This window comes from Bowmanella yangjiangensis (assembly GCF_017255015.1).
GTDB classification, from domain to species: domain Bacteria; phylum Pseudomonadota; class Gammaproteobacteria; order Enterobacterales; family Alteromonadaceae; genus Bowmanella; species Bowmanella yangjiangensis.
Window position 1 is genome coordinate 20,092 of sequence record NZ_JAFKCS010000016.1, and the last position, 57,332, is coordinate 77,423.

At 50.7% G+C, this 57,332-nt stretch carries 56 protein-coding genes (1 of these 56 running past the window's edge); 40 read left to right on the top strand and 16 right to left on the bottom strand.

Annotated features, from left to right (window positions below):
• Positions 1–70: 70 nt before the first annotated feature.
• The 6 genes from J0A65_RS15170 (at position 71) to J0A65_RS15195 (ending at position 4,213) form a co-directional block, all read left to right on the top strand.
• On the top strand, positions 71–1,297 hold the full coding sequence (locus tag J0A65_RS15170; protein ID WP_206595165.1) for an AAA family ATPase: 1,227 nt from the start codon (positions 71–73) through the stop codon (positions 1,295–1,297).
• A gap of 4 nt (positions 1,298–1,301) precedes the next feature.
• On the top strand, positions 1,302–1,976 hold the full coding sequence (locus tag J0A65_RS15175) for an HNH endonuclease (protein WP_206595166.1): 675 nt from the start codon (positions 1,302–1,304) through the stop codon (positions 1,974–1,976).
• A 30-nt stretch (positions 1,977–2,006) separates the two neighbouring features.
• Positions 2,007–2,288 (top strand): hypothetical protein, encoded by a 282-nt coding sequence (locus J0A65_RS15180; RefSeq protein ID WP_206595167.1) that lies wholly within the window; start codon positions 2,007–2,009, stop codon positions 2,286–2,288.
• Positions 2,289–2,886: 598 nt separating this feature from the next.
• Entirely contained in the window at positions 2,887–3,519 is a 633-nt protein-coding gene (locus J0A65_RS15185) for a LysE family translocator (protein ID WP_206595168.1), read from the top strand.
• Between the two features lie 91 nt (positions 3,520–3,610).
• Positions 3,611–3,946, top strand: a complete 336-nt coding sequence (locus tag J0A65_RS15190; RefSeq protein ID WP_232849983.1) for a hypothetical protein — start codon at positions 3,611–3,613, stop codon at positions 3,944–3,946.
• Positions 3,947–3,994: 48 nt separating this feature from the next.
• Positions 3,995–4,213: a DUF6500 family protein gene (locus J0A65_RS15195; protein ID WP_206595169.1), complete on the top strand. Its 219-nt coding sequence runs from the start codon at positions 3,995–3,997 to the stop codon at positions 4,211–4,213.
• Between the two features lie 28 nt (positions 4,214–4,241).
• Here the strand turns inward: J0A65_RS15195 and J0A65_RS15200 are convergent, their stop codons facing one another.
• The gene (locus J0A65_RS15200) at positions 4,242–5,141 is read right to left on the bottom strand and encodes a dienelactone hydrolase family protein (RefSeq protein WP_206595170.1); all 900 of its coding nucleotides are present in this window, start codon (positions 5,139–5,141) and stop codon (positions 4,242–4,244) included.
• 177 nt (positions 5,142–5,318) lie between these two features.
• On the opposite strand from J0A65_RS15200, the gene yghU reads away from it, so the two are divergent.
• A complete protein-coding gene (gene yghU, locus J0A65_RS15205; RefSeq protein WP_206595171.1) occupies positions 5,319–6,161 on the top strand; it encodes a glutathione-dependent disulfide-bond oxidoreductase in 843 nt (280 codons plus the stop codon).
• A 14-nt stretch (positions 6,162–6,175) separates the two neighbouring features.
• Here yghU and J0A65_RS15210 read toward each other — a convergent pair whose 3' ends face one another.
• The gene (locus J0A65_RS15210; protein ID WP_206595172.1) at positions 6,176–6,634 is read right to left on the bottom strand and encodes a hypothetical protein; all 459 of its coding nucleotides are present in this window, start codon (positions 6,632–6,634) and stop codon (positions 6,176–6,178) included.
• A 22-nt stretch (positions 6,635–6,656) separates the two neighbouring features.
• Entirely contained in the window at positions 6,657–7,460 is an 804-nt protein-coding gene (locus tag J0A65_RS15215) for an NlpC/P60 family protein (protein ID WP_206595173.1), read from the bottom strand.
• A 168-nt stretch (positions 7,461–7,628) separates the two neighbouring features.
• On the opposite strand from J0A65_RS15215, the gene J0A65_RS15220 reads away from it, so the two are divergent.
• Positions 7,629–8,501 (top strand): AraC family transcriptional regulator, encoded by an 873-nt coding sequence (locus J0A65_RS15220; RefSeq protein WP_206595174.1) that lies wholly within the window; start codon positions 7,629–7,631, stop codon positions 8,499–8,501.
• A gap of 153 nt (positions 8,502–8,654) precedes the next feature.
• On the opposite strand, the gene J0A65_RS15225 is transcribed toward J0A65_RS15220, so the two are convergent.
• Positions 8,655–9,893: a multifunctional CCA addition/repair protein gene (locus J0A65_RS15225; RefSeq protein WP_206595175.1), complete on the bottom strand. Its 1,239-nt coding sequence runs from the start codon at positions 9,891–9,893 to the stop codon at positions 8,655–8,657.
• Between the two features lie 162 nt (positions 9,894–10,055).
• Between J0A65_RS15225 and J0A65_RS15230 the strand changes: the two genes are divergently transcribed.
• From J0A65_RS15230 to J0A65_RS15245, 4 genes are all read left to right on the top strand, one after another.
• Positions 10,056–11,210 carry an esterase gene (locus J0A65_RS15230; RefSeq protein WP_206595176.1) on the top strand — a complete coding sequence of 385 codons (1,155 nt, stop codon included), beginning with the start codon at positions 10,056–10,058 and terminating at the stop codon, positions 11,208–11,210.
• A gap of 173 nt (positions 11,211–11,383) precedes the next feature.
• Complete coding sequence (locus tag J0A65_RS15235) at positions 11,384–12,295, top strand: ExeA family protein (RefSeq protein WP_206595177.1); 912 nt, start codon at positions 11,384–11,386, stop codon at positions 12,293–12,295.
• Entirely contained in the window at positions 12,288–13,274 is a 987-nt protein-coding gene (locus J0A65_RS15240) for a general secretion pathway protein GspB (protein ID WP_206595178.1), read from the top strand. Before J0A65_RS15235 ends, J0A65_RS15240 begins: the two co-directional genes overlap by 8 nt.
• A gap of 66 nt (positions 13,275–13,340) precedes the next feature.
• On the top strand, positions 13,341–13,745 hold the full coding sequence (locus tag J0A65_RS15245) for a GFA family protein (RefSeq protein WP_206595179.1): 405 nt from the start codon (positions 13,341–13,343) through the stop codon (positions 13,743–13,745).
• Positions 13,746–13,764: 19 nt separating this feature from the next.
• Here the strand turns inward: J0A65_RS15245 and J0A65_RS15250 are convergent, their stop codons facing one another.
• The 5 genes from J0A65_RS15250 to leuA all read right to left on the bottom strand — a co-directional run bounded on the left by J0A65_RS15250 (position 13,765) and on the right by leuA (position 19,843).
• Positions 13,765–14,958, bottom strand: a complete 1,194-nt coding sequence (locus tag J0A65_RS15250; protein ID WP_206595180.1) for an HD-GYP domain-containing protein — start codon at positions 14,956–14,958, stop codon at positions 13,765–13,767.
• Between the two features lie 237 nt (positions 14,959–15,195).
• Complete coding sequence (gene leuD / locus J0A65_RS15255; protein ID WP_206595181.1) at positions 15,196–15,795, bottom strand: 3-isopropylmalate dehydratase small subunit; 600 nt, start codon at positions 15,793–15,795, stop codon at positions 15,196–15,198.
• Positions 15,792–17,192, bottom strand: coding sequence for a 3-isopropylmalate dehydratase large subunit (gene leuC / locus J0A65_RS15260; protein WP_206595182.1), 1,401 nt, complete (start codon positions 17,190–17,192; stop codon positions 15,792–15,794). Before leuC ends, leuD begins: the two co-directional genes overlap by 4 nt.
• The gene (gene leuB / locus J0A65_RS15265) at positions 17,192–18,289 is read right to left on the bottom strand and encodes a 3-isopropylmalate dehydrogenase (RefSeq protein WP_206595183.1); all 1,098 of its coding nucleotides are present in this window, start codon (positions 18,287–18,289) and stop codon (positions 17,192–17,194) included. The genes leuC and leuB overlap by 1 nt, the downstream gene beginning before the upstream one ends.
• Complete coding sequence (leuA, locus tag J0A65_RS15270) at positions 18,290–19,843, bottom strand: 2-isopropylmalate synthase (RefSeq protein ID WP_206595184.1); 1,554 nt, start codon at positions 19,841–19,843, stop codon at positions 18,290–18,292. It lies immediately after the preceding gene.
• Between the two features lie 455 nt (positions 19,844–20,298).
• Between leuA and flhA the strand changes: the two genes are divergently transcribed.
• The 12 genes from flhA to J0A65_RS15330 all read left to right on the top strand — a co-directional run bounded on the left by flhA (position 20,299) and on the right by J0A65_RS15330 (position 32,339).
• Complete coding sequence (gene flhA, locus J0A65_RS15275) at positions 20,299–22,398, top strand: flagellar biosynthesis protein FlhA (RefSeq protein WP_206595185.1); 2,100 nt, start codon at positions 20,299–20,301, stop codon at positions 22,396–22,398.
• A gap of 19 nt (positions 22,399–22,417) precedes the next feature.
• Complete coding sequence (gene flhF / locus J0A65_RS15280; RefSeq protein ID WP_206595186.1) at positions 22,418–23,719, top strand: flagellar biosynthesis protein FlhF; 1,302 nt, start codon at positions 22,418–22,420, stop codon at positions 23,717–23,719.
• The gene (locus tag J0A65_RS15285; protein ID WP_206595187.1) at positions 23,716–24,588 is read left to right on the top strand and encodes a MinD/ParA family protein; all 873 of its coding nucleotides are present in this window, start codon (positions 23,716–23,718) and stop codon (positions 24,586–24,588) included. Before flhF ends, J0A65_RS15285 begins: the two co-directional genes overlap by 4 nt.
• A complete protein-coding gene (locus J0A65_RS15290) occupies positions 24,585–25,310 on the top strand; it encodes an RNA polymerase sigma factor FliA (RefSeq protein WP_206595188.1) in 726 nt (241 codons plus the stop codon). The genes J0A65_RS15285 and J0A65_RS15290 overlap by 4 nt, the downstream gene beginning before the upstream one ends.
• Positions 25,311–25,356: 46 nt before the next feature.
• The gene (gene cheY, locus J0A65_RS15295; RefSeq protein WP_206595189.1) at positions 25,357–25,740 is read left to right on the top strand and encodes a chemotaxis response regulator CheY; all 384 of its coding nucleotides are present in this window, start codon (positions 25,357–25,359) and stop codon (positions 25,738–25,740) included.
• Between the two features lie 35 nt (positions 25,741–25,775).
• Complete coding sequence (locus tag J0A65_RS15300) at positions 25,776–26,522, top strand: protein phosphatase CheZ (RefSeq protein ID WP_206595190.1); 747 nt, start codon at positions 25,776–25,778, stop codon at positions 26,520–26,522.
• A 13-nt stretch (positions 26,523–26,535) separates the two neighbouring features.
• Positions 26,536–28,737 carry a chemotaxis protein CheA gene (locus tag J0A65_RS15305; RefSeq protein WP_206595191.1) on the top strand — a complete coding sequence of 734 codons (2,202 nt, stop codon included), beginning with the start codon at positions 26,536–26,538 and terminating at the stop codon, positions 28,735–28,737.
• Positions 28,737–29,843 (top strand): protein-glutamate methylesterase/protein-glutamine glutaminase, encoded by a 1,107-nt coding sequence (locus tag J0A65_RS15310; protein WP_206595192.1) that lies wholly within the window; start codon positions 28,737–28,739, stop codon positions 29,841–29,843. Before J0A65_RS15305 ends, J0A65_RS15310 begins: the two co-directional genes overlap by 1 nt.
• 35 nt (positions 29,844–29,878) lie before the next feature.
• Positions 29,879–30,655 carry a ParA family protein gene (locus J0A65_RS15315; RefSeq protein WP_206595193.1) on the top strand — a complete coding sequence of 259 codons (777 nt, stop codon included), beginning with the start codon at positions 29,879–29,881 and terminating at the stop codon, positions 30,653–30,655.
• Positions 30,655–31,332 carry a chemotaxis protein CheW gene (locus tag J0A65_RS15320; protein WP_206595194.1) on the top strand — a complete coding sequence of 226 codons (678 nt, stop codon included), beginning with the start codon at positions 30,655–30,657 and terminating at the stop codon, positions 31,330–31,332. The genes J0A65_RS15315 and J0A65_RS15320 overlap by 1 nt, the downstream gene beginning before the upstream one ends.
• 23 nt (positions 31,333–31,355) lie before the next feature.
• Positions 31,356–31,844, top strand: coding sequence for a chemotaxis protein CheW (locus J0A65_RS15325; RefSeq protein WP_206595195.1), 489 nt, complete (start codon positions 31,356–31,358; stop codon positions 31,842–31,844).
• Between the two features lie 90 nt (positions 31,845–31,934).
• Entirely contained in the window at positions 31,935–32,339 is a 405-nt protein-coding gene (locus J0A65_RS15330) for a DUF2802 domain-containing protein (RefSeq protein ID WP_232849984.1), read from the top strand.
• A 136-nt stretch (positions 32,340–32,475) separates the two neighbouring features.
• Here J0A65_RS15330 and J0A65_RS15335 read toward each other — a convergent pair whose 3' ends face one another.
• Positions 32,476–32,787 (bottom strand): EscU/YscU/HrcU family type III secretion system export apparatus switch protein, encoded by a 312-nt coding sequence (locus J0A65_RS15335; RefSeq protein ID WP_206595196.1) that lies wholly within the window; start codon positions 32,785–32,787, stop codon positions 32,476–32,478.
• A gap of 4 nt (positions 32,788–32,791) precedes the next feature.
• Complete coding sequence (gene fliK / locus J0A65_RS15340) at positions 32,792–34,945, bottom strand: flagellar hook-length control protein FliK (RefSeq protein WP_206595197.1); 2,154 nt, start codon at positions 34,943–34,945, stop codon at positions 32,792–32,794.
• Positions 34,946–35,132: 187 nt separating this feature from the next.
• On the opposite strand from fliK, the gene ccmA reads away from it, so the two are divergent.
• The 12 genes from ccmA to J0A65_RS15400 all read left to right on the top strand — a co-directional run bounded on the left by ccmA (position 35,133) and on the right by J0A65_RS15400 (position 45,456).
• A complete protein-coding gene (ccmA, locus tag J0A65_RS15345; protein ID WP_206595198.1) occupies positions 35,133–35,756 on the top strand; it encodes a cytochrome c biogenesis heme-transporting ATPase CcmA in 624 nt (207 codons plus the stop codon).
• Complete coding sequence (gene ccmB, locus J0A65_RS15350; RefSeq protein WP_206595199.1) at positions 35,753–36,421, top strand: heme exporter protein CcmB; 669 nt, start codon at positions 35,753–35,755, stop codon at positions 36,419–36,421. Before ccmA ends, ccmB begins: the two co-directional genes overlap by 4 nt.
• 23 nt (positions 36,422–36,444) lie before the next feature.
• Positions 36,445–37,191 (top strand): heme ABC transporter permease, encoded by a 747-nt coding sequence (locus J0A65_RS15355; RefSeq protein ID WP_206595200.1) that lies wholly within the window; start codon positions 36,445–36,447, stop codon positions 37,189–37,191.
• 2 nt (positions 37,192–37,193) lie between these two features.
• Positions 37,194–37,424, top strand: a complete 231-nt coding sequence (ccmD, locus tag J0A65_RS15360; protein WP_206595201.1) for a heme exporter protein CcmD — start codon at positions 37,194–37,196, stop codon at positions 37,422–37,424.
• Entirely contained in the window at positions 37,424–37,900 is a 477-nt protein-coding gene (gene ccmE, locus J0A65_RS15365; RefSeq protein ID WP_206595202.1) for a cytochrome c maturation protein CcmE, read from the top strand. Before ccmD ends, ccmE begins: the two co-directional genes overlap by 1 nt.
• Positions 37,901–37,903: 3 nt before the next feature.
• Positions 37,904–39,883 (top strand): heme lyase CcmF/NrfE family subunit, encoded by a 1,980-nt coding sequence (locus J0A65_RS15370; RefSeq protein ID WP_206595203.1) that lies wholly within the window; start codon positions 37,904–37,906, stop codon positions 39,881–39,883.
• On the top strand, positions 39,880–40,449 hold the full coding sequence (locus J0A65_RS15375; RefSeq protein WP_206595204.1) for a DsbE family thiol:disulfide interchange protein: 570 nt from the start codon (positions 39,880–39,882) through the stop codon (positions 40,447–40,449). The genes J0A65_RS15370 and J0A65_RS15375 overlap by 4 nt, the downstream gene beginning before the upstream one ends.
• The gene (locus J0A65_RS15380) at positions 40,446–40,904 is read left to right on the top strand and encodes a cytochrome c-type biogenesis protein (RefSeq protein WP_206595205.1); all 459 of its coding nucleotides are present in this window, start codon (positions 40,446–40,448) and stop codon (positions 40,902–40,904) included. Before J0A65_RS15375 ends, J0A65_RS15380 begins: the two co-directional genes overlap by 4 nt.
• A gap of 2 nt (positions 40,905–40,906) precedes the next feature.
• Positions 40,907–42,115, top strand: a complete 1,209-nt coding sequence (gene ccmI, locus J0A65_RS15385) for a c-type cytochrome biogenesis protein CcmI (RefSeq protein WP_232849991.1) — start codon at positions 40,907–40,909, stop codon at positions 42,113–42,115.
• Positions 42,115–42,921: an MlaA family lipoprotein gene (locus J0A65_RS15390; RefSeq protein WP_416135312.1), complete on the top strand. Its 807-nt coding sequence runs from the start codon at positions 42,115–42,117 to the stop codon at positions 42,919–42,921. The genes ccmI and J0A65_RS15390 overlap by 1 nt, the downstream gene beginning before the upstream one ends.
• Before the next feature lie 222 nt (positions 42,922–43,143).
• Positions 43,144–44,433, top strand: a complete 1,290-nt coding sequence (tviB, locus tag J0A65_RS15395; RefSeq protein WP_206595207.1) for a Vi polysaccharide biosynthesis UDP-N-acetylglucosamine C-6 dehydrogenase TviB — start codon at positions 43,144–43,146, stop codon at positions 44,431–44,433.
• Positions 44,434–44,436: 3 nt separating this feature from the next.
• Positions 44,437–45,456 carry an SDR family oxidoreductase gene (locus J0A65_RS15400; RefSeq protein ID WP_206595208.1) on the top strand — a complete coding sequence of 340 codons (1,020 nt, stop codon included), beginning with the start codon at positions 44,437–44,439 and terminating at the stop codon, positions 45,454–45,456.
• 150 nt (positions 45,457–45,606) lie between these two features.
• Here J0A65_RS15400 and J0A65_RS15405 read toward each other — a convergent pair whose 3' ends face one another.
• The gene (locus J0A65_RS15405; RefSeq protein ID WP_206595209.1) at positions 45,607–46,341 is read right to left on the bottom strand and encodes a L,D-transpeptidase family protein; all 735 of its coding nucleotides are present in this window, start codon (positions 46,339–46,341) and stop codon (positions 45,607–45,609) included.
• A gap of 130 nt (positions 46,342–46,471) precedes the next feature.
• Between J0A65_RS15405 and alr the strand changes: the two genes are divergently transcribed.
• Together alr and J0A65_RS15415 are read left to right on the top strand one after the other, a co-directional pair.
• A complete protein-coding gene (gene alr, locus J0A65_RS15410) occupies positions 46,472–47,554 on the top strand; it encodes an alanine racemase (RefSeq protein ID WP_206595210.1) in 1,083 nt (360 codons plus the stop codon).
• Positions 47,555–47,831: 277 nt separating this feature from the next.
• Positions 47,832–48,065: a hypothetical protein gene (locus tag J0A65_RS15415; RefSeq protein WP_206595211.1), complete on the top strand. Its 234-nt coding sequence runs from the start codon at positions 47,832–47,834 to the stop codon at positions 48,063–48,065.
• 61 nt (positions 48,066–48,126) lie between these two features.
• Here J0A65_RS15415 and J0A65_RS15420 read toward each other — a convergent pair whose 3' ends face one another.
• The 4 genes from J0A65_RS15420 to J0A65_RS15435 form a co-directional block, all read right to left on the bottom strand.
• Positions 48,127–49,569: a DUF3300 domain-containing protein gene (locus J0A65_RS15420; protein WP_206595212.1), complete on the bottom strand. Its 1,443-nt coding sequence runs from the start codon at positions 49,567–49,569 to the stop codon at positions 48,127–48,129.
• Between the two features lie 199 nt (positions 49,570–49,768).
• Entirely contained in the window at positions 49,769–51,190 is a 1,422-nt protein-coding gene (locus tag J0A65_RS15425; RefSeq protein WP_206595213.1) for an efflux transporter outer membrane subunit, read from the bottom strand.
• Complete coding sequence (locus tag J0A65_RS15430) at positions 51,183–54,356, bottom strand: efflux RND transporter permease subunit (RefSeq protein WP_206595214.1); 3,174 nt, start codon at positions 54,354–54,356, stop codon at positions 51,183–51,185. The genes J0A65_RS15425 and J0A65_RS15430 overlap by 8 nt, the downstream gene beginning before the upstream one ends.
• A 1-nt stretch (position 54,357) precedes the next feature.
• The gene (locus tag J0A65_RS15435) at positions 54,358–55,599 is read right to left on the bottom strand and encodes an efflux RND transporter periplasmic adaptor subunit (protein ID WP_206595215.1); all 1,242 of its coding nucleotides are present in this window, start codon (positions 55,597–55,599) and stop codon (positions 54,358–54,360) included.
• 134 nt (positions 55,600–55,733) lie between these two features.
• Between J0A65_RS15435 and J0A65_RS15440 the strand changes: the two genes are divergently transcribed.
• On the top strand, positions 55,734–56,756 hold the full coding sequence (locus tag J0A65_RS15440) for a LysR family transcriptional regulator (protein ID WP_206595216.1): 1,023 nt from the start codon (positions 55,734–55,736) through the stop codon (positions 56,754–56,756).
• 135 nt (positions 56,757–56,891) lie between these two features.
• Positions 56,892–57,332: the 5' portion of a hypothetical protein gene (locus tag J0A65_RS27395; protein ID WP_232849985.1), read on the top strand. It continues 348 nt past the right edge of the window; 441 of the gene's 789 nt are visible here — the first part of the coding sequence; it begins with the start codon at positions 56,892–56,894; its stop codon lies off the right edge, out of view.

Here is a 57,332-nt window from a genome sequence, read left to right on the forward strand (position 1 = left end):
CAACACGTTGCTCGCGTTTGTGGCGGGCGTTATACCTCATACTAATATCTTTCCAAATAGGCAATGAAAGATGATTAATTTTAGCAAAGTCACGTTAAATGACTGGCGACAATTCGAACACATAGATATTGACTTCAACAGTCAAACGACTGTATTGACCGGGGCGAATGGATGCGGGAAAACTACAATATTGAATGTTTTGAGCCGCCACTTTGGATGGAATATTAACTTCAGTGCTACTCCATTCATCGGCAAAAAGAAGAAGAAAAAAATATTTAGTGATTTGAGAAGGATTCGAGATCGGGAGGAATCGAACCATCAAGCCGAAATTGTGGGAAATATTAGGTACTCGAATGGAGGAGTGTGCCAGCTACATGTTCCAGCCAATAGTGCGACAAATCCACAATACCAGCTGCAATATGCCAATCAACAGCCAGTTATTGGTCTACATATTCCGTCTCATCGACCAGCAATCTCATTCCAAAATATAGACAATCTCCCAGTAAACCCCAAGTCAAATCAGCAGCAATATCAAGAATTTCAACAGCTACTGTTACAAACATATGGATCGGCAAATGTAAGGAATCCTGGAGTTGTTTTAAAACAATCATTGATATCACTAGCATTGTTTGGTTATGGGAACGAAGCCGTTGAAGAAAACGAGGAATATAAAAGGCTATTTTTGAGGTTTCAGGAAATATTGCGGATAGTTTTACCTAAATCTCTCGGCTTCGAAAAATTGGAAATACGAATGCCCGATGTGGTTGTGATTACAAAAACCGGCGATTTTCCTCTTTCTTCAATGTCAGGAGGTGTAAACTCTTTGTTTGGTATTGCGTGGCAAATACACATGTATGGTGCTGACAAAAATGGATGCACTGTTATACTCGACGAACCTGAAAATCATCTCCATCCAAGCATGCAGAGAAGCCTGCTACCCAATCTTGAGAAAGCATTCCCTAATTATAAATTTATTATTGCGACACACAGCCCCTTTATTGTTACATCAAATCCCAATGCGAATGTTTATGGCCTGCTTTACAGTGGTGAAAGAAAAATTATTTCAGAGCATCTAGGTAAGGCAGATTTGTCCGGATCACCCGACAAGATACTTCGCGAAATATTAGATGTTCCTACCACCCTACCAATATGGGTCGAGGAAAAAATAAGCGAGATATTAAAGAAATATGAAGGGCAACCAGATACCGAAGAAAAAATATCGAAGATGTTTAATGAGCTTAAAGAATCAGGCTTGAATGACTCATTATCAATGTATGATTTTAAGAGAGAGGGGTGAACTCTTGAGGAATCTACAAAAACTGGCCGAGCCAGATATATTAGCGACTAATCACGTAGTTTGGCTTGAGCAATACAGAGCAGACAAAACAAATAGCACCAAAAAAAATCGTTATCGACATAAGGAAATAAAGCAGCAACTAAAAGATGAAACTGGGCATAAATGCGTATATTGCGAAAGTAAAATAGGTCATAACACACCTGGTGACATCGAGCATAAAATTCCTTCGTCGAAAGACGAAAACCAACATTTCGTTTGGTTTAATCTCACAATTGCGTGTACTGAGTGTAATCGACGAAAGAATGATTACTACGTTGTAGGCAACGAATTCCTAGATCCTTATTCTGATGACGTTGAAGGAATGCTGGAACATCATGGTCCGTTGGTTTACTGGAAGAGTGCCAATGTACGGGCGGAAACTACAATTCGCACACTAGAGCTTAATGGGTATAGCAGGCAACAACTTATTGAAAGGAAAATCAATAAAATTGAGGAGTTCAATAATCTAATTGAGCGATTTCTTTCCAATAGTGGTGCGCTGAAAATGCTGCTATGGCGTCAGATTGAAGAAATGATTGATAAGAAGTCTGAGTACTCAGCAATGCTATTAGAGACCGTTGAGAAAAAAGGTATAACAAGTCAAAGCACGCGGACGTCGCTACGCTCCGCCGGTGTTTGAGTCGTTGAATTGGAGAAAGTTGAGACTAATATGGATATTTTGAGCACTGCGATTCAAGTTAACCTTTCTACAATCATATTTTCCTGCATTGCTGTAATTGTTGTCTGGCGATTCCAACACGCGGGAAAGCTTCGTTTTGCTTTGGGTTTATCCGTTGTCTGTCTAAGTGGTTTGCTGGCAATTCCAGCGGCTGAATATTTTGCAGGTTCATCTATTTCAATAATTACCCTAAGTAACATAATCGGTATGTTTCATGGTGCTGGTTTGCTAATTTGTGCGACAGCTTTTAAGCCAAATAAAAAACGCGTGTAACAAGTTAAAGCATATGGAAACCAACCACTGTGCTCGCGTTTTCCGCTGTTAAACCGTAACAGTCCGTAATTGGTGCAAAGCAAACATTAACCGACAAAACATCATAAGTTGTAACCCCTAAGCGGCCCGAGCCGCCTTAATTCCCCTTTAACGCCACGCCCGAGCTGGATGCCAGGTAAACGCCTGACGATTATCAAGGATGAGAATCGAGCCGATACGAACAGGGAGTGAGTGGAGGCGACAGGCGTTTTCCCAATCCAGTTTGGGTGTTGTGTGGCGTCAGGGGCGCGTTTTCTTTGCGTCTCGTTTCTTTGCCGCGCAGCAAAGAAATGGGACTGGCGCTCCAAGGATGGAGTGTCATATCAGGCATGGATGCCGATGAAGTTTAGATTGTCACCTTTTGTACTTTCTAACGCTAAGCCAGGCAATCCATGCCGCAAGTAATAACCAAAACACCACTATGACCGTGTAAGCCAGAGGAGATTGGGGCGTTGCGCCAAACTCCGCGACCTCAAAATGGCACTACTAGTGCAAGGAACCTATTACCCTGCCAAGATCGCAAGTACAATCCGTTGCCTGCCGAAAAAAGGAGATGGGGATGGATCTGATTAATTTACTGGCCTTTGTCGTTGTTGTGGCGTTACTGGTTATCTCGCCTGGTCCCAACGGGCTGTTGATTGCCAAGACTGTGCCTGCCTCCGGTCGGGCGGCTGGCTTTGCCAATATTTGGGGATTTGTGGCGGCTTTCTATGTGCACGGTACCTTATCGGTATTTGGTATCTCGGTGTTATTGGTGCAGTCCGCTCAGGCATTTTTTATCTTTAAAATCCTCGGCGCCATGTATTTATGTTGGATTGGCGTGAAGTCTCTGCTGGCGGCCTGGAAAGCACAAACTGTGGTTGTGTCGGCCGATGTAAAAAAGGCTAAGGCGGTCAACTTTAAGGGAGCCTTTGCTGAGGGCTTTTTTACCAACGTGCTCAATCCCAAAGTGTCGATGTTCTATCTGGCTGCTTTTCCTCAGTTCCTATCTATGGACGCATCCGCCAGCCAGGCCTACTTGCTGGTATCAGCACATGCGCTTATTAACCTCATTTGGTTCTCTTGTATGGTGATGCTGTTGTCCCGGCTTAAAGGGCTGGCCGGTAGTCCAACCTTCAGCCGCTGGCTTAAGTCGGTCACTGGGGTGGTGTTTATTGGTTTTGGTGCCAAGCTCGCTTATCTCAAGCCCTAAGCCGGTTTGCTTTTTTGTGAAACGGCGCTGTGTTTAAACGGACGGCTAAAGGTTACGCCGCTCTCCCTTGCCCATTTATCAGGAGAAGTTGATGTTTTTAAGGATGGCCCCGTTTTTATTGTTATTGATGCTATTAAGTGGTTGCAGTAAACCGCTGCCCGACGACAAGCTGATGTATGCCGGTGAGTGGCAAAGCAAGGAAATGTATCTGCTGATTTTGCCTGATGGTACTGTGGCTTATGAGCGGCTTAAAAATGGCGGCACCACCTCGATAAACGGGCCACTAAAAGAATTCAACGGCGATAATTTTGTGGTGGGGTTTGGCCCGCTAAGCTCCACTTTTGAAGTATCAGAGCCGCCGCATTTGGTGGACGGGCACTGGCAAATGGTGGTGGATGGCGTGCGACTCACCCGCAGCCCCGATTAAGCCTATTTGGCTGTTTAGGAACGATTTAGTTAAACAAAAGGATTGGCAGTGAGAGCCGAGCTAAGAGCGAAAATTATTCAAGTATGCGATAAAAAGATGGCCAGTAAGGGCGAGAACGTTGGGCTGTCATTTTATGCGTTTTTTGCCAATAAGAATGACAACCCGGCACTGCTGATGGAAGCCGCTACCTGGTGGATACAAACCCATCAACTGGATCACTTCGTTAAGGCTAAAACCATTAAGCAGATGGTGGAGCAGGGCCTGTAAAGCAGGCCTGCATCTGCCATTGTTAAATTTACCCAGCACTCGCCAGGTGCTGATTGAAAAAGGCTAGGGTGCGCTGCCAGGCCAGTTCGGCGGCATCCTTGGCATAGCGCGGCGTGGAATCATTATGAAAACCATGCTGCGTGCCGGGGTAAAAGTGCACTTGATGGGCTTTGTTGTGTTGATTCAGGGTTTGCTGGTAGGCTGGCCACTGGCTGTTTACCCGTTCGTCATTTTCTGCATATTGGATCAGTAGTGGTGCCTGAATTTGTTCAACCAGCTCCAGCGGTGCGGCTGAGCCGTAAAAGGGCACTGCGGCGTTAACCAGTTCCGGCAGCTCTGCGGCCATGCGGTTGGTCATGGCACCGCCAAAACAAAAACCTACCACCCCCAGTTTGCCATTGCCTTGGGTTAGTGCTTTGGCATAGCGGGCAGCGGCGAACAAATCTTCTCGTAACTTGTTAGCATCCAGGCTGCGTTGCATGGCGCGACCGTCGTCGTCATTGCCAGGATAACCGCCAAGCGGCGCTAAACCGTCTGGTGCCAGGGCGATAAAACCGGCCTTGGCAAAGCGCCTGGCCACATCCTTAATATAAGGATTGAGCCCGCGGTTCTCGTGGATAACCAAAACCACAGGGCGCGGTGTTTCCAATGGCTGGGGCAGCACCAGGTAGCCCTTGCCTTCGCCATGGCCGTCAGGGGAGGGGTAGGTGACATAAGTGGCTTTTAGGCCAGGATCATTAAAGGATACCTGTTCGGCAGCCGCATAATCCGGGCTGAGATACTGATACAGAGTTAACGCGGTAATGCCGCCAACCGCCAGGCGGCTCAAGCCTTGCAAGAATGCACGCCTGTCCATCTGACCGTGGGCATACCGGTCGTAAAGATGGAACATTTCATCGGTCAGGGCGGGGTGGCGTGGTTTGCTCATGTTTATTCCCTAAAATGTCAGTTGTACGCTGAAACCTGATCAACAGGTTGTATAGCCTCAAGCAACTTATCGTACTTTACAAAGTCATTGGTCGCAAAACAGGCAATGCAATGACTTGAATCTGGTTCCTTTCGTGCGCATTAATTGCCTGACGCATTTTCCAATCAAGGACTCGTGATGACCGACAACAATGACTATACCCCACCAAAAATCTGGACCTGGGACGCCGAAAGTGGCGGTAAGTGGGCCAGTATTAACCGTCCTATTGCCGGGGCAACCCATGATAAAAGCCTGCCGGTGGGCAAGCATCCGATGCAGCTTTATTCGCTGGCTACCCCCAATGGCCAGAAGGCGGCCATTATGCTCGAAGAGCTGCTGGCGCTGGGTATCAAAGAGGCTGAGTATGATGCCTGGCTGATTGATATAGGTGAGGGTACGCAGTTTTCCTCTGGCTTTGTAGAGGTAAACCCCAACTCCAAGATCCCCGCCTTACTGGATACCAGTTCACTGCCGCCTATCCGGGTGTTTGAGTCAGGGGCGATTTTGCAGTACCTGGCTGACAAGTTCGGTGTGTTGGTGCCAAGCGATGCGAAAGGCAAAGCCGAATGCCGCAACTGGTTGTTCTGGCAGATGGGGGCTGCGCCGTACTTAGGTGGCGGCTTCGGGCATTTCTACGCTTATGCGCCGTTTAAGATGGAGTACCCCATCAATCGTTTCACTATGGAAGTGAAGCGCCAATTGGATGTGCTCGACCGCCATCTGGCGGAGCATCAATATATGGCAGGTGATGAATATTCCATTGCTGATATTGCGATCTGGCCCTGGTATGGCGATCTGGTACTAGGCAATATTTATGACGCCGCCGAGTTTTTGCAGGTTCAGGAATATGCCCATGTGCAGAGATGGGCGAAACAGATTGCCCAGCGCCCGGCTGTACAACGAGGTAGGCGGGTCAACCGTACCTGGGGTGAAGAGCATGAGCAATTAGCCGAACGTCATAGTGCGGCTGATTTGGACTAAGACGCTAGCAGGCGCTAATCACACTGAGCGAAATGCACTTGTGCCTGGTCAGCCTCGCTGGCTGCCGATATGGCAACCTGCTTGAGCTGGGCACTGGCGTCAAACTGCGCGCCGGTGCCAGGCCAATAGTAATGGGTGCCTAACTGCGGATTTGGGCCTTGGCATAGGGTAAGCAGCACGGGATAGTCAGGGATAAGTGCATCTTCGCCTTGCTCAACGGCCATGGCAAAGCGCAGCGAGCGGGTGGGGGTTCCACGGATCATCTGTTGCACTTCGGCTGTATAAATATGCCACTGCATCTCTGGCTCGTGATGATCATGCTGAGTTTGCACCTGCGTGATCTTTACCACAGCGCTAAAGGGCGTTTGCCGCACGGCAATGTAAAGAGCCTGTTGCTGGGCCTCGTCCAGAGCAACATGTTCAAGCTGGTTTCTCTGACTACATGCACACAGGCCAGCTGTCAGCGCGGTCAAAATCAGCCATCCTCGCCGTGCATTATGCTTCGCTGCCTGCGGCTGTGGCGTGCTGCGAATAAAGGGGTAAGTCCACCCTGGTTTCATCAAAGCCTTCCGGTACCACAAAGCTGTCCCATACGTCACGACTATAGCGGGCGATGTTGACGCTGTCGCGCTGATTACCACCCAGCATATAAAGTGATTTTCTATCCGCGCTTGTGCCTGCCACAAAGGCCACGTGCCCACCGCCTTGACGGCTTTTAATGCCAATGGCTCCATATACCGGCTGGGCAATCTGCCGGCCAAAGTGCCGCCACTCTTTGGCCCGGTAAGCTTGAGCTACTGGTGTGAAGCCACTTTGCCGCATTACCCAGGCAACAAATGAGCCGCACCAGGCATTTTCTCCGCCAGAGTCGTCTGTTCCCCAAAAACCTGCGGCTTTGAAATACGCCAGGATACGCGCATTGGCCTCGGGGCCCGGCACTTCTGTTTGACCCATTTCAGCCATGGCGATAGTCATCCAGGGCACATCAGACCGAACTGACTGCGCAGGCTCGTTCCTGGTTAATGCGGCCAGCTCGCGGTTAATTGTTCTATGTGTCTTACCATTGACGTCAACCCGTCCGTCCGGCGTCTGCATCTTGACTACCTGAGCCTGAAAATACCTGATAGCGGCAACGGTTTTGGCTTTGTCGGGATCACTACCCAGACTGCCATCGACGCTGAGCGGGGCGATATGCGCGGGGCTGAGCAATTGATTAAGCGCAATCTGCACGGCGCGGATGTCTTCGGTATGGTTAGTGCCCCCCATACCTACAGAGTGATTAAGTGTAAGCGGTGCCATGAAGTGGCCTCCCAAGCTTGACTTGAATGAACTGCACTGGCGATTATTCAGTCAAGCAGGGCGATGGCTTGTTGTCCAACACATGGCAAATAAAACCGCAAGCTGGGACACGCGAATAAGCACAATGCTGGCTAGAGTTGGCAAACACCCTACCAAGAGGAACTCTCAATGATAGATCGTGAAGCCCTGGTATTAGCGCGGATTGAACGGGCGGTTGCCCTGCTGCAAGCCCATTTGTTTGATGAGCCTCCGATAGAACTGGCAAAACTGGCTGAGGCGGCAGCGCTTTCACCTTTTCATTTTCACCGGCTGTATCGTCTGGTTACTGGAGAGACCTGTGGCCAAACCCAAAGTCGTCTTCGCTTAGCGGCGGGCGCCAAGCATTTATCGGCAGCCGCCAGCGTGACGGAGGCCGCATTGCAATCCGGCTTTTCATCCAGCCAGGCGTTTGCCAAAGCGATGAAACGCCAGGTTGCGCTCAGTCCTTCTCAGCTTCGTGATGATCCAGAGTTATTGGATAACATCATCAATCGCTTGTCGCAGCCAGCCAGCGGTAACCAGGCGAATCCACAGGGTTGGTTGGCGGTAGAGCTGGTTTCCCTGGCTCCGATGCATTTAATAACGGTGCGCACCGAGCATTTGTATCCGGACCTGTTCGATACTTATACCCGCTTGTTCGAGGCTGTGGGTGGTCCACAGCATCTGGAGGCCATTGTTGGTATGCCGCGGGATGATTCAGCGCAGCAAGCTGGGGTGTTCGACAGTGCCCTGTTGTTAAGTGAAGCGGTGGCGGGGGTACCGGATGATTTTTTCTGGCAGGACAGCGCAGCGGGCCTGTATCTGCGAACCCGCCATAACGGCAGCTTCGAGGGACTGGAAGCGGCGGTGGATAACTTGTATCTGACCCTGTTGGGGATGGATGCGCTCTGGCCGGCGGATACGCCTTGTATCTATCACTATCTGGATGACCCGGAGATGGTCGATGAGGAGCAACTTAGAACCGATATTTACTTGCCTGTTATACAAACTGACAGCCAATAAAATCGCTGTGTCTTGGTGTTCTTTGAGGCCTTCGCGGTCAGCCAATATTTAGAAAGCTAAATTAACCATAAAAAGCCTGAGCACAGGAAGACGACATTGTCCTGAAGCGTTTCTGGGTATTCTGTCTGTCCTTCCTGGTCAGACGCTTTTCGCTCAGGGCTGAGGTGCTTGCCACTGCGCTTTTATCGTCGCAATGGCGGTGGTGCGTTCTCGGTCCAGCGCCTCTTTTATGGCTTTGCCCTGAATACCCTTGGCGATAATCAGTTGAACATCCACCGCGGCGGCGGCTTGATAGGCGGCGCGAAAGTAGTCGGCCTGGGGGTAAGGCCGCTGCTCAAAATGCAACCGGCCTCTGGCGTCAGCTTCGCAGGCCAGCAACAATTGCTCAAACCGGGCTGGTTTTCGCCAGGCATCACAATGATTTAATACTCTGAGAACTGTGGTGGGTTTCAGCTCTAAGGCTTTGTGTATATGAGTATGAAATTCGCCCACCAACAGCGCCAGTTCACGACAATCGTTAGGCACTTTAAGCCGCTCGCTTAAGCGGGTAATCGCGGCCAGGCCTGATTTTTCATGGCCGTGATGAGCTGGCCATTGCTCGGGCGGGGTCAGGGCCTTACCCAAGTCGTGTACCAGTGCTGCGTAGCGCACGGCTAAATCCTGGCTGAGGGTGGCGGCCATGCGTAACACCATCATGCAATGCACGCCGGTATCGATTTCCGGGTGCCACTTTTCCGGTGCGGGCACGCCCCAAAGGGCATCCAGCTCGGCAAACCAATGTTTAAGAGCGCCGCAGCTGCGCAGGCTTTCAAAGTAAACTTCCGGGCTGGCTTCGAGCAAAGCGCGACTGGTTTCTTTCCATACCCGTTCTGTGGTTAAGGCAGTCAGTTCACCCGAGGCGGCAATAGTGCTCATCAGTGCCTGGGTTTCGGCAGCAATGGCAAAACCTAGATGGTGATAACGGGCCGCGAAGCGCGCGACACGCAAAACCCGCAGAGGGTCTTCTTCAAACGCCGCCGATACGTGACGCAGGACTTTATTGTGCAAGTCTTGCTGGCCGCCATAGGGGTCGATAATCTGACCTTGCTCGTCCATGGCCATGGCATTCACCGTCAGATCGCGACGCAGTAAATCTTCTTCTAAGGTCACACTGGGATCGGCAATGCAGTCAAAACCGGTATAACCCACTCCGGTTTTACGCTCGGTGCGCGCGAGTGCATATTCTTCACTGGTATCGGGGTGTAAAAACACTGGGAAATCGTTGCCCACCTGCTTATAGCCGAGCGCCAGCATCTGCTCAGGTGTTGCCCCCACCACCACATAATCGCGTTCAGTGATGGGGCGACCAAGCAATGTGTCGCGGACAGCGCCGCCTACCAGGTAAATTTTCATGGGCTAAAGGATTCCAGAACACAACATTGGCTGGGCACATCAATATGCCATCATGCCTTCTATGTCGCCATTATGCCAAAGCAAGCCAAGGGCAGCCAGACAGGTGTATCTGGTTTGGCAGGTGGCAAATAGTATGGGATGCTGTACAGAAAAGGAGAATATATGAAAAAAGCACAATGGGTAACGCTGTGGAGCATTGGATGGTTGCTGTTGTTAAGCGCCAGGGTCGGTGCTGAGCAGCTTAGTTTAAGTCATCCTCAATTTTCTGAGCCCTTGTTGTTTAATGTTCAGTTACCCGCAAGCTATCAAACTAAACCGGAAAAAACCTACCTGTTGATGTTGGATTTCCATCCTCGGGCTGACAGTTATTTAGGTGGCGTGCATGATTGGCTTAGCCATAACGGTGAGTGGCCTTGGCTTGAAACTATTATTGTTACTCCTGTCGCGGGTAATCCAGTGGGAAGACTGTTCGACCCGAGCGGTAACACTACCCCCTTGTTAGATTTTTTTGAGTCAGCTCTGTTTCCGGAACTGGAACGCACCTACAGAACCAATGGTTTTCGTATTTTCAGTGGCTTTAGAGTCAATGGTACGCTGGTATTGTCTGCGCTGCTGAATAAGCCCACTATGGCTAATGCCTATATTGCTGTGAGTCCTGAGCTGAAGGATGATTATGCGGGTATTTTATCCAGCGCAGCAAAGAAGCTAGCAGCGCTTCCCCAAAACCGCAGACCCTTTTTATTCTTCAGCCATGGTGACGGTGTGAAGGAAGATCACCAGTTGCCGGATTACGTCAAATTGCAGCGTCTGCTGCGAGCCTCTGCTCCATCACAATTAACCTGGCACTACCGTCAATATGCGCATCGCTATTTTATGTCGCTACCGGTGCTTTCCACTATAGAAGGGATTGAGCTGCTGTTTGATGATATTCATCAAGGCTTAGCGCCGGATTCTGAGATTGCCAACCAGGGGGTTGAGGCCATTGTGGAACACTATAAATTACTCTCCGCTCAGAAATACGGCTTTGATGTGTCTCCAAAAGCCTCTATTCAGCGCTTGGCTGATTATCAACTTGACAAAGATCCAGGCAAAGCGGTGGAAATACTAAAGCAACAGTTGGCACTATATCCAGAGGACGCATACAGCTATCACTATCTTGCGGCGGCTTATGCGAAGCGCGGGCAACATGCTCTGGCATTGCAGTATCAACATCAGGCCGTAGCGTTAGCTGATTCGATGTTGGATTGGCATAAAAAAAGGATGCAGGCCGCGCTGCAGGAGTATCAGAACCAGGATGGCCGGCAGCACAGGGAGTAAATTGGCGGCTATACTTTGATAGGAAGGCACATCCTAAGTTTCCGCTCTCATGTTAGTTTTACGCCGTCGCAAGGCAATTTCACTGCTTTTCCCAGCCCGCCTTTGACTTGCCTTCGTCGAATCGTTACCTTAGTTGCCGCCCTTATCACAGCCTGCATAGCAGACGGTTTTGCATGTATCTGAACTATTTTGGATTAGCGGACAATCCTTTTTCCATCGCGCCCAATCCTGACTATTTGTATATGAGCCCCCGCCATAAAGAAGCACTTGCTCACCTGACCTTTGGTTTGCGTGAAAGTGGCGGTTTTGTGATGTTGACCGGCGAGGTGGGAACCGGCAAAACTACAGTGTCCCGAAAGCTGATGCAGCAGTTGCCTGAAAATACCCAAGTGGCGATGATTTTAAATCCCACCTTGTCTGCACTGGAATTGCTGGCGACCATTTGTGATGAACTGGGCATTGCCTATGAGGACAATCAGGCCAGTTTGAAAAGTTTTACAGATAAAATTCTGGCGCATCTTGCCGCTAATCATCAAAAAGGTATCAATACCGTTCTGATTATTGACGAGGCCCAGCATTTATTACCCGAAGTGCTGGAGCAACTGCGCCTGCTAACCAATTTGGAAACCAATCGAGAAAAGCTGCTTAAAGTGGTGCTGATTGGTCAGCCCGAGTTGCAGCAATTACTTAAACGCAATGAATTGCGCCAGTTAGCCCAGCGCATTACCGCGCGTTATCACTTACTGCCACTGAGCGGCAACGAGGTTAAAGCTTATATCGCTCATCGTCTGCAAGTGGCCGGTGGCGATGTGAGTATTTTTGCGGCTACTGCCTTGCAGGCGGTGTATCAGATTAGTGGCGGTATACCGCGGGTGATTAATTTGTTGTGTGACCGGGCATTGACCTTGTCGTTTACCAAGCAGCATCCGGTGGTACGACGCTATATTTTTCTTGCTGCAGCCTCTCAGATCCTGGGGGACGATGTTGTGCGTCAGCGCCAGGGGAAGCAATGGACATTGATCCTGGCCGGACTGCTGGCTACGGGGCTGGCGCTGGGCTATTGGATAGGGAGCCTTCATGCTTAAGCATATCAGGGTAGACGATTTACAGCCTGGCATGGTGATTGTGCAAATTACTGCACAAAATGGCCCGGTACGTATCCGTAAGTCAGGTTTGGTCAGCAGCCAGGAAATGGTGCAGGGCTTAAAAGAAATGGGTGTGCAGGAGCTGGAAATCGATATGGCGCAAACGGTCGAATTGGAGTCGACTTATTCGGTGCCAACGGCCAGCTCGCCAACTAAAACCCTGCTGATGCAAGGCGCGCATCAAGCCAATGTTGACCATAAACTGTCAGAGCATTTTAACCGTAGTTTGTTTCTACCTTCGGTGCAGTCACTGCCGGGGCGCTGGCATTATTACGGACGAAAAACCTTGGTGGCTGCCTTGGTGTTATTTGGTGGTATGGGACTAGGCTATACCGCGGCGGTAACGCCATGGCAACAACTACTTGCCCCCAGGGAAGCGCCGACTGTAGTGATGGTGGCCGAACAGCCTCAAAATGCGGTGCCAAGCCCAGCCTTAGAACCTGAGCCAACCCCGGTAGCTGAAGAAGTCCCACAAACAGCGTTAACCCCAGAAAATACGCTAACACAGGCTGAACAGCTCGAAGAAGCCGGGGCCGTGCCGGTCGATGTGGTGAATACCGAAGCAGAGGTGCCGCTGGACAGTGTTTCCCCCGAATTATTAAGGCGATTCCGACAGGCTGTATCTGAAACTGAGCAAAGTACGGAAGAACACCAAACTCCCAGCGCGGCTAAAACGTCTCAAACATTGCGGGTAGATCAATTGCCAGCCTGGGTGTTAGCTGAGCTGCCGTCCATGAGTTTTTCCACCCACTTATACGCCTCAGTACCGACTGAACGTCGGGTGCGGGTTAACGGTGTAGAGCTTGGTGAAGGTGATTGGATTAGTGACAATTTGCGTATAGTCAGAATTGAACCACAGAAGGTGATACTGACTTACAAGGGCCAGGAATTCAGCTTGCCTGCGTTGGGGGAATGGTAAATACCTGCGGCTGTCTGACTCGCTAAGTTGCTTGCGCTGATGGGATAACTGCAAAAGGAAGAATGGATGAAAAGACAAGGTTCGTGTTTATGTGCGGCAGTGAGTTTTGAGATTGATGGCGACTTTGAACAGTTCTTTCTATGTCATTGTCAGCATTGTCAGAAAGATACCGGTTCGGCCCATGCCGCTAATCTGTTCTCCCATACCGCCACCCTTAAGTGGCATAAAGGGCAGGGCTTGGTTAAAACTTTTCGGCTGCCGGGCACCCATCATCAGCGCGCGTTTTGTTCGCAGTGTGGCTCTGCAATGCCTTATCTGCTCAGCGAGTTTTCCATGTTAGTGGTACCTGCGGGTAGTCTGGACGACAAAGTGCAGATGAAACCCAATGCCCACTTGTTTATGGCAAGCCGGGCCGATTGGGATAACGAACTGGAAAAGGTGCACAAACTGGATACCTTGCCTGGGCAGTGAGTCGGTGCTACAGCAGCAGTCAGACCTGCTGTAGCAAAACGTCTTTAAAGAACTTGGTCAGGTTTATTTTAAATTCTTCCGGCCTGACGCTGGTTTCTATTTCATCGCCGACCTTGCTCAGATCCAGTCGTTTAATCTCGTTGTACATGTTGGTGCGCACGGAGTAGAAGCTCATCACCACCGGGCATAAGGGGTCTTGCTTATTGGCTCTGACCACGATGGCCAATTTGCCGCTTTTCAATTTGACCAGCGAGCCGACCGGATGCACGCCGACACAGCGGATAAATTGCTGCACCAATGACTGATCAAGTAAGCCCTGGCTGGACGACAGCAGACGTTTAAGCGCCTGCGTTGGGGGTAACCCTTTGCGCCATGGGCGGTCAGAGGTCATGGCGTCATAGCTGTCTACAATAGCGGCCATGCGCGCATAAACCGATAAGTAGTCGCCGCCTTTACCGCGAGGGTAGCCGGAGCCGTCCATACGTTCGTGGTGATTGGCGATTACGTCCCGAACCACATCCAAATCCATCTCTGACTGTTCCAGCAATTCAAGGCCGAAGTCCACATGGCCTTCAACAATCTGAATTTCGGCCTGATCCAAACGGCCGGACTTACTCAGAATATCATCGGGGATAGTGGCCATACCCACATCCATCAATAAGCCAGCCAAACCCAGTTCGTCGATAAGTTCTTTATCAAAGCCCAAATGGCGGGCAAATACCGCCATCAAAATGGAGCAGTTCAGTGAATGCTCTAACAGATATTGCTCGCGTTCTTTTATCAGAGTCAAACAGCACAAAGCGTCGGGGTTATCGAACACCGAATCAATAATATCGGCGCTGGTTCCCATCAATTCTGAAATGGAGACTTTGCCGCCTTTTCGTACTTTCTTGAAAAATTTGGATTGAACCGATTTGGCCTGCTCATAGAGTTTATGCGACTCATTGAGCGCTTCTCCTTCGGTTTGCTGCGGCTTTGCTGCGGTTACCTGGCTCTCGTCTTCCATCGGACTTTCCATGGTCAGTTCTTCATGCAAAATACTGCGGGAAAGATCAATTTCTACTTCAAGAATGCCACGTGCCTTAAGTTTTTGGATCAGTCCTTGCTCCTTCACCAATCCTTGGGTTTTGATTTTCAGTTGTGCGGTTTGACGGGTAACCCGATTGACGAACATTCCGGGTCTGACTTCATCGATGGAGAACAGTTTTAGCATGTTGGATGATTTTTTTAACAGCAAGGAACAGCCAAGAATATTGACCAGAACCCACTAAGTATCAAGGAAAAACAAGACAGAATCAGAGGAATTGCTCAGAAGTTGAGCTTAATCAACTAGGCGGTCACTAAATACCACCCGGCAGACGGAAATACGCAGAGAAGGGTGGGATGAAACTTTACCTTGTCCGGCATAAAAAGACGGTTGTCGGTAATACCGGCAACCGTCTGTTCGGGATTAACGCCAGGCAGGCATTGCCTGCTCGTAGCTATCAATACTGCTTACCAGTTCAAGGGTCTCGCCGATAGCATCCAAGCCTTTAATCAGCTTGTACTTATGGTGTTCCTTGATGTCAAAGTCAAAACTTTGGTCGGCTACTCGAACTTGCTGTGCAGGTAAATCAACCTCAATTTGCACTTGTGGATCGGCCTCTACGGCGGCAAACAGAGCATCCATCTGCTCGTTGTTCAGAGCAATAGGCAAAAGTTGATTGTTCATGCAGTTGCCGTAAAAAATATCGGCAAAGCTGGTAGCAATCACGACTTTGAAGCCAAAATCGGTCAACGACCAAGGTGCATGTTCACGGCTGGAGCCACAACCAAAGTTCTCTCTGGCCAGCAGAATTTCACTGCCCTGATGCTCAGGCTTATTCAGCTCAAACTCGGGATTGGGCACTTTCTCTTCCAGATCAAGATAGCGCCAGTCATGGAATAAATGTTTGCCGTAGCCGGCGCGGGTCACCGCAGTCAAAAATTGCTTGGGGATAATCTGATCGGTATCCACATTGGCACGATTCAGTGGCGCCGCTTTGGCGCGAAGTTGTGTGATACCTGTCATTTATCCAACTCCCTTACATCAACAAAACGGCCTGCCAGCGCAGCAGCGGCGGCCATAGCCGGGCTGACCAAATGGGTGCGGGCGCCGCGACCCTGACGGCCTTCAAAATTACGGTTACTGGTGGATGCGCAGCGATCACCTGCCTGCAGAAGGTCATCGTTCATGCCCAGACACATAGAGCAGCCAGGCAAACGCCATTCAAAGCCGGCGTCCAGAAACACCTTATCCAGTTGCTCGGCTTCCGCCTGCTGTTTTACCGCGTAGGAGCCGGGTACCACAATAGCGTTCACGCCCTGAGCGACTTTGCCGGTGCTGGCAATCTTGGCGGCGGCACGTAAATCCTCAATGCGGCTGTTAGTACAAGAGCCGATAAACACATGGCTGATCGCCACATCTGACAGTTTTTGCCCGGCTTCCAGGCCCATGTATTTCAAGGCTTTTTCTGCTGAGGTGCGTTCTACTGCATCGGTGAAACTTGCCGGGGCCGGAATGGGTTCGTCAACGGCCACCACCTGGCCTGGGTTGGTGCCCCAGGTAACCTGTGGTTTGATCTCTTCGGCACTCAGGGTGACAACAGTATCAAAGACGGCATCGGCATCGGATTTCAGGCTCTGCCAGCAGGCCAGGGCCTCGTCCCAGTCTGCTCCCTTGGGCGCACGCTCTTTATCTTTGAGGTAATCAAAGGTGATTCGGTCCGGGGCAATCAGTCCGGCTTTAGCGCCCGCTTCAATACTCATATTACAGATGGTCATACGCTCTTCCATGGACAGCGCTTCAATGGCGCTGCCGGCGTATTCCAGTACATAACCCGTGGCACCGGCATGACCAATTTTACCTATGATAGCCAGGATAATATCCTTGGCGGTGACACCAATAGGCAGGGTGCCGTTAACTTCCACCTTCATGGCCTTGGCTTTGCCCTGTTTCAGAGTCTGGGTGGCAAATACGTGTTCCACCTCTGAGGTGCCGATACCAAAGGCCAGGGCGCCAAATGCACCGTGAGTAGCGGTGTGCGAGTCACCACAGACCACAGTCATACCAGGTAAAATCAAGCCCAGTTCGGGGCCGATAACATGGATGATGCCTTGTTTTTGGTGGCCGACCGGGAAGAGTTCCACGCCAAATTTTTCGCAGTTATCCATCAGAGTGCGAAGTTGCAACTGATTGGCCGGACCACAGGCATCCAAGGCCAATGAGCGGGTAGAGATACTGTGATCCATAGTGGCAAAAGTGCGATCTGGACGACGCAGCTTACGGCCTTTTTCCTCAAGGCCGGCAAAGGCCTGCGGAGAGGTGACTTCGTGGATCAGGTGACGGTCGATATAAATCAGGTTGTCGGTACCCGTTTGGGCCACTAAATGCATGTCCCAGATTTTGTCGTATAAGGTCTTACCCATCAGACCAACTCCTCCAATTTGGCGGCAACGTAATCGCCCACCTGTGCCGTGGTTTTGGCTTCATTTCTGCGCTCTGCACTTAACAGTTCGGCGGTTACATAACCGTCGTTCAGCGCTTGCTGCACGGCATTCTCAATGGCTTCTGCTGCGCTATTTTCACCCAAGCTGTAACGCAGCAACATGGCAGCAGACAGAATTTGCGCAATAGGGTTGGCAATGCCTTTACCTGCGATATCCGGGGCACTGCCACCCGCTGGTTCGTACATACCGAAACCGTCAGCGTTGATGCTAGCGGACGGCAACAGGCCCATGGAGCCGGTGATCATGGCGCACTCATCGCTGATGATATCGCCGAACAGGTTAGAACACAGCATGACATCAAACTGATTGGGGTAACGCAGCAGTTGCATGGTGGCGTTGTCAATGTAGATGTGCTCCAGCGCTACATCTGGATAATCTTTGGCGACTTCCTCGGTAATTTCGCGCCACAACCGGCTGCATACCAATACGTTGGCTTTATCTACCGAGGTGACTTTTTTGCCACGCAGGCGTGCTGCTTCAAAGGCGATTTTAGCAATGCGGCGGATTTCACGGCGTGAATAGCGCATGGTGTCAAAAGCGTACTCTTCTTCACCTTCGCCGGCCATGCCCTTGGGCTGACCGAAGTAGATACCACTGGTTAGTTCACGTACCACCATTACATCGAACCCGCTGGCCGCGATATCCGCGCGCAGCGGGGATAGGGCTTCCAGGCCGGGGTAGATTTTGGCCGGACGTAAGTTACTGAATAGGTCAAAGTGGCTGCGCAGTTTTAACAGCGCGGCGCGCTCGGGGCGCTGATCCAGTGGTAAGCTGTCCCACTTGGGGCCACCGATAGAGCCGAATAAGATAGCGTCAGCTTGTTCACAACCTTTCAGGGTGTCTTCAGGCAGGGCGTGACCGTGTTTGTCTATGGCAGCGCCACCCACATCAAACTGGTTCAAAACCAGATTCAGACCAAACTTGCGCTGAATGACGGCCAGCACTTTCTCTGCCTCACGCATGACTTCCGGACCGATACCGTCACCGGGCAGTAAAGCTATGGAATACGATTTCATCTACACCCCTGCTATTTTCTGTTGTTTCTTTTCATCTATCTGGTCAGCCAGACAGGTGTTATTCAGTACGTAAATCAACGCCTTTACGCCGGCTTCGACAATGTCGGTGGCCAGGCCAATACCGTTAAAACGGCGGCCGCGGTATTCGGCTACCACGCTCACTTGTGCCAGGGCATCGGCCCCTTCACCTTTGGAGTCCAGCTTAAAGTCAACAATCTCGATGTCGTTGTTGCCGGTGACCTGAATAATGGCGTTAAACGCGGCATCTACCGGACCATTGCCGGTGGCTGATGCGGTACCTTCCTGATCGCCCATGCGCATTTTGACTGTTGCACTTGGGATCATGCCTTTTCCGGCATTGGCATGCAGGTACAGCAACTCATAGTTGGCTTCCTGCTGCTTTTGCTGGTCGAAGAATACCAGCGCTTCCAAATCGTAGTCGAAGACCTGGCCCTTTTTATCAGCCAGTTTCAAGAACGCCTGGTACAAAGTATCCAAATCGTAATCTTCGTCTTTGTAACCCAGTTCATGCATACGGTGCTTGATCACATGACGGCCGGAGCGGCTGGTCAGGTTCAGGTGGTTCTTATTAATGCCGACACTTTCCGGTGTCATGATTTCATAAGTGTTCTGGGCTTTCAGGATGCCGTCCTGGTGAATACCGGAAGAGTGGCTGAAGGCGTTAGCGCCAACTATGGCCTTGTTGCTCTGCACCGGCATATTACACATTTGGCTGACCAGCTTGGAGGTACGGAAGATCTCCTGGCTGTTAATACCGGTTTGCAAACCCAGCATAGCTTCGCGGGTTTTCAGGATCATAGCGACTTCTTCCAGCGAGCAGTTACCAGCCCGTTCACCTATACCGTTGATGGTACATTCAATCTGGCGTGCCCCAAACTGCACGGCGGCAATGGAGTTCGCCACAGCCAGACCTAAATCGTTGTGACAATGCACGGAGATAGTGGCTTTGTCGATGTTGGGGACGCGGTTAAACAGGGTTTGGATAATGGCGCCAAACTCACTGGGAATAGTGTAGCCGACAGTATCTGGAATATTGACCGTAGTGGCACCGGCGTTGATGGCGTTTTCCACCATGCGGCACAAGTAATCGATATTAGTACGGCCAGCGTCTTCACAGGAGAACTCTACGTCATCCGTGTAGCGCCTGGCGTGTTTGATGGCAGCAACGGCCATGTCTAACACTTCATCCTGAGACTTACGTAGCTTGGAGCCTACGTGGATATCTGAGGTGGCGATAAAAGTATGGATACGAAACTGCTCTGCTACCTTTAGGGCTTCGCCACAGGCATCAATGTCTTTCATCACCGCCCGGGACAGACCACAGACGGTGGCATTCTTGATTTCACGGGCGATGGTTTGCACCGATTTGAAATCACCAGGGGAAGAGACCGGGAAGCCAGCTTCGATAATATCCACGCCCAGACGTTCGAGGGCCAGGGCAATCTGCAGCTTTTCTTTTACGCTCAGACTAGCCGGAAGGGCCTGCTCGCCATCTCTTAACGTGGTATCGAATATCTTGACTCTATCTGTCATGGTCTTTCCTCTTGTTGGTTGACCCGCCACACTGACACTGGTTTTTTTACTTGGTTCGAAAAGTGAAAAACCCGTGCAGTGCACGGGTTTTTCTAAAATTTTGCCTGTCTCTCGGCTACAACCTACCCGTGCAATCTTGCTGCCATAAGGAGGAGTAGAGAGAGGAACTTTTGCATTTGTTCTGGCCTGTGTTTCAAACAGGCATATTAGTATCGTTTTAAGGCCTGCGCGTCAACCGCAAGAGGTAAATTAATTCGAAATTGAACGGGTTTATTTGGCATAAGCATATGCTTGATGGCATCAAAGCGGTGTGATTGAAATAAATGTCCTAATTCCCCCTGATTTTCTGGTCGCCCAGTCTTGCTTTGGCAAATATCAAACTTGCCAACACCTAACTAAAGTCTGGCGCGCTTATTGCTAAACCTGTTCAGCCGTCAAAATTCTGTTGTAAGTGTATGGAACTGAGCACATACCTAAATCGATTCGATAAGAACAGCGTCAAGCAATTCACCTCGGGCCTGGGCGCACCGATAATCCTGTTGGCTATCATGGGTATGGTGATACTGCCGATGCCAGCGTTTTTGCTGGATATTCTGTTTAGTTTCAATATTGCCCTGTCATTGGTGGTCATCCTGGTCGCGGTATTTACCAAGCGCCCGATTGATTTTGGTGCATTTCCGCTGGTTCTGCTGATTGCTACGGTACTCAGGCTGGCGCTGAACGTTGCATCTACCCGGGTGGTACTGCTGGAAGGACATGAAGGGGGGGATGCCGCTGGTAAAGTAATTCAGGCCTTCGGTGAAGTGGTTATCGGCGGTAACTTTGCTGTCGGTATCGTAGTGTTCGCCATCCTGTTGATCATCAACTTTAAAGTGGTGACCGCCGGTGCCGGGCGTATTTCCGAAGTAAGCGCCCGTTTTACCTTGGATGCTATGCCGGGTAAGCAAATGGCCATTGATGCGGATTTGAATGCAGGCTATATCGACTCAGATGAAGCACGTCGTCGTCGCCAGGAAATTACCACAGAAGCTGACTTTTACGGCTCTATGGATGGTGCCTCCAAATTCGTTAAAGGGGATGCCATTGCCGGCTTGTTTATTATGTTGATCAATATTGTCGGTGGGCTATTCATCGGCATGATTCAGCATGACCTGACCTTCGGTAACGCTATTGAGATCTACACTATTCTGACTATTGGTGACGGCCTGGTTGCTCAAATTCCGTCACTGCTCTTGTCTGTTGCTACCGCCATTATTGTGACTCGGGAAAATGACTCCCAAGACATGGGCGGCGAAGTAAAGAAACAATTGGGTAATAGACGCGCATTGTACATTACGACCGGCATTCTGTTTGTTATGGGCATTGTACCTGGCATGCCGCATTTGGCTTTCTTAGGCTTTGCCGCCTTAATTGGTGGTTACGCTTATTACGATTGGTGGCGTGCGCAAAAAGAGCTGGAACAACCGGCTGCCGGTGAACTGGTACCCGAACAAACGCGCGCCCCTGCCGAAGCCAAAGAACTGGGTTGGGATGACGTTCAGCACGTTGACACTATCGGCCTGGAAGTTGGCTATCGTCTGATTCCATTAGTGGATAAAACCCAGGGTGGCGAGTTGTTGGCACGTATCAAAGGGGTGCGTAAGAAGCTATCCCAAGAGCTGGGGTTTCTTATCCCTCCTGTGCATATCCGTGACAATCTGGATCTGAATCCCAACACCTACACTATCGCTATGTTGGGTGTGACTATTGGTGAAGCGGATATCAGCCATGATCAGGAACTGGCTATCAATCCCGGCCAGGTATTCGGCAAGTTAGAGGGCAAGCCCACTAAGGATCCAGCTTTTGGTTTGGATGCGGTATGGATTAAACCTTCCCAGCGTGAACATGCTCAGACCTTAGGTTACACAGTGGTGGATGCCGCAACCGTAGTGGCTACCCACTTAAGCCAGTTATTGACCAATAATGCCTATCAATTACTGGGTTATGAAGAAGTACAGCAGCTTTTGGACATGCTGGCCAAACAAAATCCTAAGTTGGTAGAAGGTCTGGTACCGGATATTCTGCCGATGAGCACAGTGGTCAAAGTGCTGCAAACTTTGTTGTATGAAGGTATCCCCATCCGTGACTTGCGCAGCATTGTACAAACGCTGTGCGAATACGGGCCTAAGAGTCAAGATCCCGACGTGCTGGTGTCCGCCGTGCGTATCGCTCTTAAGCGTCTGATCACCCAGGAAATCAACGGCAGCAGCAAAGAAATACCTGTTATTACTTTGGCGCCCGAATTGGAACAGATGTTGCATCAGTCGTTACAGGCAGGTGGTGGCGATGGAGCCGGTATCGAACCTGGTCTGGCTGAGCGACTGCAGCAATCGCTAGCGGATGCCGCGCAGCAGCAAGAACTGGCGGGAGAGCCCGCAGTACTTCTGACCTCAGGTATGTTGAGACCGGTACTGTCCAGGTTCCTAAAACACGCCATCGCAGGATTGCACGTATTGTCCTATCAGGAAATTCCTGACGACAAACAGATTAAGATTGTCAGTGCCGTAGGCCAGTAAGCTGACGTAGGGGGTAAATGTGAAGATCAGACGTTTCTATGGCAAAGATATGCGCGACGCTTTAGCTCAGGTCAAAGATGAACTGGGGGGCGATGCAGTCATTATGTCCAACAAGAAAGTGGCAGATGGTATCGAAATAGTGGCGGCCTATGATCGTGAACCGGTAAGAAAAACACCAGCTCCTAAATCCGGCGCGGATGTCATCGCTAAACCTAAAGTTGCTGCCAGCAGTCTGTCTAAAACTCCCAGCCTTAGCGAGATCATCGGTGACTCAGGACCAGACAGCCTCAAAGCACTGCTAGAAAAACAAAGTCAGCAGACTCCAGCGGCCCAACCTGTGGTTGAACAGAGCGTTTCTGCCAGTCCCAAAAGTGCGCCGGTTGCTCGGCATGATGATGCAGAACTGAATGATATCCGTCAGGAGCTGAAATCTCTGCGTAATGTGTTGGAATTCCAGGTGGCGGGACTGATAAAGCAGGAAAGACAACAGGCCAGGCCTTTGCATGGTTATCTTATCGACAAGCTGGTTCGCATGGGCATCACCCCGTCCCTGGCCGAGCAGGTAGTTTCATATGCGCCCGCCCAGTGCGAAGAGCGAGATGCTTGGGTATTCTTACTCAAACTGTTAGCCAACCGTTTGCATACCACGCAGAATGATATTCTGGGCAAAGGCGGCGTAGTGGCTTTGATGGGGCCAACAGGTACAGGTAAAACCACCACTATTGCCAAACTAGCCGCCCAATATGCACAACGTCACGGTGCTAATCAGGTTGCCCTGATTACCATCGACAGCTATCGCATTGCGGCCTATGAGCAATTGTCTACTTACGGCAAGATTATCGGCTGCACTGTCAAGAAAGCCGCCAGTGGGGAGGAATTATCCGATTTACTTCACCAGTTCCGTAACAAGGGCCTGGTTTTGATTGATACCGCCGGATTTAGTCAAAGAGACACCAGACTAATCAAACAGTTAGATACTTTGACTCAATCATCCTATGCTAATATCAAACATTATCTGGTGCTGGCTGCCAATGCTCAACATCGAGTAATGGAGCACCAGTTGGCAACTTATCAGCAGATTTCTTTGCAAGGTTGTATTTTCACTAAACTGGATGAGTGTTACAGTCTCGGCGAAGCCATCAGCCTGGCCTTGGAGCATCGTTTACCCGTCGGTTATTTGACGGATGGACAGAAAGTACCCGAGGACATTAAAGTGGCTGATGCCAAGTACATAATTTCTTGTGCAGCAAGGCTGTTTAAGCAGTATGCTTTAACTCCCACAAGAACTCAGCAGGTTGTAAACTCAGCAGTATCATTATGATTGAGGATCAAGCGAGTAGCTTAAGACGAATGAACCAGCCCAATCTCATTAAAGTTATCGCCGTCACCGGTGGCAAAGGCGGGGTGGGAAAAACCAACATCACGCTGAACACTGCTATTTCGATGGCTAAGCAAGGAAAACGGGTTCTGGTTTTGGATGCCGACTTGGGGTTGGCCAACGTCGATGTTATGTTGGGCCTGCGGGTCGAAAAGAATCTTTCCCATGTGTTGTCAGGTGAATGCCTGCTCGAAGAAGTCTTGGTTGAAGGCCCATATGGCGTGAAAATCGCGCCAGCGACATCGGGCTCGCAGTCCATGACGGAATTAACGCCCACGGAGCATGCCGGTCTAATCCGCGCTTTTAGCGAACTGCGCAGCAAAATTGATGTGCTGATTGTAGATACCGCTGCCGGTATCTCGGATATGGTGCTGAGCTTTTCACGGGCAGCCCAGGACATCATGGTGGTGGTATGTGATGAGCCCACCTCGCTCACCGATGCTTACGCGCTAATTAAGATACTGAACCGTGACCATGGTGTGTTTCGTTTTAAAATTGTTGCCAACATGGTGCGTAACGTCCGTGAAGGTCAGGAACTCTTTGCTAAACTGTCCAAAGTAACTAACCGTTTCCTGGACGTTGCTCTGGAATTAGTGGCCACCATTCCGTTTGATGAAAATATTCGTAAAGCGGTGCGTCGTCAGAAGTCGATAGTGGAGGCTTACCCAAGCTCTCCGGCCGCTGTGGCTATTTCTAATCTGGCCAAGCAGGCGCTACGGTGGCCAATCCCTACCCAGCCGGGGGGACACTTAGAATTTTTTCTGGAACAGTTGGTTAATCAGAATTCCGCGGTACACAGAGATAAAGAGTGAATAATAAAGCAGCCGCCTATCAGCAATTCGATAGTAAAACCAAGCTGGTTGAGCAACACGCCTCGCTGGTTAAACGTATCGCGCATCATCTGATGGCTCGCTTGCCTGCCAGTGTATTGGTTGACGATTTGATTCAGGCTGGCATGATTGGTTTGTTGGAAGCGGCCAAAAACTTTGATGGTTCTAAAGGTGCCAGTTTTGAAACCTTTGCAGGCATTCGCATACGGGGTGCCATGCTGGATGAAATTAGAAAAGGTGATTGGACACCCCGCTCTGTGCATAAAAATAGTCGCGCTATCGCTGAGGCTATCCAATCTGTAGAGCGTGAAACTGGCGGAGATGCCCGTGATGCCGATGTGGCCGCTAAGCTTCAGGTTAGCCTGGATGAATATCACCAGATGCTCAATGAAGTGAATGCAGGTCGTTTGGTAGGTATAGAAGACCTTGGGGTGACTGAGGATGTAATCAGTACTGAGCAAACACGAGGGACGGATGCACCCTTTGATGATTTGTTACAAGGATCGTTTCAAAAAGCGTTGGCCCATGCTATTACTACCTTGCCTGAACGGGAAGCCATTGTGCTCTCACTCTATTATGACGAAGAACTGAACCTCAGAGAGATCGGCGAAGTCCTTGAAGTCAGTGAGTCTCGGGTCAGTCAAATCCATAGCCAAGCCATGTTGAGACTCAGAACTCGCATGCAAAGCTGGCAAATGGAATAAAATTTAATAAGAATAACAGTTGGTTGAATCCTCACTGGAGGCAGTTTTGGATAAAAACATGAAAATTCTTGTTGTCGACGATTTCTCGACGATGAGACGTATCATCAAGAACTTACTGAAAGACCTGGGCTTTACCAATGTTCAGGAAGCTGATGACGGCAGTACCGCTTTGCCCATGCTGCAACAGGGGGATTTTGATTTTGTCATTACGGACTGGAACATGCCGGGAATGCAGGGTATCGACCTGCTTCGCGCTATCCGTGCCGATGACAACCTCAAACATACTCCCGTGCTGATGGTCACGGCGGAAGCGAAGAAAGAGCAGATCGTAGCGGCGGCCCAAGCCGGTGTTAATGGCTATGTTGTGAAGCCCTTCACCGCAGCCACGCTAAAAGAGAAACTCGAAAAGATATTTGAGCGCCTTGGGTAGTCCCTGGCGGATCCTAACGCATAAGGAACGCCTTAATGACGATTACCGAGCAAGCTCCTGTTTCGCTTGAGGATGCCCGCCAGTTGGTGGCATTGCTTGAGCAGGGAGATAATCAGGGAGCGGCACAGTTATTGGAGTCCATCACTATGGCGGATTCCATGGAGCTGTTTGCGGAGGTGGGTAAGCTGACCCGCCAACTGCACGATTCCCTGAATAACTTTCAATTAGATGCGCGTATCGCGGATTTGGCGCAGGAAGATATTCCTGACGCACAGAGTCGCCTCAATTACGTCATTGAAACCACCGAAGATGCTGCCAACCGCACTATGGATGCGGTTGAGACCAGTATGCCAATTGCAGAACGCTTGAATGCCCAAATAAACGGTATCTTGCCCGAATGGAAGAAACTCATGACCCGGCAGCTACAGTTGGGCGAGTTTAAAGCTCTCTGCCATAATATGGACAAGTTCCTTGATCAGGCCAGCGGCGATTCTGCCAAACTCAATGAGCTACTGACCGAAGTGCTGATGGCACAAGGGTATCAAGACCTCACCGGCCAAGTTATTCGCAAAGTTATTGATCTAGTTAAAGAAGTAGAAGACAGCTTAGTGCATATGCTAACGGTGTTTGGCGAGCCTGAGATCGACGAAGATGCCAAGCAAGCTAAAAAAGAGGCCAGCAAGGAAATGGCTGAAGGGCCAATCATTGATGCGGCTAGCCGGGATGATGTGGTAACTGGTCAGGATGACGTTGATGATCTACTTTCAAGCTTAGGGTTTTAAGGGGAATTGATGCATGGCCTTTGACGTTGATGAGGATATCCTGCAGGACTTCCTGGTTGAAGCGGGAGAAATTCTCGAACTGCTGCAAGAGCAACTGGTTGATTTGGAAAATAATCCTGAAGATGCTGACTTGCTCAATGCTATTTTTCGTGGTTTCCATACCGTCAAAGGTGGTGCCGGGTTTCTGTCACTGACAGAACTGGTTGACGCCTGCCATGGTGCCGAGAACGTGTTCGATGTGCTGCGCACCGGCAAGCGTCAGGTAACTGCAGAATTGATGGATGTCATCCTGCAAGCGTTAGACAGCATCAATGAAATGTTCGCTAACGTCAAAGCCCGTGAGCCGCTGGAACCGGCGGCCCCCGAGGTACTTGAAGCCCTGCATCGTTTAAGTAAGCCTGAATCGGAAGATGAGGTGGCCAGTACTCCTGTCGAGCCCGAACCAGAACCTATTCCTGAACCCGAAATGAGTAGTGAAGCGTCAACTGGTGGCAGCATTGACGATATCACCGAAGATGAATTTGAAGCCTTGCTTGATGAACTTCATGGCCCCGGTGGTCCTTCAGCGGCTAATACAACGGCACCTGCAATAGACTTGAATATGGGTGATGAAGATATCACCGACGACGAATTTGAAGCCCTTCTGGACCAGTTGCATGGTGAAGGCAAGTTTAACGCACAAAAACAGGCTGCTTCATCTGCTCCTGCCACACCTGTTTCGGGCCCAGTAGACGGCGACGATATTACTGATGATGAATTTGAAGCTTTGTTGGATCAGTTGCATGGTTCCGGCAAAGGGCCTGGGGCAGAAAAGGCCGGTGCCAAACCTGCCGCTAAAGTTGAAACTGCTAAGCCTAAAAGCGATGCCAAAGGTGTCAGTGCGCCGGTGGCTAAAGCCGAGCCAGCTAAACCTGTGAGCAAGCCGGTTGCCAAACCCGCTGAAGACGAAGATGAGGATAAGGCTGCTAGTACTGCTTTACGAGGCGCAGATAAGAAAGCTGCTGCCGCGCCACCGCCTGCGGAAACCACAGTTCGGGTGGATACCAAACGTCTGGACCAGATAATGAATATGGTCGGTGAATTGGTATTAGTACGTAACCGTTTGTTAAGCCTTGGGGTTAACCTGAATAATGAAGACATGTCCAAGGCTATTGCCAACCTGGATGTGGTAACGGGGGATTTGCAAGGTGCGGTGATGAAAACCCGCATGCAGCCCATCAAGAAAGTCTTTGGTCGATTCCCACGGGTGGTTAGAGATTTAGCTCGCAGTCTGAAAAAGGAAATTAATCTTAATCTGGTTGGGGAAGAGACAGACCTGGATAAAAACCTGGTCGAGGCTTTGGCTGACCCGTTGGTGCACTTGGTTAGAAACTCTGTTGATCACGGTATTGAGATGCCCGATGAACGGGAAGCATCCGGCAAAAAACGCACAGGTACAGTGACCTTGTCTGCTTCTCAGGAAGGCGATCATATTCTGCTTACCATTGAAGATGACGGTAAGGGCATGGATCCCGAAAAACTTAAAGATATCGCGATTAAACGTGGCGTGTTGGATGTGGATGCGGCCGCCCGTATGTCGGATGTAGAAGCCTTCAATCTGATTTTTGCCCCCGGTTTCTCTACAAAAACAGAAATTTCGGATATTTCCGGCCGTGGCGTGGGTATGGATGTGGTGAAAACCAAGATCAACCAGCTAAACGGTACTGTGCATATCCATTCCGAAAAAGGTGTGGGAACACGACTGGAGATTAAGGTACCGCTGACCTTGGCGATATTGCCAACTCTGATGGTTATTGTCGGTGAGCAAACCTTTGCGTTGCCGTTGGCGGCAGTGAGCGAAATTATTAATGTTGATATGAGCAAGACCAACACAGTAGACGGTCAGCTCACCATGATTGTTCGTTCAAAAGCGATACCGCTGTTCTATCTGAAGGAATGGTTGCATCGTAGTAAAGGAAAAGTACAGATTGAACGCAGCAAAGGTCATGTTGTGGTGGTGCAGATTGGCACCCAACAAGTAGGTTTTGTCGTAGATGCCCTGATTGGTCAGGAAGAAGTGGTAATTAAACCCTTGGATGCCTTATTGCAAGGTACGCCCGGTATGGCAGGGGCGACTATTACCAGTGACGGCGGTATCGCATTGATTCTGGACATTCCAAGCCTACTAAAGCGTTATGCGAAAAAGGCCTTAAAGACAAAAAAAGCAATTAACTGATGCAATATAAGGTTCTGGTTGTCGACGATTCGACATTCTTTCGTAGACGGGTTTCTGATTTCCTCAACCAGGATCCGGGCCTGACGGTAGTGGGAGAGGCCAAGAACGGCCAGGAAGCCATCGATATGGCCGCTAAATTGCGGCCTGATGTAATCACCATGGATGTCGAGATGCCGATCATGGACGGTATTAGTGCGGTGAAGCGCATTATGGCCAGTAATCCGACGCCGATTCTGATGTTTTCCTCTCTAACCAAAGATGGTGCTCAAGCGACATTAGATGCATTGGATGCCGGTGCATTAGATTTTCTGCCGAAGAAGTTCGAGGATATTGCTAAGGAACGGCAAGAAGCCATTAGTTTGCTTCAGCAGCGGGTTAAAGCCTTAGCCAGACGCCGGGCATTTTCCCGACCCAGTTTGCTTAGGACAACACCCAGCCCGGTTGCCAGCTTGCGAGACAGTAGGGCTGCAGAGACAAAGCCAACGGTTAGCGTTGAATCTGTCCGTCCACCAAAAGCCAGCGGCAAACGCTATTCCGCCTTGGCTATTGGCGCGTCCACCGGCGGCCCTGTGGCACTGCAAACTATTCTAACCAAGTTGCCAGCGAACTTTCCTTATCCTATTTTCCTGGTGCAGCATATGCCGGGCACCTTTACCACGGCCTTTGCCGGGCGGATGAATAATCTTTGTCAGATTAAGGTTAAGGAAGCTGAAAACGGCGATCTGATTGAACCCGGCTGTGCTTATCTGGCCCCCGGGGGGAAGCAGATGTTGGTCGACGGCACCAGCCGCTCATGTCGAATTCGTATTGTGGATGACCCGGGTCTGGACAACATTACCTATAAGCCCAGTGTCGATTTAAGCTTTGCCTCACTGGGTCGGGTTTATGGCGGCGATCTATTAGCTGTTGTTTTGACTGGTATGGGTGCAGACGGTCGTGAAGGCTGTCGGTCTCTTAAGCAACGTGGCGCGACTATCTGGGCGCAAGACGAAAAGTCTTGTGTGGTTTACGGAATGCCTCAGGCCGTGACGGCTGCTGGACTGTCTTCGGCCAGTCTGGCTTTAGGTGATGTTGCTTCGCATATTTTGGCCGAGATGCCTGCCTGAGGCAGGCTGGCTTCTATTCCTGTAAGGGCTGAGTTGTGATTGTCTGGACAGTGGCGAACCAAAAAGGTGGGGTAGGTAAAACCACGACGACAGTGACATTAGGTTCCTTATTGGCCCTAAAGGGCAAAAAGGTATTGCTGGTCGATACCGATCCCCATGCTTCGCTTAGCTATTACTTCGGTGTGGATTCCGAAGAACTCTCCTCGAGTTTGTATGACGTGTTTTTGGCGCATAAGAGCCTGACTGCCGACAGAGTGTTGGACAGTTTGTGCCCAACCAAGTTTGACTCCTTGTTTATTCTGCCCGCCACTATGGCTCTGGCAACGCTGGATCGCAGTATGGGCCATCAGGGCGGAATGGGGCTGATAATTAAAAAGGCCTTGGAACTGGTAGAGGACGAGTTTGACTTTGCAATTATGGATTGCCCCCCGGTACTGGGTGTATTGATGGTCAATGCACTGGCGGCCTGTGAGCGAATTTTGATTCCGGTGCAGACCGAGTTTTTGGCCCTCAAGGGCCTAGAGCGCATGATGCATACCCTGGAGATTATGAAAAAGTCCCAGCCGCGTGATTACACTTACACTATTGTTCCCACCATGTACGACAAACGCACTAACGCGGCACTAGAAGCCTATAAGAAATTGCGTGCGACCTACGGGGATTTGGTTTGGAATGGTGTGGTACCTGTAGACACGCGTTTTCGGGATGCCAGTCAGGCACAAAGCCCGCTACCTGTTTTTCACCCTCGTAGCCGGGGGGTCTATGCTTATAACAGCTTACTGAATTTCCTTTTGAGTCAGGAGCCGAATTAATGAGCAAGGGCCAGTTCGCCAATGAAAAGGTGATGGAGGATTACCTGTCAGCTCTGCTTACCGAAGAGGTAGTGATTGAACAAGCGCAGCGCCAAACTGTGGCTAAGTTGCTTGAAGAGGCTCAGCCCTTTGTTCAAGAACCCGAGATAGTAACAGAGGTGCAAGCCCCGCAGCTTGCTGAGCCTTTTGAAGCCAGGCCACAGGAGCAAGAGACACCTGAATATCGCCAGGGCCAGTTTCAGGCGCTGTTATTTGATGTGGCGGGTTTAACCCTGGCAGTTCCTTTGACTGAGCTGGGTGGGATCCACCAGTTTGAAAAGGCCTCACCCTTAATCGGTAAGCCGGATTGGTTTAAAGGTGTTATGCTGCACCGTGATGAAAAGCTCAAGGTTGTGGATACCGCACGTTGGGTGATGCCAGAAAAATACTCAGAAACACTGGCAGAAGCCTTAAATTATCAATATCTTATTATGTTAGGAACCAGTGGTTGGGGGCTTTGCTGCGAATCATTGGTAGATACGGTCAGCTTGCATCAGGATGATGTGAAATGGCGCGAGAATCAGGGCAAGCGTCCCTGGTTAGCTGGGCTGGTCAAGGAGAAAATGTGTGCCCTGATCGATGTTGGCGCATTGGTCGCACTGTTTGAACAGGGGTTGGGCAGTAAAGATGCAGATTAATCCGCTAGTCGGGAGCGAAGCATATGAGTGATGACAGAAACAGTAATGCAGCCATAGATAACGACGAAGTCCTGCAGTGGGTGACCTTCAGATTAGGAGAAGAAACCTACGGCATCAACGTGATGCAAGTGCAGGAAGTGCTGCGTTATACCGAGATTGCTCCGGTACCGGGAGCGCCGGATTACGTGTTAGGTATTATTAACCTGCGCGGTAACGTAGTTACGGTCATTGATACCCGTGCCAGATTCGGTTTGGACGCCAATGATGTCTCTGACAACACCCGTATTGTGATTATTGAGTCAGAACAGCAGGTAGTGGGTATTTTGGTGGATAGTGTCGCTGAAGTGGTGTACCTGAAATCCTCCGAAATCGACAGTGCTCCGAATGTGGGTACTGAAGAAAGCGCCAAATTTATTCAGGGCGTTAGCAACCGCGATGGCGAGCTACTGATCCTGGTTGATTTGAATAAGTTGCTGACGGACGAAGAATGGGATGAAATCAGCAGTATGTAACGGCTGATTCGGTAAATAAACACCCGCTTAGCCGGGTGTTTTTGTATCTGACTAAGGAACCATATGGCTTGGATGGGGATTGGAATAGGATTGGCACTACTGGTCGGCGTTATGCTGGTGGTGGTTCTTTTACGCCAGCAGGCCGCGTTAAGCGTTAGCCAGACTCAGGTCGGGCAGCAAAGCTCAGAAGTTGAAGCCCTGCGAAAGGAGTGCCAGGCCTTGGCCGCGGAGTTGCATGAATTGCGTGCCGGTAGTATTGGTATGGGGCAGAGGATCAAACAACTGGAAAGCAGACAAAGGGCCTTTGACAACAGTTTGCGGGAGACCCGTGAACAACAGCAGGAATTAGCTGAAATGGATCCCGACACTAAGCTCTACAACAGGGCGGTGAAACTACTGCAGCAAGGGGCATCGGTAGATGAACTGATGCATGAATGTGAACTGCCACGTGCTGAGGCCGAACTATTGTTTAGCATTCACGGCAAGCAGAGTTAGGAGTTAGGAGTTAGGAGTTAGGAGTTAGGAGTTAGGAGTTAGGAGTTAGGAGTTAGGAGTTAGGAAAATATTTGTTATATCCGAGTGCTCAGTCAATACTTATCTGCCTCACGCCTCACGCCTCACGCCTCACGCCTCACGCCTTGTCATCCATCTTGCCATGCATATTGTTCCAGCTGTTGGGGAATTTTCCCTGTAGCACATAAGAAAAAGCAATCAGTTCAGCGATGACAATATACAGCTCCCGCGGTATTTCCTGACCCAGATCGAGACTATTCAGAAAGCCTGCCAGTTGCTCATCCTCGTGGACCAAAACACCATGTTCTTTCGCCAGGGCAATAATTTCTTCGGCTAACTCGCCAAAGCCTTTGGCAATAATCTGCGGTGCTTGTTTAGGGTTATCTGCCTGATATTGGATACCGACGGCGCTTTTAGGTTTGTCTGTCATATCACTAAGCCTGTGTCTCAAAGACCTGGTAGGGTCTCTGTTGCAGATGTTCAGGGATTTTACCCAATTGGCATTGGCTGTGATTAACCTGAATACCCAGTGCCGTCAGGCGTTTTTTCAAATGTGGAATGAATTGGATCACCTGATCCCGAAGGGCGGCATTGGCGGCATAAAAGTCCAGTTCCACTTCGGTCTGGTAGAGCCGCGCTTTGGCCAGTAAACCACCTAGCTCACCAATTTCCAGTTTCATGGTTAGGTTCCATTGCCTGTCAGCCGAGTGTTTGCTCTTACTCTTTTTGTCAGGTGGTGGTTCGCGGCGTATCAGCAACTCAATATCACGACGGACTTCTCCCTGAGCTATGGGTAAGTTGTAGTAAAAGCTATCCTGACCCTGAAGCTGAGTTTCAACGCCACGTAATTTAGCGTGACTGTGCCCGCCAAGCAGCCGCCCCAAAGTGTTGAGTAATTGGTGTCGTTGCTCAAGCTGAGCCATATCCGACAGATTTCGCTGGTTAACTGGCGTTGAACTGGTGCTTGGGCGCACGGTTTCCAACAAGGCATTTAATCCGTCCAGTAGTTTCTGCCCCTGACCGGCTTGCAACTTACCACTCTGATTGGCCAGTCTGGATGTCAGCGCAACCTGCAACAAGGTCACTAATGCGCCCACCAAGCCTTGGCTGCTGTTCGTTGTGACCAATTGCAGCGGTGTTAGATTCAATGCCGGTGTAGTCAGCAGGCTGCGCAGTGCTGCAGCATCCTGTTCATTGCCCTGCGGCAAGCTCTGCTTCAGGTGTTGGCTAAGTTGCTGCAAAAGCTTACCAGTATCCGTGGCAACGGTCCGGTTATCCGCTAATGCCGTATCAATCTGGTTGAAAAGCCGGGCAGGAGAGTCCTGCTGGCTCATCAAACGGCGCCCCAGGTCCTGGAATTTTTGCAGCAAGGGGTCTTGCAGATCAACCCTTTGGGCTGCTTGTTGGGTTTTGCTAAGGCTTGGCTGTTGTTCCTGTACTGTTCCCGATGTGACAGGCCCATTTTGTAACTGTGTTGGTGAGGGTTGCCCGGTGATAACCTGACCTTCCACTTTAATTGGGTTTTGAACCTGATTAAGTGGCGTAGCGGGTGCCTGCATCCCTTGAAGCAATTTGCTGGTGTCCAGGGTTGTAGGCGGTGCAGCAGAGGAAGTGGGAGCTGACACGGGGGGCGCTGAGCCCACTGTGGGCTGCAGGCTGGAAATCATCTGCTGCAGTACCGGTTTTCCAACTACCAGCGTCGCGACGGGTTGTGCCCTGTTTAACAATAGTTCGGGCTGACTGCCGGTCGGCCATTGCAATTTGACTGACTGCACTTGTCCCTCCGGGCCAAGCAGTAAGGGCATCAGAGACTTCTGCTGGACGATGGGCAACTGACCAACCCATTGTTTAAGCTGAGCAAGGTCCAGATTTTGAGGTTTACTCAGTGCTTGTACAAAACGAAACAACTCAGTGCTTTGTTTGGGTATTGGCCATTCGGCAGTCGCCGCCTTGGCGCTAGGTGTATGACTTGAGGGGCCGGACGAGGAGAGCTTAGGTTCTGCTGAACCTGATTCACTCAGTTTCACATTTTGTGCATCAATTTTTATTGTCCATTGGCCTTGCTGGCGTTGATAGTTGACTTCCACCGGCTGGCCCGGACGCAGTTCTGGCAGCGGAGCAGACAATGACAGCCTGAGCGTCTGACCTTGAACATCAAGTATCAGCGCGGCAGCCTGCTGATTCAGCACTCTGGCGGGAAAGCTCAGCGTGTCGGGCAATCCTTGCTGATTATTGACGATAGCGGTGAGCAAACTATTGAACACAGCGCCCCCCAGCGGTATGGACTGTTGGCTTGTTGGGGCCGGGGTGGCAGTAGTCTGCGTATAGAAAAGTAAACGCCCGCCGTCCTTATTGTCGGTGAGCAACTGATAGAGTTGGCCGTTTTGTAGCTTACCCTGCAGGTCCTTGGCATTGATAACAACCTGGCGGTTAGCCAGGCTCAACAGCAGTTGGTTGCCGGGTAACAGTTTGACTTCTACCTGACTAAGCTGTGCGGCGACGTTATCGGGCAGGGTTAAACCGGCCTGCTGCATTTGTCGCATGGCATTGAGCAGGGCTGACTGAGGAGATAATTGCAGTTCTGACATAGGCTCTTATCGACAGACATCGCGCTTAGCTGAATGTCAGGTGGGTTATTTAATAGAATTTTTGATGATCTCGATCAGTATATCAAGGGCCGTGAAAACATCCCCAACGGCGACCGTCTATGCTATTATCCGCCGGTTTTTGTGTAGTGCATCGCATTAAGAATGCCAACCACCTAAAAGGCTAAGTTTGTCCTTACTATCGGTTAACAAATTATCTTGCGTAAAGCGTGATCGCATTTTGTTTGAGGAATTGGGCTTTAGTATGCAAGCGGGTGAACTGCTGCATGTTCAAGGTCCCAATGGCGCAGGCAAAACCAGTTTATTACGGTTGCTGGTAGGGTTGTCGCTACCGGATAGTGGCAGCATCCAGTGGCGTGGAGAGGATATCCGCCGAACTCCTGGCCAGTATCAGAGTGAACTCTGTTATTTCGGCCATAAACTGGGTGTGAATCTGGCGTTAAACGCCATAGATAACCTGCGTTTTTGGTGTCGTATGCAAGGGTTACCTACCAATCAGGATCTTTATCCACTGCTTGAAACCATGGGTTTGGTGGGATTAGAAGAGCTTCCCGCCGGGCAATTGTCTGCAGGTCAGCAGCGTCGTATTGCCCTGGCTCGTTTCTGGTTGAAATCCTGCCCTTTATGGGTACTGGACGAGCCTTTTACCGCCTTGGACAAACAGGCGGTCGCGCTACTTAAATCGCGTCTAGCTGAACATTTGCAGAGTCAGGGCCTTATCATTATGACCTCTCATCAAAGCCTGGACTTTCCCTTGCCGGTGCGCGAGCTGCATCTGGAGTACCGCTTATGATAGCCAGACTAACCGGCTTATTAGGGCGTGAGATGGCGCTGGCCTATCGACAGAAATCCGAATTGATCCAGCCACTGATATTCTTTGTATTGGTGATTAGTTTATTTCCTCTTGGTGTAGGACCCGGCCCGCAGATGCTGCAAAAAATTGCCCCCGGTGTAATTTGGGTGGCGGTGTTACTGTCTTCGCTGTTGGGTATGGAGCGGCTGTTCCGTGACGATTTCAGCGATGGCTGGTTGGAACAGATGATGCTAAGCGGTTTGCCACTGTATGCGGTGGTGCTGGTGAAAGTGACTGCTCACTGGTTGACCTGCGTATTACCATTGCTGTTGATTTCGCCACTGCTGGCCCTGTTTTTGAACCTCACCCCAGAGATGTATGTCGCGCTGCTGTGCAGTTTGCTGGTCGGTACCCCCCTACTGAGCCTTGTGGGTGCTACGGGTGTTGCGCTGACTCTGGGGTTACAACGTGGCGGCGTATTACTGTCGCTGTTACTGTTGCCGCTGTTCATCCCATTATTGATTTTTGCCACCTCGGCGGTGGATGCGGCCTCAATGCAACTTCCCTATAATGGCCAACTAGCCATTATAGGGGCGCTGTTGTTGCTGGCACTGGCGTTGACGCCTGTGGCCACCGCACATGCTTTGAAAATCAGTCAGAATTAAAAAACTATCAGGTGCAACTGACTATGTGGAAATGGTTACATCCATACGCTAAAACCGAACGGGCCTTTGCCCTTTGTAGCAAACTGCTGCCATGGTGCTGGGGTGGTGCCGCATTGGGCTTGGCTATCGGCCTGGTCTGGGGGCTGGCTTTTGCCCCGGCCGATTACCAGCAAGGCGATTCATTTAGAATCATATACTTGCATGTACCCAGCGCAATTCTGTCAATGGGGGCATACAGCGGTATGGCTATTGCTGCCTTTATTGGGCTGGTTTGGCAAATCCGTAGTGCCGACATGGCGGTTGCCGCTATCGCGCCGGTAGGGGCGGTGGTCACTTTTGTTGCACTCTTTACCGGTGCTGCCTGGGGCAAGCCCATGTGGGGCACTTGGTGGGTGTGGGATGCCAGACTGACCTCAGAGCTGATTCTGCTGTTTCTTTACCTGGGTGTGATGGCGCTCTATCAATCTTTTGAAGACAAGCAACAAGGCGCCAAAGCGGCTGGTATTTTGGCCCTGGTTGGGGTGGTGAATTTGCCTATCATTCATTACTCCGTGGAATGGTGGAATACCCTGCACCAAGGGGCGACTATAACCAAATTTGGCAAACCCTCTATTGCGCCGGAAATGCTCTGGCCGCTTCTTATCAGTATTGTCGGCTTAGGGCTGCTGGTTGCAGCGCTGAGTCTGTATCGATTACAAAGTGAAATGATCCGCCGTGAAATGCACCGCCCCTGGGTGCAAGCCATGTACCGTCAACAAGAGGGCCAGTAACCATGCATTTTGAGAGTTGGTCAGCCTTCTGGGCCATGGGTGGATATGCATTTTATGTCTGGCTGGCGTTCGGCGTCAGCGGTTTGGCCTTGCTGCTGTTGATTGTACAGAGCGTCAAAGCGCGCCGTAGTCTGCAGACAACCTGGCAGGCCGAACAGGCCAGGCAGCAACGTATTGCTGCCAGCCGTGCCCGCCAGCAACAGAATTCTAAACTTGCTGAAGAGGTGGATTGATGAATCCAAGACGTAAACAACGGCTGGTGGCCTTTAGCGCAGTGATCCTGGTGGTCGGTGGTGCTATTGGTCTGATGCTCTATGCCTTGGGGCAGAACATTGATTTGTTCTACACCCCAACCGAGTTGGTAGAAGGCAAAAAGGGCGTGAAACCCCAGGTCGGTCAGCGCCTGCGAATTGGTGGTATGGTGGTACCCGGGTCGGTGAAACGCGTTGACGACAGCCTGGCGGTGAGCTTCGACCTGGTCGATACCGGGCCTGTTGTTACTGTCAGTTATCAGGGCATTCTGCCTGATCTGTTCCGCGAGGGGCAGGGTATTGTCGCCACCGGCGTATTAACTGCTGCGAACCATATCGAAGCAGAAGAAGTCCTGGCCAAGCACGATGAGGAATATATGCCTCCAGAGTTGGCCGAAGCCATGAAAGGGATTAAACACGTTAAACCATCCGAGGCCGTCTACGGCGATAAGGGGTAGGTGATGCTGGCAGAATTAGGTCACTTTTCGCTGGTTCTGGCGCTGCTGATGGCCATCTTGCTGGCTATTTATCCCATGTGGGGTGCCCAGCGTGGTCAGGTATTGCTGATGCAAACAGCCAAGCCGCTAACCGTCGGGCTGTTTCTTTTTACCCTGTTTGCCTATCTGTGTTTAACCCAGAGCTTTCTGAATAACGACTTCTCTATCGCCTATGTCGCGCATAACTCCAACAGCTTACTGCCTTGGTATTATCAAATCACCGCGGTGTGGGGGGGACATGAAGGGTCGTTTCTGCTGTGGGTATTGATCTTTGCTGCCTGGGCCGTGGCCGTTGCCATGTTCAGTGGTGGCATTCCGCAGGATATCCTGGCACGGGTATTGGCCATTATGGGCATGGTCGGAATAGGATTTTATCTGTACATCCTGCTGGCATCTAACCCATTTGAACGTTTATTGCCCTTCTTTCCGGTTGATGGACGCGACTTGAATCCCCTGTTACAAGACTTTGGTATGATCATTCATCCACCTTTGTTGTATATGGGCTATGTGGGATTCTCCGTGGTGTTTGCCTTTGCCATTGCCGCCTTGGTGGCTGGCCGTTTGGATTCCACCTGGGCTCGCTGGTCAAGACCCTGGACACTGGCCGCCTGGGTATTTCTAACCCTAGGCATTGCACTGGGCAGTTGGTGGGCATACAAAGAGCTTGGCTGGGGCGGTTGGTGGTTCTGGGATCCGGTTGAAAACGCCTCTTTTATGCCCTGGTTGGTCGGTACTGCGCTTTTGCACTCATTGGCGGTTACCGAAAAACGTAAAGCCTTTAAGTCCTGGACGGTTTTGCTGGCCATTGCGGCTTTCTCATTGAGCCTGTTGGGTACCTTCCTGGTGCGCTCCGGCGTGTTGGTATCGGTACACTCCTTTGCCTCTGACCCTACCCGTGGTCTGTTTATTCTGGGCCTGCTTGTGCTGGTTATCGGTGCGTCACTGCTGCTGTATGCGCTTCGCGCACCGCAACTGCGTAGTGTTGGACGCTATGAGTTGTTGTCCCGGGAGACCATGCTGATAGGCAACAACATTCTGCTTTGCAGTGCCACGTTAGTGGTGTTGATGGGGACCTTGTTACCTTTGGTACATAAAGAGTTAGGACTGGGTTCTATCAGTATTGGAGCACCCTTTTTTGACCAGATGTTTGTTTATCTAATCGTACCTTTTGTGCTGCTGATGGTGATGGGGCCGCTGAGCCGTTGGAAGCACCAGACATTGCCGGCACTACGTAATCAAATGCTGGCTGGTGTTGGGCTGAGTGTCGTGGCCGTGGCATTGCTGAGCTTTGGTCGTGATGGATTGTCTTACATGGCCACGTTGGGTATGGCACTGTCGGTGTGGATCGCGATTGCAACAGTGCAGGAGATTCGCCAGCGTTTATCCGCAAGTAAACAAGGGCTGGCCGGTCTGACTTCTCTGACACCCAGTCATTGGGGGATGGTAATGGGGCACCTGGGATTCGCCGCCATGATTATGGGCATAGCAATGGTAACCAGCTATAGCGTTGAGCGGGATGTGCGTATGACTCCCGGAGACAGCATTGAGCTGCAAGGTTATGAGTTCCGTTTTCTGGGGGTTGAGATTCTTAAGGGGCCGAACTATTCAGGCCATGTAGCCAAGCTTGATGTATATGAAAATGGCCGTAAGATCAGCCATTTGGAAGCGCAAAAACGCTTCTATACGGTGCAGCGCAATATGATGACCGAAGCGGCAGTAGATCCTGGTTTTACCCGTGATCTATACGTCGCCCTGGGTGAACAACTTAACAACGGCGACTGGGCCTTACGTGTTTATGTCAAACCCTATATCCGCTGGATTTGGGGCGGGGCAGCGCTGATGGCCATTGGTGGCTTACTCTCCATGAGTGACAAGCGCTATCGGATGAGCAAACTGGCTAAGGTTCGTGTTAAGTCCGAAGCCATGGCAGGAGAGGCAGCATGAAGCGCATAGGCTTATTTTTGTTGCCGCTGGGATTGTTTCTGCTAATCACGGTGTTTTTGCTACAGGGGCTTTTCTCAAACCCCAGGGATATTGAGTCCAGCCTGCTAAATCAACCAGTGCCAACGTTTCGCTTGCCAGATGTGATGGATGCCTCCATCGAATATGGCCCTGAGGTGTTTGACGGTGAGGTAACACTATTGAATGTGTGGGGTACCTGGTGCGTCACTTGCGCTATTGAACTGCCGTTTTTAACCGAACTGCGTCAACAGGGCGTGCGCATTGTCGGTCTTTATTACGAGCAGAACATGGATCCCGACTTTGGTGGTAAGACCCTGCCTGAGATTCGATTGGATATCGACAAAACCCTATCTCAATTAGGTAACCCCTATGTGTTTAATATCTTTGATGAGCAGCGGGATACCTCTATGGACTTCGGTGTCACTGGGGCGCCTGAAACTTTTCTGATTGATCGCCAAGGCAAGGTGCGGCTGCACCATGTGGGTGACTTGAATGAGCGGGTATGGCAGACCAAATTCCTGCCTTTGTATCAGGAGCTAAGCCAATGAAAAAACTGCTATGTGCATTGGCCATGATGTTACCCCTGTCGGTCTTTGCTGTTGAAGAAGTCTATAGCTTCGCCAGTGATAAACAGCGTCAGGAGTTCAAAGAACTGACCGAAGAGTTGCGTTGCCCGAAATGTCAGAATCAGAATATCGCTGATTCTGACGCGCTGGTTGCCCAGGATCTGAAACGCAAGGTTTATCAGTTGATGCAACAAGGTAAAAGCAAAGGCGAAATCATTGATTACATGAAAGACAGATACGGTGATTTTGTTTATTACCAGCCACCGCTAAATCCAGCCACCATACTGCTGTGGCTTGGGCCCATCGCCTTTATCGGTGGGGCAGCCTTGATGGTCGTCAGAAGGCGTCGTAGCACAGTGTCCGAGTTGGATGCGGCACTTTTAGCCCAGGCTGAACAACTGCTGGACAAAGATCAAACGCAGGAGAACAAACCTTGACCATGTTTTGGATTGCCGTCGCGGTTATGGCTTTACTGGCCGCGTTCCTGGTCGCCTGGCCTTGGCTGGGTAAAACCTTTAATAAGACAGTGGATGGCCAAAGGTTAAATGTGGCGTTAACGCGCCAGCGCCTGCAAGAATTGCGTCGAGAGGTGGCTGAAGGGTTAATTGAAAGTAAGGATCTGGAAACTGCCGAGCAGGAGCTAAAGCTGGCCCTGGCGGTTGAGCAAGGTGAGGCTGAACAACAACGTGCGACAGGCAGCAAAGCCGTATTTATTGCTGGTTTACTGATAGCTGTGATGGTGAGTGCATTGAGTTATTGGAAGGCTAATGAGATTGATGCGCTGCAGGATTGGCAACAGGCTAATTCGCAGTTGGCAGAGCTGGGGCGCCGAGTGGTAGTGGAAGCCGATCCGACCGTAACGGTGGATGAATTACAACGCTTCGCACTTGCTTTGCGCACTAAGTTGAATGCTGAACCCGCGGCGCCAGAAGGCTGGTTATTGCTGGGGCGCTTATATGCCAGTTTGAGTCGCTTAGACAGTGCAATTGAAGCCTACGAAAAATCTTTAAGCCTTGACCCTGAGCGGGGGGGCACCTTGCTAAGTCTGAGTCAGGCATTGGTGATGGTAGGCAATGAAGAAAGCTTGATCAGAGCGAAACAACTTTTGACAAAACTTCAGTTGCAGGAGCCGGAAAATCAGAGCAGTCTTGGGCTGCTTGCTATTGCGGCGTCTCAGTTAGGTGATACCCCTCTGGCAATCAAAAGTTGGACTGCCCTAGGCGCCATGTTGCCCGCCGACGATCCTATGCAGGCTTCCATACAGCAGCGTATTAGTGAACTAAGCGGCATGTCCAGCACCCGTCTGCTGGTGCAAGTCGCGCTGAGTGAAGAGGTGAAAGCGCAACTACCAGAGCAGGGTTATCTGATTGTGTTTGCCCGCAGCAGTGATGGCGCCATGAAAATGCCGGCAGCCGTGATTAAACAACCGCTGTCAGTATTACCTATTGAAATTGAGTTGTCTGATAGCAATGCAATGTTGCCCAACTACAATCTATCCAGTCTTGCGCATGCTCAGGTGATCGCGCGGGTTTCCCGGGACGAGAATGTCGAAATCGCACCCGGTGAATTGCAGGGCGAAATTCAGCTTGAGGTGGCGAAAGGTACCACCATGCGTGCCGAGATACTGATCGATAAGGAATTGAATTAATGAGATTGAACAAGTGCCAATTGGGCTTGTGCTTATTGTTACCCGCTTTGCTTTTGGGCGGCTGTGCCAATCAGGGCGCTGCTGAACAAGCTGCCGCTGCACAAACCAATGCAGTGGAACAGAATAATGACGTGAAGGGCGATCCAAGAGATCCACTAGAATCTTTTAACCGCGCCATGTGGACCTTCAACTGGGATTACCTGGATACTTATGTTGCCCGCCCGGTCGCTGTGGTTTACCGCGATTATATGCCAGGGTTTGCCCGTACCGGCTTACATAACGCCGCCTCCAACCTGGAAGAGCCAGCCAACACGGTTAACAACTTGTTGCAAGGCAAGGTGGGTGACTCCATGGTCAGCCTGGGACGTTTCCTGCTTAACTCTACCGTAGGTCTGCTCGGCACCATTGATGTTGCTGGTGAGATTGGTATGGACCGCAAGGGTGAAGAGTTCGGAGAGGTGCTAGGGGTCTGGGGCTTAGGTAATGGGCCTTATGTTATGCTACCAGTGTACGGTGCCAACGATGTGCGTGGCGGTGTCGGGGATTTAGTTGATTCTGCTTACTGGCCAATGGATACCCTGAGTCTCCCCTTAAGTTTGTTTCGCTGGGGGATTGATGCGGTTGAAACCCGTATTAAGCTGATGGATCAGGAGCAATTACTGGATGGTGCAGTAGATCCCTACGCGCTGGTTAAAGATATCTATTTCCAGAATACAGAGTTTAAGGTGAAAGACGGTAAGGTCGAACAGAGCAAAGAAGACAAACAGCTCGACGATGATATTGATGCCTATTTAGACCAACTCTGAGTTCTGACGCTTTAAATATCCTGGGGCGGATTCTTTACCGCCCCTGTTTATCCAGTGACAGTAAATCAATAGCACTTTTTCTACCTTTCCTGGATCCGGTCTTTTCATTTGCCAGATTTTGTCACTAAGTGACAAAAAATTGGCTATTGCCGTTGACTTACTATCCAGATCCATCACCATAGCAAAAATCAAAAAATTGATGGAATTTTGAGGGACAAGTCAATGGAAAAGCAGTTGCTCAATGGTCAGGAAGTGAGCCTGGCTGTTATCGGTTTAGGTTATGTGGGATTGCCGCTGGCGGCTGAGTTTGGCAAGAAACGACCGGTTATTGGTTTTGATATTAATGCCAAACGTATTAAAGAGTTGCAGGAAGGGGTGGATTTTACCCTGGAAGTCAGCAAGGAAGAATTGGCTGAGGCTTCTCAGCTTAGCTTCAGTTGCGATTTGGAAGACTTGCGCCGTGCCAACGTATTTATTGTTACTGTACCGACTCCCATTGATAATTTTAAGCGTCCAGATTTAACCCCCTTAATCCGCGCCAGTGAAACCATTGGCAAGGTGCTTAAGCAAGGGGATATCGTAATTTATGAATCCACGGTTTATCCGGGTGCAACGGAAGAAGACTGTGTGCCTGTGCTGGAGCGAGTGTCCGGGCTGAAGTTCAACCAGGACTTTTATGCCGGCTACAGCCCAGAGCGAATTAACCCGGGTGATAAAGAACACCGGGTGTCCACCATCAAAAAGGTGACCTCTGGTTCCACTCCCGAGGTTGGCGTGCTTGTGGATGGTATCTATCGCGAAATCATCACCGCCGGAACGCATCTGGCTAGTTCTATTAAAGTGGCGGAAGCCGCCAAAGTAATAGAGAACACCCAGCGTGACGTAAATATTGCCCTGATTAATGAACTGGCCATCATCTTTAACCGCCTGGGTATAGATACACTGGAAGTACTGGAAGCGGCAGGTACCAAATGGAACTTCCTGCCATTCAGACCCGGTTTGGTTGGCGGTCACTGTATTGGTGTCGATCCCTATTATCTGACGCATAAAGCGCAGGCCATTGGCTACCATCCGGAGATGATCCTGGCTGGCCGCCGCTTAAACGACGGTATGGGGCAGTATGTGGTATCTGAACTGGTCAAAGCCATGATTCAAAAGGGTATTCAGGTGCAAGGTGCTAAGGTACTGTTGCTGGGATTAACCTTTAAAGAAAACTGCCCCGACCTGCGAAATACCCGTGTGGTAGACATAGTTGATGAGCTTAAAGAATACGGTGTGGCGGTGGATATCCATGATCCCTGGGCTTCTCCGGAAGAGGCCATGCATGAGTATGGTTTGGAGCTAACCGCACAGCCCACCAGTGGTGCTTATGATTCAGTAATATTGGCTGTGGCGCATAAAGAATTCAAAGACTGGGGCAGTGAGAAACTCGCCTCTTTGTGTAAGGACAAGCGCGTAGTATACGACCTTAAGTATGCACTGGATAAATCGCTGACGGATATGAGGCTGTAAAGAATGGATAGATTCTCCCGCTTACTGAGCGAACTTAAACTTAACCCGCAAACCTGGTTGGTAACCGGGGTTGCCGGGTTTATTGGTTCGAACTTACTGGAGGCCTTGCTTATGGCCAACCAGAAAGTGGTAGGGCTGGATAATTTTGCCACAGGTCATCAACGTAATCTGGACGAAGTGCAGCAGTTGGTGGGCGAAGAGCGCTGGCAACAGTTTCGTTTTATTGAGGGCGATATTCGCGATAAGGCCACCTGTTTTGAGGCGGTAAACGGGGTTGACAGAGTGCTGCATCAAGCGGCGCTGGGTTCGGTACCTCGTTCGTTAAACGATCCTATTACCAGCAACGAAGTGAATATCAGCGGTTTTCTGAATATGCTGGTAGCGGCCAAAGAGCAAGGGGTGAAGGCCTTTGTTTATGCGGCGTCCAGTTCAACTTATGGCGACCATCCGGCTTTACCCAAAGTTGAAGAGAATATTGGCAAGCCTTTGTCGCCTTATGCCGTGACTAAGTACGTAAACGAACTGTATGCCGATGTATTTGCAAGGGCTTATGGTTTTAAATCAGTAGGACTGCGTTACTTTAACGTGTTCGGACGTCGCCAGGATCCAGATGGCGCTTATGCAGCGGTGATACCTAAATGGACCGCGGCTATGAAGCGTGGTGACGAAGTGATTGTGAACGGTGACGGCGAAACTAGTCGCGATTTCTGTTATATCGAGAACGTGATCCAGGCTAATTTGCTGGCGGCTATGACAGAGTTGGACAACAGTGAAGTGTTTAATGTGGCAGTAGGTGACAGAACCACCTTGAATCAGCTATTCCAGGCCATTAAGGATGCACTGGATGAACAAGGTGTGACGTACCCCAAGCAGCCCGTTTATCGTGATTTCCGACCTGGTGATGTGCGCCATTCTCAAGCGGATATCAGTAAAGCTGAAAATCTGCTTGGCTATGCTCCTCAGTACCGCATTTTTGAAGGCATCAGCCTGACCATGCCTTGGTATGTGGCCAATGTGGGCTAATGACTAGACGGCATTACCCGTATTTATTTTCAAAAGCGGGTGTGAAAAGCAAAAAGGGGCAGTGATACTGCCCTTTTGTCTTTTTAGTGCTCCCGCACATTCAGAAGCTGTGGATTGCGCGTAAAAGCAAATTGTTTAAAGCACAAGCCATTATGGCAGCGCCCACTCACTGCGTAACTTCTGATATTCGTCCTCGGGTAACAGCAGTAGTGCCGGGTGTTTTTCTGCTTCCAGCCAACCTAATAATTTATCCATAGCGCCTTCCGGCATCGCAGTGCATCCTGCGGTAGGCTTGTCTTTTGCACGCCACAGGTGCATGAATATACAACTTCCCGCGCCGGAAATATTACCGCCATTATGCTCCACCACTATGCCCTTTTTATATAAATCGTCACCATTATGCAGGTCGCGGCGCATCCCTTCTGTTGAACCCTCAACGGCCTTTTCACCCACTTTCTGGCTGTCTACTATCTGGTTGTAATAAGGTGAGCCGTTCACGTCCATACAGTAGTGACTGGATTGCATTTGCTCATAGGGCAGATGCAAATTGTTCAGCGCTTGATAACCAAAAGCTGTTGTCAGGCGAAATACTCCGGCTGGTGCTTTGCCGTCACCCTCCTGTTTTTGCTGCCCAGGTTGTTGGGGATGCAGGCCAATTCCCCACGCCATGCCGGTACGACCAATAGTCACAGGGGTCTTTATGTCTGCGGCTTGCCACTGGCCGTCTTGACGCTCATAGACCTGCATTTGTCCCTGAATGGCTTGCCAGTCCTTGGTGGTGACGACCACCAACTGTTCTACATCGCTCGGAACTTGCCAGTTTGCCAGGGCGACATTACATGCCAGTAACGCCGCCAGGGGGATAAGTTTCTTGTAATGTTTCATGTTACTCTGCCCATTGGTATGGAGGGAATGGTCCGATAATAGAACAAGTACCTCTGTGAATAAAATATTTAATTTGTATTCATTTTTGGTAAATTAATATTCTCGTTTGCTTTTTCTGATTTGGATAACAATGCATCACCGACCCACTCTGGCCAAAATTAACTTGTCAGCAATACTGAGCAATTATCAGCAAGCTTGTAAGCTTGCGCCCAAAGCCAGACAAGTTGCGGTGATCAAAGCCGATGCCTATGGCCATGGCGCCATCGAAGTGGCCACGTATCTTGAACCTCATGTGCCAGCATTTGCTGTGGCTTTTCTTGATGAGGCGCTGGCGTTGCGGGCGGCAGGTATTGGAAAACCTATACTGATCCTCGAAGGGCTGACTGGCGAAGAAGAGCTGCGTTTAGCGGAGCAATTCAATTTTTGGCCCATGCTGCATAGCAACGAGCAATTGTTAGCCTTAATGTCTTTAACGCCAACTCCTGAGCTGCAGTGTTGGTTAAAAGTGGACACCGGTATGCACAGGCTTGGGTTAACACCGGTAGATGCGCAGAGTTGGGCCGACAAACTCTGCAGGGAAATGAAACAAAGACCCGTGCTGGCAAGTCACTTTTCTTGCGCCGAGGTGCTGGATTCCCCCATTAGTAAACACCAGATGCAGCAGTTATTTGCACTGGCAGCACATATGGAATGTGAAGTGAGTCTGGCGAATAGTGCAGCCCTTATCAGGTTGCCCCAGTCCGCTGTTGGCTGGAATCGACCAGGTATCATGCTGTATGGCTGTCCGCCCATTGCCGATAAGACTGTTGCTGAGCTGAACTTACAGGTGGCGATGACGGTTACCAGTCAGATTATTGCCATTCGCGAGGTTATGCCGGGTGAGGCTGTGGGCTACAACTGCCGCTGGCAGGCTGAGCAGAAGAGCCGAATTGCGACGCTGGCGATAGGTTATGCAGATGGCTACCCGCGCTTAACTAACAGTGCCAGCGAAGTCTTTTTACATGGCCAGCGGGCCAGGGTGGTGGGCACTGTCTCTATGGATATGTTGACCATTGATATCAGCCATATCCCTGAAGCTAAGGTCGGTGACGAGGTCGAACTTTGGGGTGGCAATATTCCGGTTAATGAGGTTGCCGCCCATGCTAATACCATCGGCTATGAACTGCTGACCCGTGTGACTCAACGCATGCACAGAGCGTACCTAAGGGATTAAGTTGTTATCGATACTGCGTCTGCTGGCGTATATTGCTGTTGTCTTTTGCTGGGCGCTAATACTCAGAATCGTTGTAACAGCCTGTATCAAGCTAAATAGTCTGTAGGACGCTTCTAAGACAGTTTGCAGTAAGTGCAGCTTGTGGATTAGATGGAGATTCCTCTATTTAGTTGCGTTTTTTAATTAAAACAAAGTGTTATTATATTTTCTTACCTGATTAGAATTACTGTGAATAATACAGAAACGACTTGAATTGCTGAGCATAAGGAAATGAACGATGAAGCTAAAGGCATTAATCACTGCAATGTTAGTCGCCGTTTTTGCTGGCAACGCGCATGCCGAGCTAAACCCAGCCGATTGGCGCTATGCCACCGATCCTCATGGTAGTACTGCCACTTATAGCCACCCTCTAGTAAAACAAGATGAAGTGGCTATCTCCTTTGTTCCAGATCTTACCGATGCAGAAGGGGGCCAGGCCTGGATAAAGATAAAAGCGGTTGAGTTGCAATAAAAGGCCACACTATTCCAGCAAGTGAAAACCTGGCGAAACCCCCATCGCCAGGCTGCGTGCTTTATCTGTGCTGCATTTCCTTTTTGTTCTGTCGTTCATGGCTATTGTGTTTGACCTGCTGGCGATTGCTGTGCTGGCTACGGTCTGCTTTTCGGCTGTTTTGCTGCTGGTTAATTTCGCGAGTGGGTTTGTTTGGCTGTGAGTAACTTTGCCTGCGCGTTTCGGTTGAGGCACTGAAACCGGATACGGCTCGGCTTTCAGCCCGAGAGCTTGGCTTGTCTTTCAGCCGTTCTGGCACCTGCTGGCGTTGTTGCGGCTTTTCCTGATGACGCCTATTGGGTTCGCTACGCGGCGATTTTTCCTCAAGGCGGCGGATGGTTTTCTCTTCCCGTGGATGGGCTTTATCCTTCGGATATCTTGCTTTGTCTATGTCGCGGTTTGGAACTTGTCCTTGCAATGTGCGGCTTACTGCCGGTTTGTCTGCATGACGCACAATGTCCCGGCTTTTAACTGGCTTTACAAGGTGCCTGCTATTGCTTTCCATCGTGCGGCTATGATGCTCAACCGATTTAAACCTGGGGTTTTGCTTTACCCGGTTCACATGTACCGTGCCACCAGGCTGGCCGCTTTCCCTGTTATAGGTAACCTGACGGTAAGCGCGGGGCTGGTGGTAGCGAACGCCGCGTCTGTGGTGCACATCATGGTGCCAGCGTCTGGCATCATTTCGATACCAGTACTGGCTGGGGTAGTAGTGACGAGGCGTGCGGTAATAATCATAATTCACCACAATATGACGGTTGTGCCAATGAAAGGCACTGAAGTAGAACGCGGGGCGTACCCAAACACTATGACCCCAGTGAATGTCCACCGACCAACCACTGGATGGCCAATAAACCGGAGGGCGGTGCCACCACCAATCACCATATACCACACGGCTGTCGTAATAGGGCACATATACCACTTCACGTTTTACCGTTTCGATGCGGATCACTTCCGGTTCTTCTTCCACCACCACATGATCATTGCTGGACAGATTGCCCTGACTGTAAGCCTGGCGACGCAGATGCTGAATACGTGCAAGCACCAGCCCTTCATCAGCCAGATTGGCTTCACCAAGATCACGCGTCCAGTCTAAATCCTCACTCATGCGTGTTAACAGATCGCGAAATGGTAGCAACGCCTTCACGCTGGGATCCCAGTCTTTGTTTTCACTGGCCTGCAGTACATCCTCGGCGTCCAAATCCGCGTTTTTCTCGCGCCAACGTGCGGCTTCTACAACTTCCAAGGGATAACTGGCAGCAATCAGAATATGTGACAGCAGGGTGTCCGGATATAATGCAACCGGTGCCAGCAGAGCATCCAGTTCTTCCACATCCAGGGCTTCTTCTTCCTCAACTACCCTGATCTCTTGTGCCCATGCACTGCTAAGGGGTACTAAGGTAAATCCCAGCAGTAGCACCGCCAGCAGTCGCAAATGCGCTTTCCAGTAAGCTAGGTTAAGCATCTTGTGCCTCCTTTGATAAAGCTTGCGGGCGTTGAACAAATAAACGGCGACGTTCAACCTGTTTTAGGGTTATAGGCGCGAGGCGCTTAACCTTAACTGAACCATGTTTGAACTGGCTGGTTGAAAAAGTGAGGCAACCCGGCGATTGGCTTGGTTCGGAGGGACGGTCGCCGCCGGGTGCCTCAAAGAGGGCAAGGGGTTAATGACTGGCCAATAGGTCCGATTCGGGCACCGTTAAGCTACCACCAAAGGCGGTATACACATTGGTCAGTGCAGAGAAGGTTCTATGCTGGGCCTGCACCAGATTGTCGTGGGCGGCCAGCAAGGTGCGCTGACTGTCGAGCAGATCCAGCAATTCAATGGCTCCAGCGTCATACTGCAACTGTGCCAGTTGCAAGGCCTGCTGGCTGGCATCAACCTGGGCTTGCAATAAATGGCTTTGTTGTTGGCTGAAGCTGTAATCGGTTAACGCAGATTGCGCGTCCGCCACGGCGTTTAGCCACTGCTGCTGAAGATTGGCCAGGGCCGCTCTTTGTCTGGCATTGGCCACATCGATTTGTGCTTTTACAGAAGACATATCAAAGGCAGGTAAGCGCAAGCTTGGGGCCAGACTCCAGGCCCGGGTTTGGCTGTCAAACTCGGTACTACCCAAAGATAAAAAGCCCAGAAAACCATTTACTGACAGCTCTGGGTAGCTGGCGGCTTTGGCGACACCTATGCGTGCCGTAGCGGCGGCCAGCTGACGCTCTGCCTGCTGCACATTGGGGCGTGCTTGCAGCAAGCGTTCAGGCTGGCTAATGGCCACCGGTTGAGACAGCTTGGGCAGCGCCCGGTCTTGCCATTGCCAATCGGGCAGTTGCTGACTGCCGCCTGCCAGGGCCAGTAAGGTATTACGGCTACGCAGCCGCTGTGCTTCAAGCTGCGGAATACTGGCTTCTACACCTTTTAGCTGGGCATCCATACGCAGTAAGTCCAATTGTGAGGCATAGCCTGAATCGAGTCTGGCCTGAATAATGGCGCGGGTTTGGGTCAGGCTTTGCAGGTTTTGCCTGGCCACCTCAATGCGACTGTTTAAGGCCTGGCTGGTGGCGTATTGGTTGGCCACTTCGGCCAGTAAACTAATGCGCACTTCCTGCCAGGCTTGCTCGCTCGCCTGGGCGTCGGCCTGCGCTGCCTCTGTGGCCCGGCGCAGCTTGCCAAACAGATCCAATGTCCAGTTCAGGTTTGCCCCTAAGTGGGCAGATCGGCTGTGAATTCGCGCATCGCCCATACCCGGAGTGAGCTGGCTTTGCGCCTGATGGCTGGCTTCGATATCCCCGCTTGGCAGAATATCGTTGCTGATGTCCATAAACTGGGCATAAGCGGCATCCACATTGGCCTTGGCGGCGGCCAGGGACGGGTTGTTCTTAAGAGTCGCTTCAATCAGCTGATTAAGTTGTGGGTCATCAAACTGACGCCACCAGAGTGGGTCCTGGCTGACCCCTGACTGCGCAGCGGCAGTCAGGTTAGTCAGTTCACTGGCCTTCAGTTCCGGTGCCTGGTAATCCGGTCCTACCGCACAAGCACTGAGGATCGCAGTGGCCAAGGCGGCCAGTGGCATTCTGAGCATACTGTTAGTCATGGGCCAGAGCTCCTTGCATAGCAACTTGTTCGGCTTGCTTTTTCGCTTTGCGATTTCTCAGCAAGTGGTAAAACACCGGGGTCAGAATCAAACCGAATATGGTTACCCCAATCATGCCGGAGAATACTGCCACACCCATGGCCTGGCGCATTTCTGCACCGGCACCGGAGGACAACACCATAGGCACCACACCCATAATAAAGGCGATGGAGGTCATCAGAATTGGACGCAGACGCAGACGACTGGCTTCCTTGATAGCATCCATGGTGCTCAGGCCTTTGTCCTCAAGCTCTTTGGCAAATTCGACAATCAATATGGCGTTCTTGGTGGCGAGCCCGACCAGTACGATAAAGCCAATCTGGGTGAAGATATTATTATCCCCTCCATAAATAATCACCCCGGTCATGGCCGACAGCAGCGTCATAGGCACAATCAGAATGATCGCCAGCGGCAGTGTCAGGCTCTCGTACTGAGCAGCCAGTACCATGAACACCAGCAGTACCACTAGCGGGAACACCAGCATCGCGGTATTACCGGCCAGAATTTGCTGATAGGTCAGTTCTGTCCACTCATAGGTCATGCCAAGCGGCAGAGTCTCGTTCAGGATTTGCTCAATCGCCGCCTTAGCCTGACCAGAGCTGTAGCCGGTTGCCGGTGCACCGTTAACCTCGGCCGTTGGATAAGCGTTGTAGTGCATCACCCGATCCGGTCCGGCACTGTGATTCGCACTTAAGAAAGAGCCTAGTGGGATCATATGGCCGTCCTGATTGCGCACTTTTAGCTGGGCAATCTGCTCCGGCTCCTGACGGAAACGTTCGTCTGCCTGCACGTTGACCTGATAGGTACGACCAAATTGGTTGAAGTCATTCACATACACAGAGCCAAGATAAGCCTGCATCGTCTGGAACAGGGTATTCATATCCACGCCCTGGCTCATGGCTTTGGTGCGGTCAAGTTCCACATCAAGTTGCGGCACATTGACCTGGAAGCTGGTGAAATTACCCGTGAGCTCTGGGGCTGCCCAGGCTTTACCTATGACTTCCTGGGTGACGCGATACAGTTCTTCATAACCAAGACCGGCCCTGTCCTGAATTTGCAACCTGAAGCCGCCAATTGTGCCTAGCCCTTGTACTGGTGGCGGTGGGAAAATGGCAATAAAGGCTCCCTGAATAGCGCCAAACTGCTGATTTAATTGGGCTGCAATGGCACCGGCAGAAAGCTCAGGACTGTTGCGTTCCTCAAAAGGTTTTAGTGCAGCAAATACAATGCCGCTGCTGGGGCTGTTGGTAAAACCGTTGATGTTCAAGCCTGGGAAGGCCACGGCATTAGCAACACCTGGGTGTTTGAGCATGATGTCAGACATCTCGCGGATCACCGCTTCGGTTCTGTCCAATGAGGCGGCATCCGGTAGCTGGGCAAAAGACACCAGATACATTTTGTCCTGACCCGGTACATAACCGGTTGGAGTACTTGAGAACTGCTGATAGGTCAGCGCCATCAGGCCAGCATACAGCACCAGAATAATACCGCTCATACGCACCAGCTTGCCTACACCTTGTGTGTAACCTTTAGCACCACGGTCAAACAAACGGTTGAATGGACCAAACAGCCAGCCGCCGAAGACCTTGTCCATACCTCGGGTTAGCCAGTCCTTGGGGGCGTCTTTGCTTTTCAGTAACAAAGCCGACAGGGCAGGGCTGAGGGTTAGGGAGTTAAAGGCTGAGATGACTGTTGAGATAGTGATGGTTAACGCAAATTGCTTGTAGAACTGACCTGTCAGCCCAGACATAAATGCGGTAGGAATAAACACCGCGGCCAGCACCAAGGTGGTGGCCACAATAGGCCCGGTTACTTCGCGCATAGCCTGTTTGGTCGCTTCTATCGGGCTTAAACCGTCATGGATGTTACGCTCAACGTTTTCGACTACCACTATGGCGTCGTCCACCACGATACCTATGGCCAGAACCAGACCAAACAGCGAGAGCGCATTCAGGGAAAAGCCCATCAGATGCATAATGGCAAAGGTACCAACCAGTGAGATAGGTACTGCCACTAAAGGGATAATTGAGGCGCGCCAGGTTTGCAGAAACAGCACAACCACCAACACCACCAGTAATATGGCTTCCAGCAGGGTATTGATCACGGCTTTAATGGAACCGCGCACAAACACTGTTGGGTCATAAACAATCTGGTAGTCCACCCCTTGTGGGAAGGTTTTCTTCAGTTCGGCCATACTGGCCCGTACATCATCTGAGATCTGGATGGCGTTAGAGCCCGGTGCCTGAAATACACCAATGGCTACCGCTGGTTGGTTATTCAGTAAAGAACGCAAGGCATAGAAGCTGGAGCCCAGTTCAACCCGGCCCACATCACGAATACGGGAGATCTGCCCATCGTCACCGACTTTGATGATGATATTGGCGAACTCTTCTTCATCTGCCAGACGCCCTTTTACGTTGATCAGCAATTGAAAATCGCTGTCCCCGGCTGGCTGTGCGCCGAGACTGCCGGCCGCGGCCTGCTGGTTTTGCGCGCGTATTGCAGCAACCACATCACCCGGGTTTAGGTTTAGGGCCGCCACTTTCTCAGGATCCAGCCAGACACGCATGCTGAATTCACCAGCGCCCCACTGTTGAGTGCTACCCACGCCTTCGATGCGCGCCAGCTCGTCTTTTACGTTCTGGTGGGCATAGTTGGACAGATACAACATATCGTATCTCTCATCCGGGGAAATCAGGTGCACTACCATGGTCAGGTCCGGTGAGGATTTCTCGGTCACCACACCTAAACGCTGTACTTCCTGCGGTAGGCGCGGGATGGCACGGTTAACACGGTTTTGTACTAAGGTCGTGGCATCGTCCGGATCTGTGCCGATGGCAAAGGTAATGGTGAGTGTCATACGCCCATCAGAGGTGGCAGAGGAAGACATATACAGCATATTTTCCACGCCGTTGATTTCTTGCTCCAACGGGGATGCCACTGTTTCAGCAATCACTTTGGGATTGGCACCGGGATAGTTAGCCGTAACCACTACCGTGGGCGGCACCACTTCCGGGTATTCAGTGATGGGGAGTTTCCAGACCGCCAAGGCGCCGGCGATAAATATCATCAGCGATAATACACCGGCAAAAATGGGACGCTGAATAAAGAACTGGGAAAAGTTCATCTTAGCCTCCGAACTCGCCGGTCAGACCCGACTGTCTGGCCAGTTGAGTACCGGGAAGGAGGGTATCCAGGCGGTCTTGCATGGCTTGTAGTTGCTCCAGTTTTTGTGGGCTGGTCATATTCACCAGTTGGGGATTCACTTCACTGCCAGGACGCACCCGTTGCAAACCATTTACAACAATCTTGTCAGCAGCGGTTAAGCCGGACTTGATGATGCGCAGGCCTTGTAGCTTCTCACCCAGCTCTACCGCGCGGTATTGCACTTGATTGGCCTCGTCCAATACAAGTACAAACTTGTTGCTAAGGTCAGTGCCAATGGCTCTGTCTTCAATCAAAATACCGTTATAGCTGGCACTGCCGGTCAGTTTAATGCGGGCAAACAGGCCGGGCAGGAATTGCCCTTCACTGTTGTTAAAAACCGCTCGTGCGCGGATGGTGCCTGTGGTGGGGTTCACCTGGTTATCCATAAAATCCACCACCCCCTGATGCGGATGCCCCTTGTCATTGGCCAATCCCATAAATACCGGGTGTTCACCATCACGGGCACTGGCGCGGCTGCCTTCTTTAGCCAGTTTCAGGTACTGCAAATAGGTTTGCTCGTCCGCATCAAAGTAGGCATACACCTTGTCGGTGGAAACGATTGTGGTGAGCAGGCTTTGCCCGGCGGTCACGTAGTTGCCTTTAGTAATCATGGCGCGCGATACACGGCCTGAAATCGGTGCTTCCACACGGGTATAGCCACGGTTCAAGCGAGCTACGTCGAGTGCGGCACTAACCGAGTGAATGCGGGCGGTGGCCTGTTGAAGCTGAGCGCGGCGATTATCCAGTATCTCCTCTGATATTGCCGATTGTGCCGCCAATTTCTGCGCGCGAGCGTACTCACTTTTTGCCAGTTCTACTTGGCTTTGTGCCTGTTCCAATTCCCCTTCCAAGCGTCGGACTTCGGCTTTGAAAGGTTGGTTATCTATAAAGAACAAGGGATCGCCGGCTTTTACCAAGGCGCCTTCTTCAAAGGCGACCATATCAATATAGCCGGACACTCTGGGGCGCAGTTCCACGGTTTGTGGTGCTTCCAGTCGGCCGGTAAACTCGTCCCATTCGGTAATACGTTGACTGATAACAGGCGCAACGGAAACTTGCGGGGCGTGCATTTGTGGTGCGCCGGATGGTTCCGTTCCACAGGCGCTGAGTAAGCTGACAGTTCCCGCCAAAAGGGTAACTGCGAGTATGTGTTTAGTGGGCATGTGTCTCTCCATAAGCCATTTGCGACGCCGGCAAGTATGGGAGTTTAGTTGTTATAAAAAAAATTATAATTTTGCATGATACATATCATGATATTTGATGTATTATGCGGAGCAACATGGGATAGGAGTATGTGATGCGACATCAAGACCTGAATCTACTGATGATTTTTGACGCCATCATGACGGAAGGCGCTATTACCCGGGCAGCCGACCGTTTAGCCATGACCCAGCCTGCTGTGTCAAATGCGCTATCCAGAATGCGCAGCGCCTGGAAAGATGAGCTGTTTGTGAAAGACGGCAGGGGCATCCAGCCTACCGTATTCGCACAAAACCTGTGGAGCCAGATCCGTGATCCTTTGCGTCAGTTGGAGGATGCCGTCGACCCGACATCTTTTGATCCGGCTACGGCAACACGTACCTTTCGCTTGGTGATTTCTGATATTACCGTCAGTATGGTGTGGTCGCCGCTGCGACGTTACATTGAACAGCACGCACCTAACATTAATATCCACGCTATTCCCAATACCATAGTAAATAACGAAAAAGCCCTGAACGATGCCGAAGTGGATATGATTGCGGCAGGGCAAACTATGGTGTCCAGCGTGATCCGCAGCGAATACCTGTTCACCCCGCGTTATGTGTGCGCCATGCGCCCTGGTCATCCCCTTGCTGGTGAAGAACTGAGTTTGGAAGATTTTATCCGTGCCGAACATCTGTTGGTATCCATGTCCGGCGATACCACTGGCATCACCGATGTCGCGCTGCTGCAATTGGGTATGACCAGACGGGTTGCCATGTCAGTCAACCATTTCTCTGCGGTAGCTCCCTTGTTAAGAGATAGCAATCTTATCTGTGTGGTGCCGTCCATGGCCGTGGAAAAGGAAATCTTCAATGGGGAATTGGCGGTATATGAAACTCCTATTGAGTTACCGCCCACCCAATTAGGTATGCTCTGGCATAAACGTCAGGATGGCGATCAAGGTCTGATGTGGCTTCGTGGGGTGATTGGCGACCTTTTGCGCAAGCGCGCTAATCAGCATTTTGCTGACCTGTCACGTTGCTGCCGTAAAGGCTACTGCCCGGATGCCATGGCTAAAATGCTCGCGACCTGTGACAAAAGTAAAATTGCCGATGTTCTCACTGCTGAGATGGAATAAGCCACGAGATAACAAGACCAACGACAGGGGGCAGGCGATGACAGGGCTTGTTGTCTGAGCAACGCCTGCCACTATTAGGCGATGTTTCTCAATTTATTCAGGCCTATGCGTTCCATTTTTTTGTGGTTATTGTTGATGTTCAACTGGTTTGCCTGGGCCGGGCAGGGCGGTGGCTATCAGATCCAAGGGCGGCAGGCATTTGATGAAATACAGCAAGCCAAGTTGAGTCAATGGCTTGAACATGCCGTTAGTGCCACTCGAAAGACACTTGGACCCTATCCCTTCGAGATGCAACTGATATTGCATCCTCGCAAAGCCAATCAGCCGGTGCCTTGGGCAAATACCTGGCGTGAAGGGCGTCAAACGGTGCATTTTTATGTTGATCCGCGTTTTCCTGAGCAGAAGTTTATCGATGATTGGACTGCCTATCATGAGATTAGCCACCTTGCTATTCCCTATCTTGGCAGTTGGAACAGCTGGTTTGCCGAAGGTTTTGCCAGTTTTATGCAATATCAGATAATGGCAGAAGCTGGTGTGTTGGATACGAGTCTGGAAGCCGCTTATCGAGCCAAAATT

Bases quoted from the DNA above. Each gene is read 5' to 3' on its own strand.
- alr (WP_206595210.1), top strand. From the start codon at position 46,472: ATGCATCACCGACCCACTCTGGCCAAAATTAACTTGTCAGCAATACTG.
- J0A65_RS15435 (WP_206595215.1), bottom strand. From the start codon at position 55,599: ATGCCCACTAAACACATACTCGCAGTTACCCTTTTGGCGGGAACTGTC.
- J0A65_RS15370 (WP_206595203.1), top strand. From the start codon at position 37,904: ATGCTGGCAGAATTAGGTCACTTTTCGCTGGTTCTGGCGCTGCTGATG.
- J0A65_RS15245 (WP_206595179.1), top strand. From the start codon at position 13,341: ATGAAAAGACAAGGTTCGTGTTTATGTGCGGCAGTGAGTTTTGAGATT.
- fliK (WP_206595197.1), bottom strand. From the start codon at position 34,945: ATGTCAGAACTGCAATTATCTCCTCAGTCAGCCCTGCTCAATGCCATG.
- J0A65_RS15200 (WP_206595170.1), bottom strand. From the start codon at position 5,141: ATGAGCAAACCACGCCACCCCGCCCTGACCGATGAAATGTTCCATCTT.
- J0A65_RS15355 (WP_206595200.1), top strand. From the start codon at position 36,445: ATGTGGAAATGGTTACATCCATACGCTAAAACCGAACGGGCCTTTGCC.
- J0A65_RS15420 (WP_206595212.1), bottom strand. From the start codon at position 49,569: ATGCTTAACCTAGCTTACTGGAAAGCGCATTTGCGACTGCTGGCGGTG.
- ccmE (WP_206595202.1), top strand. From the start codon at position 37,424: ATGAATCCAAGACGTAAACAACGGCTGGTGGCCTTTAGCGCAGTGATC.
- J0A65_RS15215 (WP_206595173.1), bottom strand. From the start codon at position 7,460: ATGGCACCGCTTACACTTAATCACTCTGTAGGTATGGGGGGCACTAAC.
- ccmB (WP_206595199.1), top strand. From the start codon at position 35,753: ATGATAGCCAGACTAACCGGCTTATTAGGGCGTGAGATGGCGCTGGCC.
- leuA (WP_206595184.1), bottom strand. From the start codon at position 19,843: ATGACAGATAGAGTCAAGATATTCGATACCACGTTAAGAGATGGCGAG.
- J0A65_RS15285 (WP_206595187.1), top strand. From the start codon at position 23,716: ATGATTGAGGATCAAGCGAGTAGCTTAAGACGAATGAACCAGCCCAAT.
- J0A65_RS15430 (WP_206595214.1), bottom strand. From the start codon at position 54,356: ATGAACTTTTCCCAGTTCTTTATTCAGCGTCCCATTTTTGCCGGTGTA.
- ccmD (WP_206595201.1), top strand. From the start codon at position 37,194: ATGCATTTTGAGAGTTGGTCAGCCTTCTGGGCCATGGGTGGATATGCA.
- J0A65_RS15375 (WP_206595204.1), top strand. From the start codon at position 39,880: ATGAAGCGCATAGGCTTATTTTTGTTGCCGCTGGGATTGTTTCTGCTA.
- yghU (WP_206595171.1), top strand. From the start codon at position 5,319: ATGACCGACAACAATGACTATACCCCACCAAAAATCTGGACCTGGGAC.
- J0A65_RS15390 (WP_416135312.1), top strand. From the start codon at position 42,115: ATGAGATTGAACAAGTGCCAATTGGGCTTGTGCTTATTGTTACCCGCT.
- J0A65_RS15400 (WP_206595208.1), top strand. From the start codon at position 44,437: ATGGATAGATTCTCCCGCTTACTGAGCGAACTTAAACTTAACCCGCAA.
- J0A65_RS15250 (WP_206595180.1), bottom strand. From the start codon at position 14,958: ATGCTAAAACTGTTCTCCATCGATGAAGTCAGACCCGGAATGTTCGTC.
- J0A65_RS15235 (WP_206595177.1), top strand. From the start codon at position 11,384: ATGTATCTGAACTATTTTGGATTAGCGGACAATCCTTTTTCCATCGCG.
- J0A65_RS15440 (WP_206595216.1), top strand. From the start codon at position 55,734: ATGCGACATCAAGACCTGAATCTACTGATGATTTTTGACGCCATCATG.
- tviB (WP_206595207.1), top strand. From the start codon at position 43,144: ATGGAAAAGCAGTTGCTCAATGGTCAGGAAGTGAGCCTGGCTGTTATC.
- J0A65_RS15310 (WP_206595192.1), top strand. From the start codon at position 28,737: ATGCAATATAAGGTTCTGGTTGTCGACGATTCGACATTCTTTCGTAGA.
- J0A65_RS15225 (WP_206595175.1), bottom strand. From the start codon at position 9,893: ATGAAAATTTACCTGGTAGGCGGCGCTGTCCGCGACACATTGCTTGGT.
- leuD (WP_206595181.1), bottom strand. From the start codon at position 15,795: ATGACAGGTATCACACAACTTCGCGCCAAAGCGGCGCCACTGAATCGT.
- J0A65_RS15405 (WP_206595209.1), bottom strand. From the start codon at position 46,341: ATGAAACATTACAAGAAACTTATCCCCCTGGCGGCGTTACTGGCATGT.
- J0A65_RS15190 (WP_232849983.1), top strand. From the start codon at position 3,611: ATGTTTTTAAGGATGGCCCCGTTTTTATTGTTATTGATGCTATTAAGT.
- J0A65_RS15230 (WP_206595176.1), top strand. From the start codon at position 10,056: ATGAAAAAAGCACAATGGGTAACGCTGTGGAGCATTGGATGGTTGCTG.
- J0A65_RS15425 (WP_206595213.1), bottom strand. From the start codon at position 51,190: ATGACTAACAGTATGCTCAGAATGCCACTGGCCGCCTTGGCCACTGCG.
- J0A65_RS15300 (WP_206595190.1), top strand. From the start codon at position 25,776: ATGACGATTACCGAGCAAGCTCCTGTTTCGCTTGAGGATGCCCGCCAG.
- flhA (WP_206595185.1), top strand. From the start codon at position 20,299: ATGGAACTGAGCACATACCTAAATCGATTCGATAAGAACAGCGTCAAG.
- J0A65_RS15320 (WP_206595194.1), top strand. From the start codon at position 30,655: ATGAGCAAGGGCCAGTTCGCCAATGAAAAGGTGATGGAGGATTACCTG.
- J0A65_RS15240 (WP_206595178.1), top strand. From the start codon at position 12,288: ATGCTTAAGCATATCAGGGTAGACGATTTACAGCCTGGCATGGTGATT.
- J0A65_RS15170 (WP_206595165.1), top strand. From the start codon at position 71: ATGATTAATTTTAGCAAAGTCACGTTAAATGACTGGCGACAATTCGAA.
- J0A65_RS15220 (WP_206595174.1), top strand. From the start codon at position 7,629: ATGATAGATCGTGAAGCCCTGGTATTAGCGCGGATTGAACGGGCGGTT.
- J0A65_RS15305 (WP_206595191.1), top strand. From the start codon at position 26,536: ATGGCCTTTGACGTTGATGAGGATATCCTGCAGGACTTCCTGGTTGAA.
- leuB (WP_206595183.1), bottom strand. From the start codon at position 18,289: ATGAAATCGTATTCCATAGCTTTACTGCCCGGTGACGGTATCGGTCCG.
- leuC (WP_206595182.1), bottom strand. From the start codon at position 17,192: ATGGGTAAGACCTTATACGACAAAATCTGGGACATGCATTTAGTGGCC.
- ccmI (WP_232849991.1), top strand. From the start codon at position 40,907: ATGTTTTGGATTGCCGTCGCGGTTATGGCTTTACTGGCCGCGTTCCTG.
- J0A65_RS15185 (WP_206595168.1), top strand. From the start codon at position 2,887: ATGGATCTGATTAATTTACTGGCCTTTGTCGTTGTTGTGGCGTTACTG.
- J0A65_RS15180 (WP_206595167.1), top strand. From the start codon at position 2,007: ATGGATATTTTGAGCACTGCGATTCAAGTTAACCTTTCTACAATCATA.
- J0A65_RS15335 (WP_206595196.1), bottom strand. From the start codon at position 32,787: ATGACAGACAAACCTAAAAGCGCCGTCGGTATCCAATATCAGGCAGAT.
- J0A65_RS15380 (WP_206595205.1), top strand. From the start codon at position 40,446: ATGAAAAAACTGCTATGTGCATTGGCCATGATGTTACCCCTGTCGGTC.
- J0A65_RS15415 (WP_206595211.1), top strand. From the start codon at position 47,832: ATGAAGCTAAAGGCATTAATCACTGCAATGTTAGTCGCCGTTTTTGCT.
- J0A65_RS15325 (WP_206595195.1), top strand. From the start codon at position 31,356: ATGAGTGATGACAGAAACAGTAATGCAGCCATAGATAACGACGAAGTC.